Raw genomic sequence first — 57671 nt, forward strand, 5'->3', positions numbered from 1 at the left:
CCCCAAAGCAGCGCACTCAATATGACTGGTACACCGAGCTGCCTGGTTTGGGGGCTGCGAAGCGGCCCCAAAGCAGCGCACTCAATATGACTGGTACACCGAGCTGCCTGGTTTGGGGGCTGCTGCGCAGCCCAGCGGGAGCAAGCTCCCTCGCCACAGGTGGGTGGGGCATGTGGCGGGGATAGGGAACAAGCGGTAGCTGCGCCTGGAAAAACCCAAGCGGGTGACCAATGCGGTTGATGCTGATGACCGTGGCGAGGGAGCTTGCTCCCGCTGGGCTGCGAAGCGGCCCCAAAGCAGCGCACTCAATATGACTGGTACACCGAGCTGCCTGGTTTGGGGGCCGCTGCGCAGCCCAGCGGGAGCAAGCTCCCTCGCCACGGGGTTGTTGAGTACCTTGAATAAGTAGCAGTCGGTTAGAACTGGTAACCGATCTGAGCGAGCAACTGCGGGTTCTCCTGGCGCGTATCGCTCTGGGCTTCACCGCCGGAGTGACGCCACGCCACCGTTGCATCGAACGAGATCTGGCCGTACTGGGCACGCAAACCCACACCGCCGCCGGAGATGCTGCGGGTGTTTTCCTCATCGGCCCACTCGTTGTGGTTGATGCGCACCTTGCCGGCGTCCCAGAACAGGTAAGGCGTGAGCTTGTCGATCGGGTAGCGAAGTTCGATCTGGGTCAGCATGCCTTCGTCGCCCGAGGCTTCGCTTTGGGGATACGCCCGCACGCCATCGACGCCGCCGAGGCTGAAATCTTCGGACGAGTCGAGGTTGTCCTGGCTCCACTGCCCGAGGACACGGGCAAACAGCGTGAAGTTGGCGGGCAGCGCTTGCAGGCGGGCGAGATCGACGTTCACTTTGCTGAATTGGCCTTCGGTCTGGGCGGTCTGGCGGTCGCCCTCGCGCAGGGCCGAGTCCAGTTTCAGGTCACCGTAGGTCAGCGTCGCGCCGCCGTAGGTGATGCCGCCGCCGAACAAGGTGTCCCGTACGTCGAATTGCAAGCTGATGGGCAGCGAGTTGCTGCTTTTTTCAAAGCTCAGGCCCAGCACTTCGTATTTGTCCTCAAGCTCTTTGTGCTGGTATTGCCCGGCCAACATGAGGTTCGCCTGGTTGCTGCGAATGAGCGGATAACTCAAGCCAATGCTGCTGACCTCGGCGGTACCGGTCGCCCCCAGGTCGGCGAATTCCTCGCCCAGGTCGTAAGCGCTCTGGGCATAACCGACGTTGCCACGCAGGCCGGATGTGCCCAATGGCATCGAGTAGCCGAGGCTGCCGAAATACAGCTCCTCATCGGTAGCCATCACGGCGGCGCTGAGCTTGTCGCCGAGCATCATCGGGCTGTTCCAGTCACCTTGTACCGTCAGGCGATTGCGCCCCGAGTAGCGGTTGCCGTGGTTGTCCAGCGTGGCCTTGCCTTCGAAGGCCTCGGTTTGGCTCACCTGGGCATTGAGGTCTCCCGTACCGAGTTCGTCACCCGGGCGGATGACCGGACGAACTGCCACGCCCGGCAAGTCGGAGAGCACCAGGATGCTGCGCTCCAGGCGGTCACGCTCGATCACGTCACCCGGCTTCAGGTCATCCAGGAAGGGCTGCGCCTGTGCGGCCAGTTTCGCATCGTCGTTGAGGGCGGTGATTTTGCCATAACGCCCTTCGATCACCGCGATGGTCAGCTCGCCATTGGCCATGCGTTGGGCCGGCAAATAGGCGCGTGCGAACGGGTAGCCGTTCTCGCGGTAGTAAAGCGTGACCTGTCGGGCGATTTCCCGCAATTCGTCCAGATCGTGAGCCTTACCCACGGCTGGCGCGACGACGCGTTGCAGGCTGGCCTCGTCGATGCGGGTGTTGTCGATGAAATGGATGGCGTTGAGCTGGACCTTGGCGCCGCCGACTTTTTCCTGGGCCGGTTGCGGCGCTTCTACATCCAGACGAATGCTTTGCGGCAGTTCCTGCTGGGGAATCGGCAGTTCCTGCAGGATCCGGCCGGCGTCGGGGATCGGACGTGTCGGCAGGGTCGCCGCCCAGGCCTGGGAAGTGGATAACAACGCCAGACCAGCGGCGCAGGACATCAGTTTGTTATGCATTGAATAAGTCTCGAAAAATGCGGGTTGCCTGAGCCCATGGCCACGTCCGGGGGACGCGGCCAAGGGGCTCCTTCAAATGGAAAAAATGAATGTCAGGGGATCAGGGACGCATGGCCAGACCTGGACCTGGCAAGCGCACACCGCCGCGCACGACGAACACGGTCTGCGGCGGGTAGGCCGCACAAGCGCCGCCCTCGGATACACCGCCATCGGCGCAGACGTTCCCGGCCAGTTCCCGCTCGCTGTCGGCGCTCTCGGCCTGGGCTGCCGAATCGCCGTCGCCATTGCCAGCGCCGTTGCCACGCGTGCCGCCCTGGTCCACCAGCAACAGACCACCGTCCTCGACCCCGGCGCCGGACCAGTCAGCCGGTTTCGGCTGGGCCGGATTGAGCTCTGGAGCATGGGGCGAAGTCACCTGCGCGCCGACGCGTGTTGCATCGGCGACGCTCTGCCGGACGGCGTCGTAGTCAACGGACGGTGTCACGGTCAGATTGGCGTTAGCCGGGTTGCTTACGATCAGGTAACCCAGATCAGCCAGCCCACCGATGTTGATCAGGTGCGAGCCCGGGCCTTGAGTGCCTACCGAATACAGCGGGTTGCCGAGCATCGGCTTGGTGTCGCCGTTCCACAGGCCGCTGGCGTCATAACCGGCGATACCGCCGCCATTGAACGTGGTCTGGCCATCGAACGGCTTGGTCTGGGTGGTCGTGCCGTTCGTGGACACCACCAGGGTCGGTTGCTCGCGGTACACGGCATGAACGCCCGTGTTACCCAACGCCCTACCGAAGTTGCTCTGCTGCTCGTCGCTGTTGTAGCGGAAATTGCCGCTGCCACTGCCGACCACATCCACCAGGCGACTGCTGCCGGCGAGGCTGCCGGTGTAGATCACCGCCCGGCCGCCAGCGCCGGTGGAGACTGTCACACCCGCGTCGGCCTTCACGTCGCCACCCGCAGCCACGCCCGCCGAAGCGGATTGACCGGCGTTGAGCACGATCGCATCGGAAGCGTTGCTGGTGGTGCTGACGTTTTCGGTCAGGGTGATGTTGCCAGTGGTGGTCACCACCTGGACGTTGCCGGTGTTGCCGATGCCGACGATCTGATCCAGCTGGGTGCCGTCCAGTGCCGTTTCGGTCAACCTGCCGACAGTGACGTCGCTGCGGTTGACGAAGCTGACGTCCTTCGCGCGGCTGGCGAGATCGCCGACCCAGTTGCTAGCGTTGCGCAGGTCGAAATCACCGCCCTTGAGCGCCAGGCCAGCGGCGGTGATGGTGCCCTTGGCGTTTTGGGTGGTTTTTCCGTCGACGTTGAGGAACACGTTGCCGGTGGTGGCCAGCCCTTCGTTGATCGCCAGGTTGCCGTTGGTGCCGATGCTGACGTCGCCGGTGTTTTTCACGCCGGTGGTGGTCTTGACCAGGTTGCCGTTGCCATCGGTTTCGGTCAGCGTGCCGACCTTGAGGTTTCCGGTGTTGTTGAAAGCGACCTTACCCGCCTCGCTGGCGATGTCACCCACGATGTTGCCGTTGTTGCGCAACTCGAAGTCGCCGCCGTTCAGCGCCAAGCCGTCAGCCGTGATGTTGCCTTTGGCGTTTTGGGTGGTCTTGCCATCGACATTGAGGAACACGTTGCCGCTGCTCGCCAGCCCTTCATTGATCGCCAGGTTGCCGTCGGTACCGATGCTGACGTCGCCGGTGTTTTTCACCCCGGTGGTGGCCTTAATCACGTTACCGTTGCCATCGGTTTCAGTCAGCGTGCCGACCTTGAGGTTGCCGGTGTTGTTGAAGGCGACCTTGCCGGCCTTGCTGGCGATATCGCCCACCACGTTGCCTTTGCTGCGCAACTCGAAGTCGCCACCGTTGAGAGCCAAGCCGTCAGCCGTGATGTTGCCTTTGGCGTTTTGGGTGGTTTTGCCATCAACGTTGAGGAACACGTTGCCGCTGGTGGCCAGCCCTTCGTTGATCGCCAGGTTGCCGTTGGTGCCGATGCTGACGTCGCCGGTGTTTTTCACACCGGTGGTGGTCTTGACCAGGTTGCCGTTGCCATCGGTTTCGGTCAGCGTACCGACCTTGAGGTTTCCGGTGTTGTTGAAAGCGACCTTACCCGCCTCGCTGGCGATGTCACCCACGATGTTGCCGTTGTTGCGCAACTCGAAGTCGCCGCCGTTGAGGGCCAAGCCGTCAGCGATGATGTTGCCCTTGGCGTTTTGGGTGGTCTTGCCATCGACGTTGAGAAACACGTTGCCGCTGGTGGCCAGGCCTTCATTGATCGCCAGATCACCGTTGGTGCCGATGATGACATCGCCGGTGTTTTTCACGCCGGTGGTGGTCTTGATCAGGTTGCCGTTGCCATCGGTTTCAGTCAGCGTGCCGACCTTGAGGTTGCCGGTGTTGTTGAAGGCGACCTTGCCCGCCTTGCTGGCGATGTCACCCACAATGTTGCCGTTGTTGCGCAACTCGAAATCGCCGCCGTTGAGGGCCAGGCCATCGGCGGTGATATTGCCGTTGGCATCTTGGGTGGTCTTGCCATCGACGTTGAGGAACACGTTGCCGCTGGTCGCCAACCCTTCATTGATCGCCAAATTGCCGTTGGTGCCAATGCTCACGTCGCCGGTGTTGTTCACGCCGGTGGTGGTCTTGACCACGTTGCCGTTGCCATCGGTTTCAGTCAGCGTGCCGACCTTGAGGTTGCCGGTGTTGTTGAAAGCGACCTTGCCGGCCTTGCTGGCGATATCGCCCACCACGTTGCCTTTGTTGCGCAACTCGAAGTCGCCACCGTTGAGGGCCAAGCCGTCAGCCGTGATGTTGCCTTTGGCGTTTTGAGTGGTCTTGCCATCAACGTTGAGGAACACGTTGCCGCTGGTGGCCAGCCCTTCATTGATCGCCAGATCACCGTTGGTGCTGATGCTGACGTCGCCGGTATTGTTCACGCCGGTGGTGGTCTTGATCAGATTGCCGTTGCCATCGGTTTCAGTCAGCGTGCCGACCTTGAGGTTGCCGGTGTTGTTGAAGGCGACCTTGCCCGCCTTGCTGGCGATATCGCCCACCACGTTGCCTTTGTTGCGCAACTCGAAGTCGCCGCCGTTGAGGGCCAGGCCACCGGCGGTGATATTGCCGTTGGCATCTTGGGTGGTTTTGCCATCGACGTTGAGGAACACGTTGCCGCTGGTCGCCAGCCCTTCGTTGATCGCCAGGTTGCCGTTGGTGCCGATGCTCACGTCGCCGGTGTTGTTCACGCCGGTGGTGGTCTTGACCACGTTGCCGTTGCCATCGGTTTCGGTCAGCGTGCCAACCTTGAGGTCGCCGGTGTTGTTGAACGCGACCTTGCCCGCCTCGCTGGCGATGTCACCCACAATGTTGCCGTTGTTGCGCAACTCGAAGTCGCCGCCGTTCAGCGCCAAGCCGTCAGCGCTGATGTTGCCGTTGCTGTCCTGAGTGGTCTTGCCATCAACATTGAGGAACACGTTGCCGCTGGTCGCCAGCCCTTCGTTGATCGCCAGGTTGCCGTTGGTGCCAATGCTCACGTCGCCGGTGTTGTTCACACCGGTAATAGTCATCTGCGTGCCGTCGGCATGGGTCGCGGTGAGCGAACCCACCTTGAGGTTCCCGTTGTTGTTGAACTGGACCTTGCCCGCCTCGCTGGCGATATCGCCGATCACGTTGCCGGTGTTGCCCAGCGCATAATTGCCACCCAGCAGCACCAGGCCGCTGGCATCGAGCTTGGCCCCGGCGTCGCCGGCCTGGGTGGTGTTGCCCGCCACTTCCAGGGTGATGATGTCGTCGGCACGGGTCTGGCCCTGATTGGCGTCATCCCGCGGACCATTTTCGATGGTGATGCCTTTCGCCAATGTCAGGTCGTGATCGGTTTTCAGGGTGACCGCTTCATCGGAGGTAATCCCCACGGTGCCGTCCACGACGCCCACCGTCAGGTTGCCATTGCCGGCGAATACCAGGCTGCCGACATCGGCGGCAATGACACCCACGTCATGGCCCTTGCCCAGGTTGAAATCACCTTCGCCGCGCAGGGCCAATTCGTCTGCGGTAATGGTCGCGCCCGTTGCCTGGGTCGCCCCTTGGCCCGCGTCGACGCTCAGCGTCAGGCCTTTGCCGGTGGTGCCGTCTTCGTCGGTGCCTTCGGGATCCTCGAGGGTCAGGTCGCCCAGCAGGTTGAGGACGCCGTTGGCGACCAGGGCCAGATCGTCCTTGAGCGTCGCGCCTTCATCGTCGACGGTGATGTTGCGGGTCTTGTCGTTGCCGATGACGACCTTGTCGAAGCCATCCTGGATATTGGCCAGGTCAGCGTCGGACAGCACCAACGGATCGTTAGGCCCGGTCACTTCCGGGTCATCGCTGCCGCCCAGGTGGATATCCAGGCCTGGGGTTTTCTGCTGCAGGGTGAGACTGCCGCCACCGGCAACGCTTGCGGCAAGATCGATTTCATCGGCGGTCAGGCTCGTATTGCCCTGGGTGGCCAATGCCTGGCCGACCGTGAGCGTGTCAGCGATAAGGTTCAGGTCGCCGGTCTGGGTCATGCCGGCGACCGGCACGCCTTGCGGGTTGGCCGGGGTCTGGCTATCGGGAATGGTCACCACGCCAACGGTCAGGTCATCGACATCGGCAAAGCTGACCGTGCCGGTGTCGCTGGCGATCGTGTTGACGTCGTTGGCGGCGTTGTCCAGATCATGAACGGCACCGTCACCGAGCAGCACCAGGCCATCGGCGACAATCGCGCCGCCGGTGGTCTGGTCGATCTTGCCGCCGTTGCTTTGCAACGCCAGGACCGGAGCCGGTTTGGTGTCGTCGTTGCCGGTGCCCGGTGCGTCCGCCACGGTCAACTGGTCATTGATGTGGATATTGCCGGTACCGGCCTCGAGGATAAGGTCGTCGTTGATACGGGTCGCTTCGATGATATTGATGTCACCGGTCATGTCCGCGCCACCGATCTTCACGGAGGTGAACCCGTCGCCCAGTGCGCTGATGTCGCTGCCGGTCAGCTCCAACGCACCGGGCGCGTCGCCGGTGCTGCCGCCCACGGCAATGTCTATGCTCGGGGTGTTGGTCTCAAGGGCAATCGAGCCATTGCCCGTGACGCTGCCGGCGCCGCCGTTGAAATTGATATCGTCGGCCTTGATGGCCAGGTTGTTGTCGGTGCTGTTGAGGCTGCCGTTGAAGGTGATGGAACTGCCTTGCAGGCCTTTGCTGCCCGAGGTGTTGGTCTTGATGTTGTCGACATACAGCGAGCCGCCGACCTGCTTGCCGGCGGTCTGGTCGAAACTGCCCGAAACGAACACGAATTTGTAGGTGCCGGCCTTGTCAGCCGTCGCCGTATGGCTTTTCCAGTCCACGGCGCCGGTACCGTTACCCGTTTCGTTCAGAATGATCTGGTATTCGCCAGTGTTGACGTTCAGCAAATAGCCGAAGACATCGTAGGTGTCGCCGCCCGCGACCGGCTTGTAATCGAAACTGACGGCCTCTCCTGCGGCCAGGGAAACCGTGCCTTCGCTGACGACCGAAGGACCACGCATGATGCAGCCGGCGGGGGCGTTCTGGCAGTTGGAGTTGTTCTCGGTACCCAGCAGCAGCGCCGCGCCGCCGTCCTTGCCCTGGCCAGACGCGGCGACCGGAGTGAGGGGCTTGTAGTCCATGTCGCCCTGGTCGCCAGGCGAAACGCTCGGTGCGTTGCCGTTGGTTGGCGATGTGGTCGGCAATGTCGGGTCATCCGGCGACACCACACCATCCACCACGGTGACGCCGGTGAAGAACTGGGCGATGGAGGTCTGCCACCCGACCAGGCCGTTTTCGAAGTCGGCGTTCAGGAACTGCGAGGTGCCCAGCTCGACGGCGCCAGTGTAGACCTGCTCGCCGGTGGTGAAGACTTTTGCGCCGTTGATAAAGGTCTTGCCGGCACCGCTGGTGGTCGCGTAAAGCGCGCCCAGCGCGCTGTTACCGCCGACCATGTCGCTGAAGATGATCGAGCCCGCACCGGCGTCGACCCGCAGTTCACGCTTGTTGGCCACCGCATCGGAATCCACCACGCCGGCAAACACGACGTTGCCGCCGTTGCTCTTCAAGCTGACGTCGGTGTTGAGGGCGATCTTGCCGTTCAGGATCAAGGCCAGGCTGTTGCCATTGCCGGCGCCACTGGCGTCGATGTCGCCGTTGAGGAAAATATTGCCGAAGACGTAGCGGCCTGTTCCGCCGTCGTTGTGTCCGGATTGCAAGGTCAGCGTTCGGTCGCCGCTGATGCTCGTCGGGGTGTAGTCGCCGTTCCAGTGGATGCTGTTGTCGGCCTTGATCGCGACATCGGTGCCGCCGGCCAGGGCCGTATCGATCGCGTTGAAGCCAACCGTGGCGTCTGCGCCATTGGCGCCGCCCGTCAACCCGCCGTTACCCGGCCCCACCGTGACGCTGTCCGGGTCGAGCAACCACAAGCCGCCCTTGCCGTTTTTGGCGGACGCATCGGCGGCTTTGCTCACCGCCAGCTTGGCGCCGCTGGTCTCGATTTTGCCGCCGTCGCCGCCCTTGGCGCCGCCGGTGGCTTTCAGCGTGCCGTCCACACGGGTCACGCTCCCCGGTTTCTTGACATCGGACCAGGCCACCACGGTACCGCCCTTGCCGTTGTCGGTTGCCGATGCGTCGAGCACGGCACCGGCGGCAACGGTGGTCTGGCTGGCCTGTTTGATCGCCGGGTCCTTGCCTTGCCAGCTACCGCCCACGTAAATCTCGCCACCGCCCTTGGCCCCGGTGGCGTCGAGCTCAGCGCCACCCTTGATCGCCACGCGATCGCCGGTCACGACGATCTTGCCGCCTTGGGCAGTGTCGGAGGACACATCGATGCGTCCGGCGACCTGCACATCGCCGTGGTCGCCCAACAGCGTGACGAGGCCATTTTCACCGACATCCAGGGAACGGGCTTCGATCAGACCGGTGTTGTTGATGACGGTGCTCGCCAGGGTTTCCGCCGCACGGGCGGTCAGCAGGATTCGGCCGGCATCGGCACGAATGGCGCCGCCGTTTTCGATCAACGCCTGCAACGCGCCTTCTTTGACTTCCAACTGCACCGGCCCGCCCAAGTCGAGCGTCACGACACGGCCGGCGCCCAGCAGCACATTGCCTTTGTGGGCGGTGATGTTGCCTTCGTTGACGATTTTTGCGGCGATCAGGGCAATGGTCCCGCCTTGTGCGGCGTTGATGTTGCCCTGGTTGACCACCGATGCGGCGCTGTCGCCACTGAAACGGTAATTGCCGGCGAGGAAATCTTCTGTGGATAAGTTGAGCGTAGAGGCCACCAGGCCGCCGACATCAACCTGCGCGCCGGGGGTAAACAGTACGCCGTTGGGGTTGACCAGGAAGACTTGGCCGTTGGCTTTCAGCGCGCCCTGGATCACCGACACATCCGAGCCCAGTACACGGTTCAAGGCGACGGAATTCGCGCCAGGCTGGATGAACTGGACGGTATTGCCCTTGCCGATGGAAAAGCTCTGCCAGTCAATGGCGAGCTTATCGCTGCCCTGATGAATGGCCATGTTGTTGCCATTCTGCTGAACACTGCCGCTACCCGCCACGATATGGCCGCCGGAAGGCAACCCTGCCGCCGCCGCGACCGAGGCGAAGACACCGCCACCCACGCCGATGACGAGGCTCAGGGATGTGCGGCTTTTGTCTTTGCCATGGCTCTTGACCAACTCGGATGCCACCTGCCACGCGCCCATCACGGCATTCCAGACGACTCGGTAAGCTCTATTCATTTTTGTTCACTCATCCCTAATGCGGCGGGTCGCGCCATGACGACCAGGCGGTTCGCTGTCGACAAATCAAATGGAAAACCGCATCCGGACGGATGGCGGCTCGAAAATCCCACAGTGCTCCGCGCCATCATGTCGACGGCTTGCAGAGCGCGCTTTTGCTTGAGCGCCCAGGGCTTTTGATTGAAGGGATCCGATGAATCTTTTTTTAAGATGGGTGGGTGAAGAGCGGCGGATGGGCCCTGGCCGCCTCGTCGTGGGCGACCTATGCTGGGGCAGTCCCACTTCGACAGGCGAACCCTGATGATCCAATGCAAACGCGCCTATGAAACCGCCAGCGCCGAGGATGGCGTAAGGGTTTTGGTGGACCGCTTGTGGCCGCGTAACTGTCCCAGGGACGCGTTGGTGATTGCTGAGTGGTTGCCGGAGGTTGGGCCTTCTCATGAGTTGCGCAAGGCATTCAAGGCGGGGGCGCTTTCATTTGCCGAGTTCAGCGTGGCCTATCGGCGTGAGCTGGCGGCGCGGCCGGAGCATTGGTGGAAGCTGGTGGATCTGGCGCGGGGCGGGACGCTGACGTTGGTGTATGCGGCCAAGTCGACGGTTGAAAACAATGCGGTGGTGTTGGCGCAGTGGCTGGAAGATGAGGTTACGACGCGGGCGGAGGGGAGTTCGTCGGTGTGTTATTTGTCGGAGTTTCCGGAGTTTTGAAATGGGCTTGCTGTAATCCGTGGCGAGGGAGCTTGCTCCCGCTCGGCTGCGCAGCAGTCGTAAAACCTGCCGACTGTTTTTTCCTGTAGTACCGAGTTGAATGGTTTGGGGCCGCTGCGCAGCCCAGCGGGAGCAAGCTCCCTCGCCACGGGTTATTGATTTGCCTAAGATCGGCGCAGAGAAATCACAAGGAAGACCACCGTAATGCAATCGCCATTCGATCCATTGGTTCATATCGATTGGAAAACCCCGGGCAGCGACTTGCTCGGGCTGTTGCAGCATTACTATCCCGACATCGGTGTGTTTGCCGGCCCGGGGTTCGAGGCGTTGTTGGATGAGCTGTCCAACGAGATGCCCGAGGTCTGCTTCGAGGCGCTGGCACTGGTGTTGGCGGATCAGGGGTATGACTTGTGGAACCTCGATGCCGGTGGCGATGATTATCGGCCGGTGGTTTTTCCCTCGGATCAGCGCGAGGCGTTTGCCAGGCATTGGCAAGGCCCGCATGGCGAACCGGGGTTCACGGCGAGGTTGATCGAGCCCCCTGCGGTGAAAGCGCGCAAACCGGCCAAACCCAAGCGCGGCAAGGTGAAGTGGCTACAGGAAGTCCATGACTACCCCGGCGACACTTATGTGCACGAAGACAACTACCGCAACGGTTGGGCCGCCATCACCGAGCAGGACGAAGACCAGTGGCTGTGCTTCCTGATCGACTACAACCAGTGGCCGCCCACCGAACAGGACATGCTCGAACATCGCACCGATGGCGTGGACGGCGCGGACTTGCAGCTCATCGACGCCGATGCCCAGCGCAGCCTGTGGAAACGTCGGGTCGTGCGCGGCGATTACAGCAGGGACGACCGCTATCAATACGAAATTCGGCAAGGCAATGAGATCGCGGCGTTCGGCCCTGCCGGGGTGCAATGGCCGGAATTTGAACAACCCTGTGTGGTGGTGGACTCGGAGATATTCGAACGCCAGCGCCTCTACGAACCCGAGCAGTTGACGCGGATCTGGCGCATCACGGCAGACAGCAGCGAGGTGATTTTCGAATACGCGGATGAGCTGACGATCCTGCCCGTCGGCCCTCGCCGCTTGCTGTTCATGCAGCATAACGGCCCGAAGTGCTGGGTCTGGCATCAAGACCCGCCGCACCAGGCCATCGTCGCCAAACGGATGCCCGCTGAGGCCTATAAGTTGCGGCCCTCAACCGCGTACCTGGGGGGTGACGAGATCCTGTTGTTCAGCGAAGGCGCACGGCAGAACGCTGAGCATGCGGGTTATCAGGACAGCGTGTTGCTGGCATGGCGATTCAACTTCATGACCGGCACCAAGACCAAGGCGATGCTGGACGGTTTCGGCAGTGAACTGCGCCAGGACACGCGCCTGCTCGTCACCCAGCCCAAGCAGGTCATTACGTTGCGCACGTTTCATGGGCAACTGCATGTTTCGCGAGGGCACGGCGATTGGTGGGTGTGGACTTACCGCGCCAATACCTTTGGCACGCAGACGCTGGCGTGGTTTTGGAATCAGGAAAGTAACGAGGTGGTGAAGCTGTCGACCAAGGATATTGCACGGGTCAAGCCGCAGGTCCGTTATGTGCCGGGGCAGGATCGGTACCTGGCGTTCGAGACGGCGTTTGTGGCGCGGTTGCCGGCGTTTGGCGAGATGGTTGAGGCCAAGGGGAGTGAGGTTTTGGTTTTTGAGTGAGGTGGTTTGCCCCACCGCGATCCTTCGAACACACAGATCCTTTGTGGCGAGGGGATTTATCCCATAGGCGCTAACCAAACCACTCGCCCCACAACTCATCCGGCTGATATCCCCGTGTGTTTCGCGGGGATTCACGTAGCGCGTCACTAAAATAGTCCCATTGCTCTAGGCAATCGAATAGCGACAAGCACGGACCGATCGCGTTACAAAGCAGCCAAAGGACAAACGACATCTCACGCCAGCGAGAACGTCCCCGATCCATCTGCTCCGGTTCGGGCTTTTGGGCGTTCTCCCTTTGGCTCAGGGGAAAAATGCTCGCCTTCTGCGATCAACCGCTCGATCAGGCAAGCCACCAATAGTTTCCCTTGTAGCCAGGCTTTTGCGCCTTCGGGATTTTTCTTTCTCAAGCGTGATAATCCCAATAAAGATTTCATTCGCTTGAACGCTAACTCCACCTGCCAACGGTGCCGATAGAGCGCCAGAACCTCTTCTGCCGTCAGGCTACTCAATGTAGTAACCACCACCACGTATCCGGCTGCCTCGACCGTTTTCGATTGAAGTTGCTGCTCTTTTTGCTTTCTTTTGGCAGTGTCCTGCACCTTGAGCTCGCTTTCCTCGCGTTGTTCATCGGTTTTTCGGTAAGCACATACACGCACTGCAACAGGCTCGTTAGAGCCTTGCATGACCGCAGGCCATTCACCCGCTTGCCCTATTTGCAGGGTGCGCAGTCTTGGCAACTGCTCAAAAGGCGTCCCATCCTCATTCTTCAGGGGCAAGCTGCTCAGGTTCATTCGAACCAAAACATCGCCACCATTATCAAGGACGTGATTGATGCTCCGTCGATTGGCAAAACCGCGGTCAGCGATCAAAACATCATCTTGCTGCACAGAGAACTGAGTCAACGACTCGCCGGTTTTGGACGGTGTTATCTGCACTTCACAGCAACTAAGCGTGCGAATGTCCATCGTGTAGTGCAAGCGCCATGTGGCCGCTATAGCGCCTGGCTCGGTGACGACACTGCCATCAGCCGCTAATAATCGCCGTCCTTGCAGGGCCGGGCACGCCATTGCCGGGAGCGGCGTTTGCTCGATCAGTTGTTCAGTGATCCAGCCCAGCCAATTCCCCGATTTATCGACTCGCTTGAGCAAGCCCACGTCAGAAAGATCTACGTCGGCCCGCGCTGCCGTTTCGCGCATCGAGCAATCGCTGCTCAGGTACAGCAATAGGGTGCGTAATAAGGTCTCTGGGGTGAAACGACGCCCGAACTTCAACGCCCCCAGTTCCTTAGCCTTGGCTTCCCATCCCATAGGCAATAACGCCAACAGTTTTGGCCAATCTTCTTCTAGTCCTGGTGTCACGCTTGCTTTCCTTGCAGCTCTGTATCAACGATCAGCTTACTATTTTTGGAGTTTGGTTAGCGCCTATGGGATTTATCCCCGCTCGGCTGCGCAGCAGTCGCAAATCTTGCAACTGATTACTCCTGACAGGCCGAGGTGAATGGTTTTGGGTCTGCTGCGCAGCCCAGCGGGGATAAATCCCCTCGCCACAAGGTTTGGGGCGCACTCAAATACACAACACGCCACGAAACCCACGCGCCGCGTAATACGACTGCACACCGTTGTGGTAGATGAACACCCGGCCATAGCGGTAGTCACCAAAAATCGCCCCATCGAGGGCGCGAAGCGCTGGAGGGGTTGCCAGCCAACTGGAGGTCTTGGCATCGAACTCGCCGAGCTCCTGCAAGGCCCGGTACTGATCTTCGGTCAGCAGGGCGATACCCATCGCTTCGGCCATGTCGATGGCGCTGCCTTTGGGCTTGTTCTCCTTGCGCGCATCCAGGGCTGCGCGGTCGTAGCAGAGGCTTCGGCGACCGGTTGGGCTTTCCTTGGCGCAATCGCAGAAGGTAACAGTGCCGGTCTTTGGGTCGAGGCCGATCACATCGGGTTCGCCGCCGGTGGCTTCCATGGCCTGGAGGGATTCCAAGGCTTTGGGGTTATTTTCGAGCCGGGCCTGGACGTCGGCCCAGGGGATGTCTGGGTGACGGTTCGGGTTTTGTTCGAAGCGGGTTTTCAGGGTTTGGAGCAAGGTTTGTTGTTCTTGTTTTTTCATGGCGTAGAGCCCCAGGCTGGCCGATTGAATGCGCACGTTCTAATAGCCGTTTGCGGCGAAACTTCATCTTGGGTATCCCAATTTGATCTTGGCTACTGTCATCTCTGACAGTAGCTACGCAGCGCCTTGGGTGTTTAACCTGCAACAGCTTTCAAGCAAGCGTAACCATTCCTTGGGGGTTAACAAGACGCTCACGGGGACTAAGCAATCTAGCCGTACTCAATGGCCGTCGTGGGTTTTTTTCATGTGGCTGAGCGTGACCGCCCTACACGCGTTAGCCACAGAGAATTGCAACGTGAGGAAGATCAACCAAGCGATGATTCTCGAACCCGGCGGCATCGCTCAAAAGGCATTGTCCGAACGGGAGTACAAAGAACGATTGGATTTAAAGACCGTCCGAGTCACCACGCCGGTAGAAACCCGGCATCCTGACAAATCCCGCCTCACCGTCGTGATCGATAATAGAAAACACAGGGAAGTGAAGCATATCTATTGTCAGTGAAGCGTCTAAGGTGAAGTCACCCATAGCGTCCCCACTGAGCACATAAGGCCTGTATGAAGCACTTCACGATTCAACGTATCGACCACGTCGTCCTGCGCGTAGAAGACCTCGAGCGCAGCCTCGCTTTTTATACGTCGGTGCTCGGTTGCGAGCTCAAGAAGCGTCGGGACGATCTTGGCATGCTTCATCTGGGCACCGGTGTTTCGATGATTGATTTGGTGGCTGTCGACGGGCCTCTGGGTCGCCAGGGTGGGCCGGCGGCGGGTAAGCAGGGGCACAATGTCGATCACCTCTGCCTGCGTATCGAGCCGTTTGATGAACCGGCCCTCCTCGCTCATCTGGCCTCGGCCGGCCTGACCGTTGAGAAAGCGCAGATGCGTTATGGCGCGGAGGGCAAGGGTTGGTCGATCTACTGCTTTGATCCGGATGGCAACCAGATCGAGTTGAAGGGACCGGCGCTGGAGCCCTGAGCTTCAACTGGGCGCTGCGATCAAAAACTGTGGGAGTAAAGCTTGCTCGCGATGGCGGTCTGTCTGGGGCGGAGATGTTGGCTGTACCGCCGTTTTCGCGAGCAGGCTCGCTCCCACAGGGGATCTCTGGCGGACGCCGAATTTGTGAACAGCCGCAATCAAAAACTGTGGGAGCGAGCCTGCTCGCGATGGCGGTCTGTCTGGGGCGGAGATGTTGGCTGTACCGCCGTTTCGCGAGCAGGCTCGCTCCCACAGGGGATCTCTGGCGGACGCCGAATTTGTGAACAGCCGCAATCAAAAACTGTGGGAGCGAGCCTGCTCGCGATAGCGGTCTGTCTGGGGAGGTGATGTTGGATGTGCCGCCGTCATCGCGAGCAGGCTCGCTCCCACAGGGGGTTGTGGTGGGGGTTATTGCGTCGTCAATTCCACCGCACCCCGAACCCGCTGCAGCATATTGATCAGATGCAAGCGCATCGACGCCCGTGCGGCTTCCCCGTCATGCCGCGCCAGCGCCGCGTAGATCTGCTCCCGCTCACGCACCACCAGTGCCCGATTTTCACCGGTCACCGCCGGTCCGGCCTGTTGCACGACGGCGATCAGCGCATTGCCCACATGGGCCATGGCGTCGATGAAAAAGCTGTTGCCGGTGCACTGGGCGATTTGCCGGTGAAATTCGAAATCGAGCCGGGCGCTTTCGTCATCCGTTGGGTCAACCGCATTCGATGCGTCGAGCACTTCGCGCATCGCCTGCAACTGCTCTGGCGTGGCGCGTTGGGCGGCGATGCCGGCGGCTTCCACTTCCAGGCTCAGGCGCAATTCGATGACCGCCAGCGCATCGTAGGCGCCGCCCTTGACGTGTTTGTTGCCCTGGAAATCACCGGGGCGGGCGGTGTCCACCACGAAGGTGCCGATACCGTGACGGGTTTCCACCAAGCCTTCAGCCTGGAGTCGCGACATGGCTTCGCGGACGACTGTCCGACTGACGCCGCGTTCCTTGATGATCACTTGTTCGGTGGGTAACTTGCTGCCTGCGGGCAACTCGCCGGCCAGTATCTGCTGCGTCAGGTCGACCACCAGTTGCTGGGTCATGCTCAGGCGTCGATCGGGTGTGACACGGTCCATTGCACCTTTCCATTAAAGCCAGACGATCGCGGCATTATAGCCGCGACCTTGCGCTAAAACTCACTATAATGCCCGCTGATCACACTAGAGCACGCCGATGACGGATCAAGCGTTATCTCCATTGAACAAGCCACGCCGCCTCGCCGAAACCCTGGTCGACCGCTTTGCCCAGCGCATGCGCGACGGCACTCTCAAGTGCGGCGAAAAGCTCCCCACCGAAGTGCATATCATGGAGGCCGAAGGCGTCAGTCGTTCGGTGGTGCGTGAGGCACTGTCGCGGTTGCAGGCGGCGGGGCTGGTAGAAACGCGCCATGGCGTTGGCACTTTTGTCCTCGACATGCCGGCACCGGAGGGCTTCACCTTGGGGCCGGCGACGATTGCGACGTTGTCGGATGTGCTCAACCTGTTGGAGTTTCGCCTGAGCCTGGAAGTCCAGGCCGCGGGCATGGCGGCCCAACGCGCAACCCCCGAAGCCTTGGCGGAACTGGCCCAAGCGCTGGAGGCGTTGCTGCAAGGGCCGGAAAAGTCCGGCACCACCATCAATGCCGATTTCCAGTTCCATCTGAAAATCGCCAAGGCCGCCGGCAATTACTATCTGATCGACATCATGAAGCACCTGGGCACGAAGCTGATCCCACGTACGCGCATGAACTCCGCCTATTCCGGGCAAAGTGACCGCAGTGCTTATCTTCAGGGGATCAATGCCGAACACCAGCAGATCTTCGACGCCATCGCCAGCGGCAATGTCGACGCGGCGCGGGCGGCCATGTACCTGCACCTAAGCAACAGCCGCATGCGCTTGTGCGAAACCCAGCAGCGCCAGGCCTTTTACAACGAATAAGCGTCCATAGGCCCTGTGGCGAGGGAGCTTGCTCCCGCTTGGGCGCGAAGCGCCCACAAAGAAGGACTGCTGCGCAGCCCAGCGGGAGCAAGCTCCCTCGCCACAGGTTCATCTATTCCTTGAATCAGCAGTGCTGTCTGTAGGCCCGCTCCACAACTCAGAAAAAATTGTATTTAACACCGACCCGCAGCCGTAATTGGCGATCACTGTCGACCGAGTTGACTTTAATATCACCGACTTCAAAGAACGGCGCCCAGCGTTTATCCCACTGGTATTTGACCACCGCATTTTGTTCATAGTCGTCGGTACCGCCGTTATAGCGAATGTAGTCGGCATCGAAGTAAGTCAATTGATATTCATAGGCCCACGGTCCTTGAGGACCATAGTTGATATAAACATCGTAACGGTTGACCTTCTGATCGTCCTGCCCATTATCCGGTACGTCACGGTCGATCTGGTCGCGGTCAAGCTTGGCTGAGTCAAAACGGTAGCGACCGGCGATGCTCAGTTCCTTGGTGATCTTGTAACCCAGGCGCAGGCCCATTTTGTAGGTGGTGGACTCCTCATCGCTGTCCAGGGCCAGCGAAGGCGTCAGCGTCCAGCGGTCATTGATCTTGTGCTGGTAGTTGACGGTGAATTCATGACCACTGCCGACGGTATTGTCGAAGGCGACGTCTTGCCGGTCACCGGCGGTCTTGTATTTGAGTTCACCTTCCAGCCCCACGCCGTTGTCCAGCCGAATACCAAACTTGGCACGGTCGGCGTGCATGCGGGTTTTTTCCGCATATTGATGGCGTACGTTGATATAACCGGTATCGGCCTGGGCAACAACCGATGTGAACAACGATGCGACAGAAAGTACTACGAGTGTCTTTTTCATAGTTTTTATTCTTGTTGATTGAATAGTAAGTTGGGGTAAACGCCAAATCACAGGCGAGCGCGTGCGCGGCATTGATACCTGGGGCTCAACGTCTTTTACGGGTTAAAACAAGTACAACTCATGAGTTAAAACAAAACTCAGACAGCGATAGGTACTCGCTGTATGTCCCGACTGGCCTGCACCAGCAAACGGGTGTACGCATGGGCAGCGCCATCGCTCGCCAGCAGATGACTGTCGAGCGTCTCCACCACCCGGCCCTGCTGCATCACCGCCAGCCGATCACACAGATGCGCCACCACCGCCAAGTCGTGGGTGACCATCAGGTAGGTCAATCCTTCCTGGCAACGCAAGTCGGCCAGCAGGTTGAGGATCTCCGCCTGCACCGAGACGTCCAGCGCTGAGGTCGGCTCGTCCAGCAACAGCACCCGGGGACGCAGGATCAGCGCCCGGGCAATCGCCACCCGTTGGCGCTGGCCACCGGACAACTGATGCGGATAACGGAAACGGAAGCTGTCGTTCAAGCCGACCTTGCGCAAGATCTCGCTGACCTTCTGGGTACGCCCGTCGATGCCATGGATACGCAGCGGTTCCTGCAACGCGGCATCGATGGTGTAGCGCGGATGCAACGAGGCATACGGGTCCTGGAACACCATCTGCACGGTGCGGTAGTGGTTCAGCGGCAGCTTGCGCGTCACCGCCTGACCCGCGACTTGCAGCCGTCCCGTCCAGTGCTGGTACTGCCCGGCCAGGCAGCGCAGCACGGTGGTCTTGCCCGAACCGGACTCCCCCACCAGGCCGAATGCCTCGCCTTCGGCCACGCTCAAATCGACGTCGTGCAATACCGCGTTCAGTGCCGCGCCGGTGCCAAAACTGAGGTTCAGGCCGGCGATTTCAATCATGCTCATGACAGGCTCCTCAAGCATTCAACCAGTGGGGGTCGCGCTGCAGCACCGGCAGCGTGGCGCGCCGATGGTCCAGGCTCGGCAGTGCGGCCAGCAGGCCTTGGGTGTAGGGATGGGTGGCGCGGTCCAGGTCGGCGGCGGCAATCGACTCGACCACGCGCCCGGCGTACATCACCAGCACGCGGTCACAGAAATGCCGCACCAGGTTCAGGTCGTGGCTGATGAAAATCAGCCCCAGGTCACGCTCGCTGACTAACTCCTCCAGCACGTTGAGCACTTGTCGGCGCACCGACACATCCAGCGCCGACGTGGGTTCGTCGGCGATGATTACCTGGGGATCGGTGATCACCATCATGGCGATCATGATCCGCTGGCCCATGCCGCCCGAAACCTCATGGGGGTACAGGTCATAGACCCGCCGGGGATCGCGAATGTGCACCTTGGCGAGCATGTCCAGCGCCCGCTCGCGGGCTTCGCGATGGGGCACCTTGTGATGGGCCAGGTACGCCTCGGCGATTTGCTCGCCGACCCGCACCACCGGGTTCAGCGAGTATTTGGGGTCTTGCATGATCATCGACATGCGTGCGCCGCGAATCGCCTGGATCTGCTTTTCGCTGGCGGCCAACAGGTCGACATCGGCGAAACGCAAGGTCTTGGCGGTGACCCGCGCCGTCGGCGGATGCAGGCGTAAAAGGCTGCGGCCAACGGTGGATTTTCCCGAACCGGACTCGCCGACAATGGCGAGTTTTTCCCGTCCCAGGTTGAACGACACATCACGCACCGCCAAGGAGGTTTTGCCGGCGTTGCGAAACTCAACGCACAAATCCTGTACCGCAAGTTTTATCTCAGTCATGGGCTGTTCCTCAGGATTGGCTGCGGGGGTCGAGGACGTCGCGCAAGCCGTCGCCCAACAGGTTGAAGGCCAGGCTGACCAGCATGATCGCCGCACCGGGTGCTGCCACCAGCCACCAGCTTTCGAGCATGTAGCGGCGCCCGGTGGAGATCATCGCGCCCCACTCCGGCAACGGTGCCTGGGCGCCGAGGCCGAGAAAGCCCAGGGCGGCGGCGGTGAGGATGATGCTCGCCATGTTCATGGTCAGGCGGATGATCACCGACGACAGGCACATCGGGATGATGTGGCGCAGGATGATCCGGGTGCTCGACGCGCCCTGGAGCTGCACCGCGACGACGAAGTCGGCGTTGCGCAGCGGCAGGGTTTCGGCGCGGGCGAGCCGGGCAATCGGCGGCCAGGCCGTGAGTGCGATGGCAATCACCGCATGCTCCAGGCCCGGGCCGAGGGCCGCGATGAAAGCCAGCGCCAGGACCAGGCTGGGGAACGAGATGAAGATGTCGGTGATGCGCATGAACAGGCTGTCGACCCAACCGCCGAAGTAACCGGAAACCGTGCCGACCAACAGGCCGATGGGGCCGACGATCACCGTCACCAGCAAGACGATGTACAGGGTGATGCGCGAGCCATACACCAACCGCGCGAACACATCGCGACCGTATTCGTCAGTGCCGAACCAGTGCGCGCTGCTGGGTGCCTGCAAGGCGCCGGCGAGGTTCTGCAACAGCGGGTCGTGGCCGGCGATCCACGGCGCGAAGACCGCGACCAGCATCAGGGTCGCGACGACGATCAGGCCGGCGAAGGTCATCGGGTTGCGCAGCAAAAACCGCAACAGGCGCAAGGTGCTGGCGACCATCGCCGCCGTGCTGGAAGCCGGCAACGTGGCGCTGCCAGGGACGCTGGAAGCAAGGGGCAGGTTCATTAGCGAGTCCTCGGGTCGAAGATCTTGTACAGCGCATCGCTGATCAGGTTCAGCGTCACGAATATGAGGCCGATCAACAGCACGCAGGCCATCACCGCGTTCATGTCGCCGAGCAACAAACTGCTCGTCAGGTACTGGCCGAAACCGGGCCAGGCGAACACGGTTTCGATCAGCACCGCGCCTTCCAACAGGCCGCCATAGGCCAGGGCGACGATGGTCAACAGCTGCACGCGGATGTTGCCGAAGGCATGGCCCCAGACGATGCGGCGCTGGGACAAGCCCTTGACCCGAGCAGTGATGATGTACTCCTGGGACAGTTGCTCGAGCATGAAGCTGCGGGTCATGCGGCTGATGTAGGCGACCGAGTTGAAGCTGAGGATCACCGCCGGCAACAGGATGTGCCGCAGCGCACTGCGAAAGGCTTCCCACTCGCCGGACCAGGCGGTGTCGATCAGCAACAGCCCGGTGTGTTTCGGAATCAACCCGTCATAGGCCAGGCCGATGCGCCCGACGCCGCCGGCCCAACCCAGCCAGGCATAGAACACCAGGAAGGCCATCATGCCGATCCAGAAAATCGGCGTGGAGTAACCGAACAGGGTGATCAGCCGCGCGACATGGTCACCGGCACGGCCCTGATGGGTCGCCGCGTAGACGCCCAGCGGCAGGCCCGCCAGCACACCGAACAGGATGGCGAGCGTGGCCAGTTCCAACGTAGCCGGGAAGACCCGGCCGATGTCAGTGATGACCGGGTTGCCGGTCAGCAAGGCCATGCCGAAGTCACCGTGCAGCAGGTCGCCGAGGTAGATCGCGAACTGGGTCCACAACGGCTTGTCCAGGCCCAGTTCCTTGTACACCTGGGCGTAGGCCGAGGCGTCGGCGTCCGGGCCGACGATGGCCAGCACCGGGTCCAGCGGCATCACCCGCCCAATAAAGAAAGTCAGCAGCAGCAACCCCAGCAGCGTCACCGCCACCGAGCCGCCGCGCCGGGTCGCCGAAGCGGCCCGGGTGGTCCAGATTGAAAAGGATGCAGTCGACATGTTCATTCCTGCCTTGGCCCTGTGGCCGTCGATTTCAGCGCTGCTTGTAGACGTCGCGAAGACGCGTGGTCGCGGCGGTGTGGCCGATGTAGTTGCGCACATCCGCGTGGATCACCACCTCGTCCACCATCTGCGAGACCGGCATGATCGCCCCGGCCTGTTGGTCGTAGAGGGTCTGGATCTGTGCATAGATTTCCCGCTGGCGCTCGGGGTCACGCTCGCGCTCGGCTTGCTCGATCAGTTGATTGAGCTGCGGGTCGAAGAACGAGGTGCGCCAGCCCTGGAAGTTGCTCAGCTTGGCTTCGGTGCGGTTGTCCGGGTTGTACACCAGGGCCCGCAGGCTCGAATGCGGATGCCGCTCCGCCCCGCCGCCGCCACGACCGACGAGGATGTCGAACTGACGGTCGCGCATCGCCCCATAGATCTGGTTGCCGGTGCCGGTGATGATCGTCGCCTGGATCCCCGCCTGGGCCAGCGTCGCTTGCAGGCTGGTGGCGATGTTGATGAATGGCGGATCGGTCAGTGAACGAATCGTCACCTTGAAGCCTTCGGCATGCCCGGCCGCCGCCAGCAGGCGCTTGGCCTCGGCCACGTCCAGGCGATAACCCGGGTCGTCGAGGCGAGCCGGCAGTCCCAACTGCAAGGGCCGTTGGTTGATCACGCCGTAGTGCGGCATGACCACGTCGTTGATGCCTTGGTAGTCGATCAGCAGGCGGACGGCCTGGCGCACGCGGATGTCCTGGAACAGCGGTTGCTGCATGCTCATCGCCACGTAGTACAGCGTGCCGCGGGCGATGCTCTGGATGCGCACTTCGTCGACCTTGCCCAAGGCCTTGATGTCAGTGGCCGCCATGCCGCGGGCGACGTCCAGGTCACCGCGCTCGACCATCAGGCGCAGGGCCTGGGACTCGGTCATGTTGCGCATGATCACCCGGCGCAACTTCGGCGCGCCGCGCCAATAGTCGTCATTGCGGCTCATCAGGATCACATCGTTGGCCCGCCAGATGTCGAGCTTGAACGCGCCGGACCCAGCCGTGTGCGTCGCCAGCCACGCCGCGCCTTGGTCGTCGCCGACCTGATGCTGCAAAGCGATGCTGCGATCGATGATGAAGGCGCTGGGTGAGGTCGCGAGGGTGTTGAGCACCAGCATCGGGTCGGTGACCCGTGGCAACTCCATCACAAAGGTGTGCGGCCCTTCGGCGCGCATCAGTTTGACCACGTTGTCGGCGGTGAAACCGTAGGCCTTCCAAGTGGAGGCCAGGGCGCGGTTGAGGGTGACGACGCGCTGCAACGACCAGGCGACGTCTTGGGCGGTCAGGGGCGCACCCGAGTGAAACCGAACGTCGTCGCGCAATTGGAAGGTCAGGCGCGTGCGGTCGGGGCTGATGTCCCAGGTTTTCGCCAGGGCTGGAATCAGCGTGTCCGGCTGCGCCGCGTCCTGCTCCAGAAGCATGTCATAGACGTTGGCGTTGACCTCCGCGACCTCCAGGCCCGTCGCCGCGGCAGGGTCCAGGGACAACAGGTTGATCATGCTCATGCCCACCACCAATTGGTCGGGGGGCGTTTCGCCTTGGGCCAGGCTGACGGGCACCTGCACTGCGCACAGGGCCACGGTGACACACAGCAGCCTGGTCAGGCGCTTGGGCCAGAGATTCATGGTTCAGTCCTTTCTTATATTTATAAAGACTTGTCGCCCGGACCGTCATCGGCCTCAGGCGTGGAACAGGCTCAATGTCGGGACAGGGTGTTGGCCTCGATATACGCGAAGTTGATGTCCTCGCCCAAGCCCGGCCGGTCGGATAGATGCACAAAACCGTCGGCGTCCATGGGGTCGACGATGCTGTTGAGATGCGCCGGGACCTCCTCATAGTCAAGGAACGGGTGCAGCAGGCCGCGTTCGTACCAGCGGCAATTACTGATCGCCCCGACCACCGCCAGGTTCGCCGCGCCATTGCCATGGACCTCGCAATCCATGCCGAACGACTCGGCCAGGTGCGCCACCTTCAGGCACGGCCCGATACCGCCGACCCCGGCCACGCCGGCGCGCAGGATGTCACAGGACTTCTGGGTCACCCAACTGGCGCGGCTGTGGAACTTGCCGGCGATGCTCTCCGGGCCCAGCACCGGGATGTCCAGGTTGGCCGCCAGCCAGGCATAGGACTCCGCCGAGTCTTCCATCATGGGTTCTTCGAACCAGGCGAAATTCAGCTTCTGCAGTGCCTTGCCGATGGTCAAGGCGTCCATGCGGCTGTACCAGTGGTAACCGTCGAGCATCAGCGCGATGTTCGGGCCTACTGCCTCACGCACGGCGGCGCAGGCCTGGATGTCCATTTGCGGATTCGGCGCGAAGGAGATCGGTGGCATCCAGGTGTGCAACTTGATGGCCTTGTAGCCGCGCTGGACCAACTTCTCGGCGAACTGGCCGTACTCGTCCGGCGTCGACAAACCACCTGGCAAGTCATCGCCGCACATCGTCGAACCGTACGCCGGGACCTTGTCGCGATAACCGCCAATCAGTTTATGCACCGGCAACTTGAGCTTGCGCCCGGCCAGGTCCCACAACGCTTGTTCCACCAGCGCCAGCGCCCGGTCGGTGAACTGCCCGGCACTGCCCCGCTGCCAGTGCGCCAGGTCTTGCCAGATGCTTTCACGGTCCATCGGATCGCGGCCGATCAGCACTTTGCGCACGAAGGATTCGATGATGTGCGGACGAATCAACTCAGGCGGGCCAAAGGCATAACCCTCGGAGCCATCGTCGCAGCCGATTCGCAGCAAGGCCATCTTGATCATGACCTCATCGCCCGGATGGGCGTGACCGGCGCTGTCCTGGGCACGGCGCGAAGGTGTGGAGAAGACTTCGACGTGAACGCCTGTGATTCGCATAGAGGGAGCACCCTGTTGTTATTGTTTATTTGTATGTCGTCATACAACGTGTCGGATTATTCTGATGTTTCGCGTGAGCTGTCAACCCACAGAATCAATAAAAATAGGGTGATCAGAGGAATGACTAGCGAAAGGAGGTTATTTTTCTTGAGCGCCATCTAAAATGTCGTCATACCACGAGACGAAAAAGATACGACTCGCCGCAGGCAGGCCACGATGGCAGGAGGATAAAAACTGTGGGAGCGGGCTTGCTCGCGAAGGCGGTCTGTCTGAGACAGTGATGTTGGATAGGCCGCCGCTATCGCGAGCAGGCTCGCTCCCACAGGGTGGGCGGTGGTGGGCGCAGAATCCATGAACACCCGGGATCAAAAACTGTGGGAGCGAGCCTGCTCGCGATGGCGATCTGTCTGAGTCGGTGATGTTGGCCGTGCCGACGTCTTCGCGAGCAGGCTCGCTCCCACAGGGTGGTCGGTGGTGGTCGCTGAATTCGTGAACACCTGGGAGCAAAACTGTGGGAGCGGGCTTGCTCGCGAAGGCGGTCCGTCTGAGTCGGTGATGTTGGATCGGCCGCCGCATTCGCGAGCAAGCCCGCTCCCACAGGGTGGTCGGTGGTGGTCGCAGAGAGAACTTGCTCCGGACGTTCCAGGCCGAATGCTCTCCTGAACACATAGCCTGGCAGCCCCCCTTGCCCCATGGATGCATTGAGCACTGGCGCCAGGTTGAAAGCCAGTAGCCATCACCGCTCCTTTATGGTTTCCTGCCCCAGGCACGGTTATTGACTGAAACCAGTCGAAATGACCCGCTTTTTGATGTTTCAGCCCGACGCGAGGAAGGCTCTAGCGCAACCTGTCGAGACGTATATCCGAATGACGGTTTTTCCCATTAACCGCCCCCGACACGTTGTTTTCTGCCTAGACTCATCATTGTTCCGCCGTGCGCTGTGTTTTGAATGAGCCCGCACGAAAATACTAAAAACAAGAGGAAAGCCCGTAATGTTCAAACCTATCTGGAAAGCGCTCGCTTGCACGTTGGCCCTGAGTGCGATGAGCACGGCCATGGCGGCAGATCCGGTGGTGATCAAGTTCTCCCATGTGGTCGCCGAACAAACACCAAAAGGCCAAGGCGCACTGCTGTTCAAGAAGTTGGTGGAAGAACGGCTGCCAGGCAAAGTGAAGGTCGAGGTCTACCCCAACTCTTCACTGTTCGGCGACGGCAAGGAAATGGAGGCCTTGCTGTTGGGTGACGTGCAGATGATTGCGCCGTCGCTGGCCAAGTTCGAGCAGTACACCAAGACGGTGCAGCTGTTCGACTTGCCGTTTCTGTTCGATGACATTTCCGCCGTGGACCGCTTCCAGTTGAGCCCTGAAGGCCAGAAGCTGCTCAAATCCATGGAAAGCAAGAACATTACCGGCCTGGCCTATTGGCACAACGGCATGAAGCAGTTGTCGGCAAACAAACCGTTGCGTGAACCCAAGGACGCCCGTGGCTTGAAGTTCCGCGTACAGGCATCGGCCGTGCTGGAAGAGCAATTCAAGGCAGTGAACGCCAACCCGCGCAAGATGAGTTTCGCCGAGGTGTACCAAGGCTTGCAGACCGGTGTGGTCAACGGTGCGGAAAACCCGTACTCGAACATCTACAGCCAGAAAATGCATGAAGTGCAAAAGTACATCACCGAGTCCAACCACGGTTTGCTCGACTACATGCTGATCACCAACACCAAGTTCTGGACCGGCCTGCCGCCGGATATCCGCACGGAACTGGACAAGATCCTGGTAGAAGTCACCGCCCACGTGAACAAAGAGGCGGCGCAACTGAACGAGCACGACAAACAACGCATCCTCGACGCCAAGACCACTGAGATCATCACCCTGACGCCAGAAGAACGCGGCGAATGGCGCGACAAAATGAAACCGGTGTGGAAGAAGTTCGAAGGCGATATCGGCGCTGACCTGATCAAAGCCGCCGAAGCCTCCAACAAAGCCCAGTGATTGGTTGGCCGGTACCGCCGCCCTGGCGGTGCCGGTCTGTCGCCCCCCCACAGGAGATGTCATCCATGAACGCCCTTCGGCGCACCTGGGAACACTTCGAGGAAGGTTTCATTGCTTTCCTTCTGGCCGCCATGACGCTCGTCACGTTCGTCTACGTGGTCCTCAACAACCTTTATTCAGTTTTCTACAGCCTCGGCGACCACTGGCCTGCCGCCAGCGAACCGATGTTCGCCATCGGCGACAACATCATGGGCATGGCCCAGGCGATGACCTGGAGCACATCGTTGACCAAGGCGCTGTTTGGCTGGCTGATTTTCTTCGGTCTTTCGTATGGCGTGCGCACCGCCGGGCACATCGGCGTCGATGCGCTGGTGAAGCTGGCGAGCAAGCCGGTGCAGCGCTTCATTGGCGTCATCGCCTGCCTGTGCTGCCTCGCCTACGCCGGCCTGCTGGCGGTGGCGAGTTACGAATGGATCAACACCTTGATGATTGCCGAGATCGGTGCCGAAGACCTTGGCCATTTCGGCATCATGCAATGGCATATCGGGTTGATCGTGCCGGTGGGGTTCGCGCTGGTGTTCATTCGTTTCACGGAAATTCTCGTGCGCATCCTGATGAACCGCCAGACCGGCCTGGGCCTGGCCGATGAAGCGGCCGAAGCCATCAAATTGACCGAACACGAGGAAGACAAGCCATGACCATTGCCTTCCTGTTCATCGCACTGTTCGTGCTGATGTTTATCGGCGTGCCCATTGCCATTTCGTTGGGGCTGGCGGGGTCGCTGACCATCATTTTCTTCAGCCCCGACTCGGTCCGTTCCCTGGCGATCAAGCTGTTCGAAACGTCCGAGCACTACACGTTGCTGGCGATTCCCTTCTTCCTGCTGGCCGGTGCGTTCATGACCACCGGTGGTGTGGCGCGACGGTTGATCGACTTTGCCAACGCCTGCGTCGGGCATATCCGCGGGGGCCTGGCGATTGCGGCGGTGCTGGCTTGCATGTTGTTTGCGGCGTTGTCGGGCTCCAGCCCTGCAACGGTGGCAGCGGTGGGCTCCATTGCCATTGCCGGGATGGTGCGCTCGGGTTATCCACAGGCGTTTGGCGCCGGCATCGTGTGTAATGCCGGGACCCTGGGCATCCTGATTCCGCCGTCGATCGTGATGGTGGTGTATGCCGCGGCGACTGAAACCTCGGTGGGCAAGTTGTTCATGGCCGGTGTGATTCCCGGCTTGCTGCTGGGTTTTTCCCTGATGGTGGCGATCTACATTGTCGCCGTGAAGAAAAACCTGCCAGCCCTGCCCCGCGCCACGTTCCGCGAATGGTTGAGCACCGCGCGCAAGGCGATCTGGGGCCTGTTGCTGATGGTCATCATCCTCGGCGGAATTTACTCCGGGATGTTCACCCCCACCGAAGCGGCGGCAGTGGCCGCGGTGTATTCGGCGTTCATCGCGTTGTTCGTCTACAAGGACCTCACGTTCCGCGAAACGCCCAAGGTGCTGCTGGAGTCGGCCAAGCTGAGCATCATGCTGATGTTCATCATTGCTAACGCCATGCTCTTCGCCCACGTGTTGACCACCGAACAATTGCCGCAGCAAATCACCGCCTGGGTGATCGAGGCCGGGCTGACGCCAGTGACCTTCCTGTTGGTGGTGAACATCGTGCTGCTGATTGCCGGCGCGTTCATGGAGCCTTCGGCGATCATCCTGATCCTGGCGCCGATCCTGTTCCCCATCGCCATGAAGCTGGGCATCGACCCGATTCACCTGGGCATCATCATGGTGGTGAACCTGGAGATCGGCCTGATCACGCCGCCGGTGGGGCTGAACCTGTTCGTCACCTCGGCGGTGACCGGCATGTCCCTGCCTGCCACGATCCGTGCGGCGATGCCGTGGTTGATGATCCTGCTGGCGTTCCTGGTGCTGATTACCTATGTGCCATGGATTTCGCTGGCGCTGCCGAATTGGTTGGGGATGAGTTAAATCCGGCAAACACTCTGTGGCGGGCAAAGGATGATTTGCCTTGCCATGGAGGTATCGGGCCGATCTGTCGGCCCTTTGCCTCCAGACAAAAAAGGACCTCTTGAATGCTCAAACTTCTATGGAAAGCCCTCGCCTGCGCCCTGGCCTTCGGCGCGTGGGGAACGGTCATGGCGACCGAGCCGATCGTCATCAAGTTCTCCCACGTAGTAGGCGAACAAACGCCCAAGGGCCAGGGTGCGTTGATGTTCAAGAAGCTGGCGGAGGAGCGATTGCCGGGCAAGGTGAAGGTCGAGGTGTACCCCAACTCCACGCTGTACGGCGATGACAAGGAGATGGAAGCCTTGCTCCTGGGGGAAGTGCAGATCATTGCGCGGTCGCTGGCCAAGTTTGATCAATACACGCGGACCGTGCAGTTGTTCGACTTGCCGTTTCTATTCGATGACATCGCCGCCGTGGACCGTTTCCAGCAGAGCCCCGAGGGCCAGAAGCTACTCAAGTCCATGGAAAGCAAGAACGTCACCGGCCTGGCCTATTGGCACAACGGCATGAAGCAGTTGTCCGCCAACAGGCCCCTGCGCACGCCCGAGGACGCCAGTGGCCTGACGTTCCGCATACAGACCTCTGCAGTGCTGGAGGAACAGTTCAAGGCGGTGGGCGCCAAAGCGAAACAGATGATTTTCTCGGTGGTGTACCAGGGGCTGCGCACCGGCTTGGTCCACGGCTCGGAAAACACCTACTCGAACTTCTACAACCAGAAGCTCAATGAGGTGCAGAAATACGTCACCGAGTCCAACCACGGCATACTCGACTACATGTTGATCACCACATCGGACTTCTGGAACGGCCTGCCGCCGGATATCCGCAGCGAACTGGAGAAAATCGTCGTCGAATCCACGGCCTATGCCAACCAGGAAGCGGAGCGATTCAACCAGCAGGACAAGCAGCATGTGCTGGACGCCAAGACCACCGAGATCATTACCCTCACGCCAGAGGAGCGCAGCGCCTGGCGCGACAAGATGAAACCGGTGTGGGCGAAGTTTGAAAAAGACATCGGGGCGGATTTAATCAAGGCGGCGCAGGCTTCCAACGTCGCGCAGTAATTGCATGAAGGGCCGGGAACGCTCACGGCTCAACACTCTCTGTGGCGAGGGAGCTTGCTCCCGCTGGGCTGCGCAGCAGCCCCCAATGTTTGCCTGACACACCGAGGTGTCAGGTTTTGGGGGGGCTTCGCATCCCAGCGGGAGCAAGCTCCCTCGCCACAAGAGCGCAATTCCCCGCTTCAACCCAACCCTCCCCAGTTGCAAAGCACATTGCGCTATGATCCCCGCCTCTTCCTGAATAGAGGTTTTTTTCGCTAATGCTGTCGTCCACCCCAGACATCACCTCTACCCTCCCACCCGTCCTGGTCGGCCCGCTGTTAAGGCGGCTGGAACCTGCGCGCCTGGTGATGTGGCTGGTGGGCACACGAGCGCTAGCGTTAACCCTGCGCATTGACGGGGTCGGCGACCTGGCGCTGGATGCGTCGCGCTGCACCGTGGTGCCGGTGGGGCAACACGCTTTTGTGCACCTGATCGACGTGACGCTCGACACGCCCCTGCCCCAGGACGTGGCGATTGACTACGACCTGCTGGTAGAGGGCGCGCCCATCGCCGAATGGGCGCCGCACCTGTTGTATGACGGGGCACAGTGCCCGAATTTCATGTTGCATTCGCGCATCGAGCAATTGGTCCACGGTTCCTGCCGCAAACCCCACTATCCGGCCAACGACGGCCTGCTCTGTGTCGACCGATTGCTGGCGCAAGACCCGGCGCAACGCCCGGCGCTGTTGATGATGAGCGGCGACCAGGTCTATGCCGACGACGTCGCCGGCCCCATGCTGCGGGCGATTCATGCACTGATCGAGCGCTTGGGGCTGTTCGAGGAACGCCTGGACGGCGCCGTGGTGGAAGACAGCGCCAAGCTCTACCAACACCCGGCCAGTTATTACCATCGCGCCGATTTGCTACCGGCGTTGGAAAGCAACGAAACCCTGCGCGAGCGCTTTTTCGGTGGGGCGCGCAAGCCGATCTTCACCAGCAGCAGCGCCGATAATCACTTGGTGACCTTCGCCGAGGTCATGGCGATGTACCTGCTGGTATGGTCGCCGGAGCCCTGGACGCTGATCGCTGTGCAGCCGCCCGAACTCACCGTCGAACGGCGTCAGCGCTACGACCTGGAACAGCAACGCATCGATGCGTTCAAGACCGGGCTGGACGGCGTGGCGCGGGTGTTTGCGCACTTGTCGTGCCTGATGATTTTCGACGACCACGACATTACCGATGACTGGAACCTGTCCGCGCAGTGGGAAGAAACGGCCTACGGCCATCCGTTCTCCAAGCGCATCATCGGCAACGCCTTGATCGCCTACATGCTTTGCCAGGGCTGGGGCAACAACCCGGATGCCTTTGCTGATGTGCTCCCGCAAACCCTGGCATTGAGCGACACCGCCCGGGACCGTTACCTCGACAGCGCGCCCCAGGACCAACTGATCGACACCCTGCTGGGTTTTCAACGCTGGCATTACGTGCTGCCAAGCACCCCGGCCCTGGTGGTGCTCGACACCCGCACCCGCCGCTGGCGCAGCGAAAACAACCTCAAGCAGCCTTCCGGCCTGCTGGATTGGGAAGCCCTGAGCGAGTTGCAACAGGATCTGCTGGATCACCCCTCGGCGATCATCGTCTCACCGGCGCCGATCTTCGGCGTGAAGCTGATCGAGACCGTGCAGCGGGTGTTCAGTTGGTGCGGTTATCCGTTGTTGGTGGATGCGGAAAACTGGATGGCCCATCGCGGCGCGGCCCAGGTGATCCTGAATATTTTCCGACACTCGCGTACCCCCGGAAATTACGTGGTGCTGTCAGGGGACGTGCATTATTCCTTCGTCTACGAGGTGCTGATCCCACACCGCAAGGGTGGCCCGCGCATTTGGCAGATCACCAGCAGTGGCATCAAGAATGAATTCCCACCGGTGTTGCTGGAATGGTTCGACCGCCTTAACCGTTGGCTCTACTCGCCGCGCTCGCCCCTGAACTGGTTCACCAAGCGCCGCAGCATGCGCATCGTCCCCCACACCCCGGAACACGCCGAAGCCGGCGAACGGTTGTGGAACAGCGCCGGGATTGGCCAGGTGTTCTTCAACGAGCAGGGTCAGCCCGCGCAGATCTTCCAGCACAACGCCAACGGCCTGCCGCCGACGCGTATGTGCCCTCCCAAATCACCCTCCGCCTGAAAACAGTGTGGGAGCGGGCTTGCTCGCGAAGGCGGTGGGTCAGGCAACCCATTTGGCAACTGATGCACCGCTTTCGCGAGCAAGCCCGCTCCCACAGGGGATTGGGGATGGATGCACAATTTAAGTCATATCAAAACAACTGTGGGAGCGAGCCTGCTCGCGATGACGGTGGCACATCCAGCACCTAGGCAAGCTGACAATCCGCTATCGCGAGCAGGCTCGCTCCCACAGGGATTTGGTTTAGCCATGCTGATGGTCAGAACGCCAATTGCAGGCTCTGCTGGCCTTCGAGGCTGAGCAGGAACTGTTTGGCTGCCAGGCCGCCAGCGAAGCCGGTGAGGCTACCGGAGCTGCCGATGACGCGGTGGCACGGGGCGATGATCGAGATGGGGTTGCGGCCATTGGCGGCGCCGACCGCCCGGACCGCGGTGGGTTGGCCGATCTGGAAGGCGATGTCGCGGTAGCTGCGGGTTTCTCCGAAGGGGATGGTCAACAGGGCCTGCCAGACCCGGACCTGGAAGTCAGTGCCGGCAAAGTCCAGCTCCAGCTCGAAACGGCGGCGTTGACCAGCGAAGTATTCCAGCAGTTGACGTTCGGTTTCCTTGAGGACCGGATGCCGGGTATCCTCTTCCAAAGGCCCCAGGCGCACCCGATTGAGCCGCTCGTTTTCCCACAGGATGGCCGCCAGCCTTGTCTCCCGGGCGACGAGGATCAGTTGGCCAACGGGGGATGGGATGGTTTTGTAGAGGGGCAACATCGAGGGATTCCTTTACTGGCTCAGACAGCTTTTTTGTGGCGAGGGGATTTATCCCCGCTGGGGTGCGAAGCGCCCCTGAAACCTGACACTAAGGTGTGTCAGGCTGATTATTGGGGGCTGCTGCGCAGCCCAGCGGGGATAAATCCCCTCGCCACAAAAGCTCCTAGACACAAGTGAACGCCGCTCAACCCAACAATCCCAACGCCTTCGCCCGCGCCACCGCTTGGGTGCGGCGCTCGACGCCGAGTTTGCTGTTGATGTGGCTGGCGTGGGTCTTGACGGTGTGCAGGGAGATAAACAATTGCTCGCTGATCTCCTGATTCGAACAGCCTTGGGCAATCAACTGCAACACCGCCCGTTCGCGACTGCTCAGGGTTTCGACAGGTGCCGCAGGGTCGACCGGCTGGACCACCGAGGGCAGGCGTTCGAGCAGATGTTCGCGCAAGGTGCTGGGCGGCGCGTTCAGCAGTTGCTCGCGCAGCCATTCACCGTGCTTGCCCAGCAACCACTCGAACGGCTGCAGCACCCCACCGCTGGCGGCTTCGAAAGCCTGGGCCAAGGTGCGGCGGGCTTCGGGTTCGCGGCCGACGCTCAACAGCAAGGCGACTTTCTGGTTGAGCGCCATCACGCTGAGCATCTGCCGGCCGGTTTGCTGGCCGTGTTCCAACAAGGCATTGAGCCGGCCTTCCGCGAGCATCGGTTGACCCCGGATGGACTCCAACACAGCCTGTTGCAGTTCGACATGCAGCGGCAGTTGCGGGTGGAATTCCGGTGGCGCAGCGGCCCGCTCACCCGTGTAGGTCTGCCCCAGGCGGGCCAGCCAGGCTTCGGCCAGGTCGGTACGGCCCTGGGCCAGCCAGAGTTCGCATTTGACCAGGGTAATCATCGCCAGGTAGTAGATCGGCGGAACATCCCAGATGTGCATCAGGCGCTCGGCTTCAGCCAGTTCGGCAAAAGCCCGGGCGAACTCGCCGCTGTAGCCTTCGATGCGCGCGACCACGCAATGACCGATCAGCACGCTGATGTCGCGGCAGGCCCGGGCTTCGGTGAGGCCCGCCTGCAACCGCGCCAGGCCGGCCTGGGGCTGCATGCGCAAGGTCAGCAGGAAACCTTCGTACATGATCAGTCGCGCCCGCACCGCATAAAGCCGCTGGGGCGACAACTTGTGCAAACGTTGCAGACCCTGGTGCACTTCATCCAGTGCCCGGAGGATCTCTCCCCGCGCCTGCAGGACCCGGGCGCGATCGTAATGGGCCAGGGCCTCGAACAATGGATTGCCGACCCGCTGCGCCAGCTCCAGGGAATCGCGGTTCAGGTTACGCGCGCGCCACAGGTCGCCGTCGGCAATGGCCAGGTTCGACAACGTGGACAGGCACATCAGCCGTTGGCCGTAGCGTTTTTGCGGCAGGCTCTCCAGGGCTTCGCTGCAATAACGCACGGTGGCCTCGCGGTCGCCGCGACCACGGGCGACGATGCCGCTCAGGGCCAGCCACTGGGCGAGCATGGATTTTTGCGCGGTCGCCGAGGGGGCCGGCAGGAAACGACTCAAGTGCGCGGCCAGCTCTTCGGCGGCATCCAGCTGGCAGGCCAACCCAAGCGCCCAACTGTAGAGCACGATCAGCCGCGGCGTGCTGATGAGCAGGCTGTCGGGCAGGTCCATTTTCCAGCGCAGCAACATGCCGACGTTCTGCTCGGCCAGCAGTTGTTCCTCCGAGAGGTTCTGCACCAGGTTCGCCGCCACGTCCAAGTGCCCGGCCCGCAGCGCCTGTTCCACGGCTTCGTCGATCAGGCCCTGGGCGTTGAACCAGCGACAGGCCCGCAGATGCAGGGTCGCAGCCGGGACCATGGCCGGCGCGCTGGGACGACTGCGCAGCAGATCGGAAAACAGATGGTGGTAACGGTACCAATGGCCGTGCTCGTCCAAAGGCACCAGGAACACCTGGTGGGACGCCAGGTAACGCAGGATCTCGGCGCTGTCATGGGCTTCGCGCACGGCGTCGCACAGCGCGCTGCAAAAGCGTTCCTGAGGAGCCGTGTCATAGAGGAACGCCTGCACCTCGGCGGGCAGGCAGTCGATGACTTCTTCGAGCAGGTAATCGCGAATCAGCCCTTCGCCGCCGTTCAAGGCCTGGGGCAACAGGCCTTCGGTGCCGGCTTCGGAAGCGGCCAGCAACCAGAACCGCAGCCCGGCCACCCAACCTTCGCTGCGCTGGATGAGGTTTTCCAGCGCCTCGCCGCGCAGCGAGCTGCTGTGATGCTGGAGCAGCGTCAAGGCTTCGTCATGGGTCAGCCGCAGGTCTTGTTCATTGAGTTCGAGCAATTGCCGCGACAGGCGCAGGCGCGCCAGGTGCCAGTCCGGACGCTGGCGGCTGGTGACGAGGACCAGCAGACCGTCGGGCAGGTGATTGAGGAAAAACTGCAGGCAGCGATCCAGCACCGGGCTTTGGGCCAGGTGGTAATCGTCCAGGACCAGCAACAAGGGATTGCGCGGCGACAAGTGGGTGGACAGTTCGTCCAGCAAGCCATCGAGCCATTCTTCGAAGGCAAAGGGTTGGTGCCGCTGGCGCATCTTCAACAGCCCCAGTGCGCGCCTGCCCAGTTGCGGGAAAAAGGCCTGGAGCCCTTCGAGCAAGCGTTCCAGGAAACGCCCGGGATCGTTGTCCCGGGCGCTGAGCCCCAGCCAGAGGCTTTGCCAATGGGCCGGCAGGCTCTGGCAGAACTCCACCGCCAAGGAGCTTTTACCGAACCCCGCCGGCGCACTGACCAACAACAACCGGCCCCCGAGCCCAGCGGCCAAACGCTCGCACAACCGCGGCCGCACGACATGGCCGTCGGGCAAGGGCGGGCGGTAGAAACGCCCGTCCTGTACCGCGATGGCTGCGCGGGCAGAATCCGGAAGTGAAGACAAATCAGTCATGGCCGGCTCTTGTTGGAATGCGGGTGGCGGCGTTGCAGATGTCCGCAGACTAGCGGTAAACGAGGAGGTATTGAAGGGAGTGCTACAAATGGCTACAAAAAGACTACATGCCGACCGACGTGAAAAATCCAGGCAGCCGCCGCTCTTGTGGCGAGGGAGCTTGCTCCCGCTGGGGTGCGCAGCAGCCCCAAGGCCGCCCCGTTTGATCTGACACCCCGAGTACTCTGCTTTGGGACCGCTTCGCAGTCCAGCGGGAGCAAGCTCCCTCGCCACAGGGGTTTTGTGTGGGTCAAAAAAAACGCCCCGAACCAGTCGGGGCGTTTTTTCGAGGATGCGGCCTCGGGTGGAGCGGTCTAGCGTATGCCCTCCTGGCGCAATGCATTCGGAGTGAAATCGGCGGTGGAGGCAGTGAAGCCGAAGTCGTAGGCCGATTTCTCTTCGTTCTTCATGCCCAGCGCCAGGTAGCGGCCGGACTGCAGGTCGTAGAGGGTTTCCAGGGCGTACCACGGCACTTGTTTGTCGTAGTAGTTCTCGGCATGGGCCTCGGCCACGCGCCACAGTTGGCCACGACCGTCGTAGTGATCGATCACCGCGGCTTGCCAGGTGTCTTCGTCGATGTAGAAGTCACGCTTGGCGTAGATGTGGCGCTGGCCTTCCTTCAGGGTCGCGGTCACATGCCAGACACGACGCAGCTCGTAGCGAGTCAGGTCCTGGTTGATGTGGCCGGCCTTGATGATGTCGGCGTACTTGAGTTGCGGCGAATCGATCTTGTAGCTGTTGGCGGCGATGTACAGCTCTTTCTTGCCTTCCAGCTTCCAGTCGTAGCGGTCCGGCGCGCCGTTATACATGTCCAGGTTGTCGGAGGTACGCAGGCCGTCGGCGGCGGTACCCGGGCCGTCATAGGACACTTGCGGGGCACGGCGCACACGGCGCTGGCCAGCGTTGTAGACCCACGCCGAACGCGGTTCCTTCACTTGGTCGAGGGTTTCGTGCACCAGAAGCACGCCACCGGCCAGGCGCGCCGGCGCGGTCACTTGTTGCTTGAAGTAGAACAGGATGTTGCCTGGGTTGGCCGGATCGAAATCCTTCATCTTGTCGCGGAATACGAACTGGTCGCGGAAGTACACCAGGCTGTAGGAGCCGTTGGGCTGCGGGGTGGCCTGGGTGACCAGGCGCGTCACGCTGCCGCCGCGATAGCGGGTGATATGGTTCCAGATCACTTCCACGCCGCTCTGGGGAATCGGGAACGGCACGGCCGTCTCGAAGTTCTCCAGGCCGTTGCCGCCGGAGACCAGCTTGGTGTTGACCGCGTTTTTCTTGATGGAGGCGAACACCTCGTCAGGCACGGTGGCACCGCGATGGGTCGGGTAGACCGGCATCTTGAAGGTTTCCGGGTAGCGCTTGAACATCGCGTATTGGCCGGGAGCGAGCTTGGCTTTGTACTGCTCGACGTTCTGCGCGGTGATGGTGAACAGCGGTTTCTCAGTCGGGAACGGGTCGGCAAGGAAGCCCTTGCTGTCCACGGCACCGGCGTTCTTGGCCATGGGCTTCCAGGCCGAGATCGAGCCATCGGCATTGCCGGCCATCTCGGCGCCCATCGGCGTCAGGCTCTTGCCCAGTTTGTCGGCCTCGGCCGCGGGCACGGCCGCCATGACGCTGGCGGCCAGCAGGGATAGCCCCAGAACACCGGCCTGCATCAGATTCTTTGTTATTTTCATAGTGTGTCGTCCTGAAATTCGGTGCTTAGAAGGTCACGCCGACGCTGAGCGCCAGGAAGTCGCGATCGTCCACGGTGCTGTAATCGCCACCAAAGAAGTTGGTGTAGGCCAGGCTGGCGTTGTAGGTGTTCTGGTACTCGGCATCCAGCCCGAGGCTGACGGCTTTGCGGCCTTCTTCGAAGTTGCCGCCAGGGCCTGGCGAGTAACCCTTGACGTCATGGGACCAGGCCACGTTGGGCTTGAGGTTCACGCCGGCGAACACGTCCGGGTATTCCCAGATGGCGCGCGCGCGGTAGCCCCAGGAGGTGGAGGTGGTGAAGCCGTCGTTGTTGCAGTTGCTGTTCACGTCGTTGATGGTCTGGCCGCCGCCTGTGGCGGTAGAGCCATTGAGCCTGTCACAGGCTCCGGCGGGCAGTTGACCCGGACCAAAGACGGGGTCACGACCGTAGCGAAGGTCCGACTTGCTTTCCAAGCCTCCAACATGGGTAACGCCGACTTCACCTACCAGTGTGAGGCGACTGGCGCCCATGACCTGATCCAAGAAGTGAGTGAAGGTGGTCTGGAACTGAGTGATTTCCTTGCGGCGATAACCGTGCAGATCCTGGCCTGGCACACCCGTGAGCAGCGAAGCATTGCCCAACACAGGACCACCGAGCGGGCGAACGCCGGCGAACAGGATGTCGGTGGTGCTCAATTGCACCGGTGCATTGGGGCGATAGCTCAATTCACCGCTCCACGCCGTACCGGTAGGCAGCGTGGTGGAAAAGCTCAGGCCGTAGAGTCGAATGTCTTCCGGGTATTCAACAAAATAGTTGGAGTTGCCCGCCACGATCAGCGGTGCCAATTGACCAAAGCCAGGCGCACTGTTGTAGACCGATTGAGGGGCACCGGTGGCACTGAAAATCGGCGCACGGCTGTGGTAGTTCATGAAGTAGGCACCGAACTCGGTGTCCAGCGGTTCGAACATGTACTTCAACGACGCGCCCCACTGGCCGCTATCGCGGGCGTCACGGTCCGGGCCACGCCGTACCAGCACGCCTTCTTCGTTGATGTCGACGCCCTGACCTTCCAATATCGGGAGAACGATGCCCGGGAACGGAATGCTGGAGCGCTTGTTCAGCACCCGCAGATTATCGGTACACCCATCGGCAATCACATCCGGCTGGGAGAAGAACGTGCCGCAGTTATCCACCACGGTCTGGTCCCACTCCAACTGGTAGAACGCCTCGGCCGACAGGTTGTCGGTCAGGCTCTGGGAGACGTAGAACATGTTCACCGGGATCAGGCCTTCCTTGACCTCGGCACCAGGGCGACGGAACGCGGACACGTCGACCGGGTTGATGGAGTTGATGCCACCCTGGATGAAGGTACTTTCACCCCAGCTGACCACCTGCTTGCCCAGGCGGACCGAGCCCGGCTGATCGGCTATGGCGTAGTTGTGGTAGATGAATGCATCGAGGATCTGCCCGCCGGAGGACTTGGCGCCTTCCTTGCGGTTGCTGTCGCTGATGTCCTTGTACAGGCGATGTTCGTCCTTGAGTTCGAAGTCGTACCAGTACTTGCCGCGCACGAATACGCCGGTATCGCCGTACTTCAGTTCCAGGTCATGGATGCCCTTGAAGATCTTCGAGAAGGTTTCCCCTCGCTTGAAATTCAGGTGGCCGTCATCGGAGGTCTGCGACAAACCCTTGCCGCCGTTGTTGACGCCGATCAGGTCCTTGTTGGCGTTGGCCGTGGACCAGCTCGCGCCGACCGACAGGGACGAGTCGAACTGCCCTTCGATTTCACCGATGTTGAAGCTGACGCCGAATGCAGGCCCGGCGAGCGAAGAGGCGAGACTGACCGCCAGAGGCAGTTTTGCCCGGCGCCAGAACGTGGTTGCTGAGGTCATCGACGCTACTCCATGTGCATTATTGTTATGGCAATGGACATTTCAAGAACACCTCGACGGCGGGGAGCGGCAGCGTCCCGACATCCATCGAAGTCGCATCGCCCTTTCGTGCGTGCGCCCCGTTCTTGAGAATCCGTGAGCGGACTATAGCCAGCAGGTAGTACGGCTTGATCCCTCTAAAGTGTGATTTGCAGCCCTCAACCACTCTGGAACAGTCCTTTCGCCAGACCGACAGATGTCGGCACGGCAAGGATGGCTGAAATTTTCGGTTTGACAAGGCAAGCGCTTGCTTGGTGGGGCTGCCGTGCCCTTTCGGGCACGGTAAAAGGGCCTAAAGCGTGGACAGGAAGGTGCTGTTGTTGCTCTGCCATTCGGTGATGTCGACGCGGATGCGCTTCTTGTCGAGCTTGCCGACGCTGGTCTTGGGAATTTCCGTAACAAGGGCGATCTGGCTCGGGATCGCCCACTTGCTCAAGTGCCCCAGCTCGACGAACGGCTTGAGGTGTTCCTTGAGTTCGCGAGCCCCGATCTCATGCCCTTCGCGAATCACCAGCAAGGCAAACGGCCGCTCGCCCCACTGCGGATCGGGAATGCCGACCACTGCTACTTCGCGTACCGCTGCGTGACGGCTGATGAGGTCTTCCAGGTCCAGGGAGGAGATCCATTCGCCACCGGTCTTGATCACGTCCTTGATGCGGTCGCGGATGTCGATGAAGCCCATGTTGTCGAGCGTGGCGACGTCACCGGTGTGCAACCAGCCGCCGGCCCAGAGCTCGGCGCCCTTCTGCGGCTCGTTGAAATAACCCTCGGTGAGCCACGGCGCACGCAGCACCAGTTCGCCCTGGGTCTCGCCGTCGGCCGGCAGGAAATTCCCCTCGGTGTCGACGATCGCCGCTTCCACCAGTGGCCCTGGCACACCGGCCTTGATCCGGTAGGTGGTGCGTTCGTCTTCGCTGCCGGCCATCAGTTCCGCGTTGAGGTGGGCGCAGGACACCAGCGGGCCGGTTTCCGACATGCCGTAGGCGGCGGTGAGCTGGATGCCCCGGGCCTTGGCCGCTTCGTACAGGCTGCGGTTCAGGGCGCTGCCGCCGATGACGATTTTCCAGCCGTCGAAATCGGTGTCCTGGGCGCCCTTGGCATTGAGGACCATTTGCAGGATGGTCGGCACGCAATGGGAAAAGGTGACCTTTTCCTTGCGCCACAACTGGACCAGGAGTTCCGGATCGTAGCGGCCCGGGTAGACCTGCTTGAGCCCGAGCATGGTCGCCACGTAGGGCAGGCCCCACGCGTGGACATGGAACATCGGCGTGATGGGCATGTACACGTCGTTGGTGCCCAGCAGCCGCACGCTGTCGATGGAGCCCATGATGGTCGCCACGCCCATGGTGTGCAGCACCAGTTGCCGATGGGTGAAGTACACGCCCTTGGGGTTGCCCGTGGTGCCGGTGGTGTAGAACGTGGTGGCGACGGAGTTCTCGTCGAAGTCCTGGAAGTCGTAAGTGGGGGCGGCGGCGGCCAGCAATTGTTCGTACTCGCCCACCAGGTTCGGCAGCTCGGCGGTTTTTTCCGGCAAGTCGGTCAGCAGCAGGGTCTTGTCCACCGTGGTCAGATGCCCGGCAATCGCCTGGTACAAGCCGACGAACTCGCTGTTGACCAGCACGAAGCGGTCCTCGGCGTGGTTCATGGTGTAGACGATCTGCTCCGGTGACAGGCGCACGTTGATGGTGTGGATCACCGCGCCGATCATCGGGATCGCGAACATGCATTCCAGGTAGCGATGGCTGTCCCAGTCCATCACCGCCACGGTATCGCCGGCCTTGACCCCCGCCTCGGTCAACACGTTGGCCAGGCGCGCGACCCGCTCGATCAGCGTCGGATAGCTGTAGCGCAATTGGTCACGGTAAATGATCTCGCGGGTTTTCTCGTAACGCGTGCCGGACATCAGCAGCCGCTTGATCAGCAGCGGGTATTGATAGGCGCCTTCGGCGGGAGGAATAACGCGAGTCTGCAACATAAGAGTCCCTTTTCTGACTGCACGGTCTTGGCTGGAAGTAAGCACTCTAGAGCGCTTATACACGGATCAAATCAGCCAAAGGAATGATTTGATCAGCGCGTAGATACTAGCCTTGAGCCATGTCCGGGACCGTAGGCGCTGGATCAGTGCGACTCGGTAAACGCCAGCTTCACCCCGATAGCCACGAGCACCGCGCCCATGGTCCGGTCGAACCAGTGGCCCATGCGCGCGAAACCGGCGCGCACCCGTTGCTGGCTGAACAGCAGCGCCACCAGGCAGAACCAGACGGCCGTCGCCACCGCCAGGTACACGCCGTAACCGGCCTGGATCGCCAGCGGTGTATGCGGGTTGATCACTACGGTGAACAGCGACAGGAAAAACAGCGTCGCCTTGGGGTTCAGGCCATTGGTGACGAAGCCGGAGATGAACGCGCCGCGGGCGGTACGCTCACCGATCTCCTGGTGCAGGTTTTCCTCGGCCGGCTTGGCCGGTTGCGCCCGCAGGGCCTTGAAACCGATGTACAGCAGGTACGCAGCGGCGGCCCACTTCAGCGCGTTGAACAGCACGATCGATTGCGACACGATCAGGCCGATGCCCAGCAACGAATAGCCCACATGCAGGAAAATCGCCGTGCCGACGCCCAGCGCCGTCCAGGTCCCGGCGCGCCGGCCATGGGTCACGCTTTCGCGCACCACCACGGCAAAATCCGGCCCGGGGCTGGCAACGGCCAGCAGGTGGATCAGGGCGACGGTGAGAAATTCGGCGAGGTACATGGTGGGGCTCCTTGGCTAACTCAAATCTCAAAACAAACATCATTGTGTGGCAAATGAATCTGTGGCGAGGGGATTTATCCCCGTTGGGCTGCGAAGCAGCCCCAAGAAGCTTCGGACATTTTTTGTCTGGCACATCCAGTGTTCAGGTTTCAGGGCTGCTTCGCAGCCCAACGGGGATAAATCCCCTCGCCACAAGGATCTTCATTAGCCCCAACATCGAGCTAGGCCAAAGCCACATTCCATCTGATAGGCTCGCCACATTACGCCTTCGGTTCTTGACATAAAAGGTACAGCTGATGACGAACACCGCTCGCGCCGTTTTCCTCGACCACCCTTCCCTGGACCTCGGCGACCTGGACCTGGGCCCGCTGCGCAGCTGCTTCAGCGACCTGCAACTGTTCGCCCGGACCACGCCAGACCAGGTGACCGAGCGGCTCAAGGGCGCCACCGTGGCAATCACCAACAAAATCGTGATCGATGCCCAGGCCATGGCGGCCAGCCCCGACCTGAAACTGATCCTGATCAGTGCCACCGGCACCAACAATGTCGACCTGGCAGCCGCCCGCAGCCACGGCATCACCGTGTGCAATTGCCAGGGCTACGGCACGCCGTCGGTGGCCCAGCACACCATCATGCTGTTGCTGAACCTGGCGACGCGCCTGGCCGATTATCAAAAAGCGGTGGGAGAAGGCCGCTGGCAGCAGGCGTCGCAGTTCTGCCTGCTGGACTATCCAATTGTCGAACTGGAAGGCAAGACCCTGGGCCTGCTCGGCCATGGCGAGTTGGGCAGCGCCGTCGGGCGGCTGGCCGAGGCCTTTGGCATGCGCGTGCTGCTGGGGCAGATCCCCGGACGCCCGGCGCGCCCCGACCGCTTGCCGCTAGAGCAATTGCTGCCACAGGTCGATGCCCTGACCCTGCACTGCCCGCTCAACGAGCACACCCGCAACTTCATCGGCGCCCGCGAACTGGCACTGCTCAAACCCGGTGCGTTCGTGGTCAATACCGCCCGTGGCGGCCTGATCGACGAACAGGCCCTGGCCGAGGCCCTGCGCAGGGGTCACTTGGGCGGTGCCGCCACCGACGTGCTGAGCGTGGAGCCGCCGGTCCAAGGCAACCCACTGCTGGCCGGCGATATTCCACGATTGATCGTCACCCCCCACAACGCCTGGGGCAGCCGCGAGGCGCGGCAACGGATCGTCGGTCAAATGAGCGAAAACGCCCAAGGCTTTTTCAGCGGTACAGCGCGGCGTGTCGTCAGTTGATAAACTGCCGCACTTTTTTTCAAGGAGCAGACCATGGATCCGCGCAGTGAAGTACTGCTTCGTCAGGCCGAGTTATTCCAGGGTTCGGTGTTGTTGGCCGGCCTGCCCGCCGACGACCTGCTCGGCCGTTTGCCCGAGGCCCATGGCTGGTGCTGGCATGCCGGCGACCAGGCAGCGCTGGATGCTCGTTTCCCCGAGCGCAGCCACTTTGGCGTGAACGTCCCCGAGCATGGGTTCGACACCGCCGTGGTATTCCTGCCCAAGGCCAAGGACCTGACCGATTACATCCTCAATGCCGTGGCGGCGCGCCTGGCTGGTCGTGAGGTGTACCTGGTGGGGGAGAAACGCAGCGGCATCGAAGGGGCGTCCAAGCAGCTCAACCCGTTCGGCAAGCCGCGCAAGCTCGATAGCGCGCGGCACTGCCAGCTATGGCAGGTCACGGTCGCGAATGCGCCCGAGGCCAAGCCACTGGAAAGCCTGGCCCAAACCTACGAACTGCCCCTGGCCGAAGGCCCGCTGAAGGTTATCAGTCTGCCGGGAGTGTTCAGCCATGGTCGCCTGGATCGCGGCAGTGCGCTGCTGCTCGAACATCTGGACAAGCTGCCCAGTGGTCACCTGTTGGACTTCGGCTGCGGTGCCGGGGTGCTGGGGGCGGCGGTCAAACGTCGCTATCCGCACAATACCGTCACCCTGTTGGACGTGGACGCTTTCGCCGCCGCCAGCAGCCGTCTGACCCTGGCCGCCAATGGACTGGAAGCCGAGGTGCTGACCGGTGACGGCATCGACGCCGCGCCGATGGGTTTGAGCGCGATCCTGAGCAACCCACCGTTCCATGTCGGCGTGCACACCGATTACCACGCCACGGAGAACCTGCTGCGAAAAGCGGCCAAACATCTGAAAAACGGTGGCGAACTTCGGCTTGTTGCCAACAGTTTCCTCAAGTACCAACCGTTGATCGAAGAGCATCTGGGCGCGTGCGCAATCAAGGCCGAAGGCCAGGGCTTTCGCATCTACCGGGCCAAGCGCGGTTGAGTTTTTTTCGGAAACAGCACTTGCTCAATCGGATTTGCCTAGGCAGAATCCGCTCCGTCCTAGGGGAGTAGTCTCCCGCGAGCACCATGCTCGCCCGGCATACGTCAACATACTTGGTCAGCAGACCATGGCGTATGCGGCCCAAGCGTCCACGCAGATGGTCGCTGGGTTTGACAAGACCTATGACACGCACACCTTACCCGGGGCGGGAAGGCTGTACGTGTCATAGCCGTGTCGACCCGCCCCTTTAGGAAATCCCTGATGCTGGACTCACTCCTCGTACCCACGGCGATCGTTGCGCTGGCCGAAATCGGCGACAAGACGCAATTGCTCGCGCTCATCCTGGCCGCTCGCTTTCGCAAACCCTGGCCGATCATCGCCGGCATCGTCGCCGCGACCCTGGCCAACCATGCGGCGGCCGGCGCGGTCGGCGCCTGGGTCAGCGGTTTTTTCTCCGACGCAGTCTTGCACTGGATACTGGCGGCCAGCTTCGCGGCCACGGCACTGTGGACTTTGGTCCCGGACAAACTGGACGATGAAGAAGCCAACACGGCCCGCAAGTTCGGACCGTTCCTGACCACGCTGATCGCATTCTTCCTGGCGGAAATCGGCGACAAGACCCAGATCGCCACGGTGATGCTCGCCGCGCAATACCCGGAGCTGTGGCTGGTGATCATCGGCACCACCGTGGGCATGTTGATTGCCAACGTGCCGGTGGTCCTGGCGGGCAATTTCGCCGCCGAGAAGCTGCCCCTGACCCTGATCCGCCGCCTGGCCGCCTCGGCGTTCTTCGTCCTGGCGATCGTGGCGGTGTATAGGGCTTTGTAGCAGCTGCGAGCTGCAAGCCTCAAGCTGCAAGCAAAGGCGGTTCTGCTTCGCTTGTAGCTTGTAGCTTGTAGCTTGTAGCTTGTAGCTTGCAGCTATTTCTTCGCCTGCTGATACAGCGGCATCACCTTCGGTATCGCCGCCTGCAACGAAGCGATACGGCTGCTCGACGACGGGTGGGTGCTCATGAATTCCGGTGGCGCGCCTTCCGAAGCCTTGGCCATCTTGTTCCACAAGGTGATCGCCGCGTTCGGGTCATAGCCGGCGCGGGCGGCCAGTTCGAGGCCGATCAGGTCGGCTTCGTTCTCGTTGCCACGACTGTTGGGCAAGGTCATGCCGTAGTTGGCGACGGTGTCGGCCAATGCCAGGCTGTCCTGGCCGAGGCCGAACAAGGCACCGGCGCCCTGCTTGGCCATTTCAATGCCGTAGGCTTTGGACATCGCTTCGCGCCCGTGCTCGCGCAGGGCGTGGGCGATTTCGTGGCCGATGATCGCGGCGATTTCATCGTCGGTGAGCTTCAGCTTATTGATCAAGCCGGTGTAGAAAATGATTTTCCCACCAGGGCCGCAGCTGGCGTTGAGCTCGTCGCTCTTGATCAGGTTCACTTCCCAGTTCCATTGCGCCGAATCCGGACGGAACACCGGCGCCTGGGCGATCAGCCGACTGGAGATGGCCTGGACACGCTTGGCATCGCTGCTGGTCTTGTCCAGCACGCCCTGGGCACTCGCCTCGCCCATCGTCTTTTGATAGGACTGGGCGTACATCTGGTTGACCTGGTCGGTCGACAGCATGCTGAACATGTACTGCTTGCGTTCCACGCCCACGGCTCCGCCGCTGGTGGTATTGACCGACTGGCAACCGGCGAGCAGCAGCGCCGCGCTCAGAGCACTCACCATCAATGTCTTGTTCATGTAAAAGAAGCTCCCTGGAAACGTGGGCGTATCCTAGGCCTTGATTTGTATCGGCGCCAGATACACAACGAGGGGATTACGTTTTTTTAGAAAGATCCACCGCGCCCATTTGCGACACCCACCTAGCCAAAACAGTCACCCGACGAACAGCGCCTCATGTCGCGCCACGGAAACGCCGATAAAGATCCCAGGCGTCATTTCCGCGTCCGGAGTCTTTATGAAATTCAGATCGATCCAGTTTTCCGTGGCCGCCCTGGCCGGTGCCATCGTGCTCAGCGTGGTCGGCGCCCTTGTGCTGTACGCGCTGTTTGCCGGTGCCCGCACCCAGGAGATGGTGCAACAGCGAACCAAGGCGCAGTTCGAACAACTCATCGAACAACGCCTCAGTGCCCTGGCGCGCACCCAGGCCAGCCTGATCCAGCGGGAATTGGAAGCCCCGCTGTTGCTCGCCCGCGGCCTGGCCACCACGAATGCCTTGATGGGCATGAACGGCGCGGACGGCAACCCGCAACTGAAGGTGCCCCGTGAGCAGATGATCAGCCTGTTGCGGGAAACCGTCGTACGCAACCCGAAAATCCTCGGCGCCTACATCGCCTGGGAGCCGAATGCCATCGACCACGACGACGCCAATTACGTGGACAGCCCGGTGCTGGGCATGGAAACCAACGGGCGTTTCCTGCCTTGGTGGTTTCGCAACCAGGACGGCTCCCTGGGCCTGGAAAAGCTCGCCGATGTGACCGATCAGAAGCTACTCTCCACCGGCATTCGCGCCAGTGAGTACTACCTGTGCTCCCAGGACAGCAAGAAAGCCTGCGTGATCGACCCGGCCCCCTACCGGGTCGGCAGCACGATGACCATGCTCGCCTCGTTCATCGAACCGATCATGATTGAGGGCAAGTTCCAGGGCATCGTCGGTGCCGACCTGTCGGTGAACTTCATCCAGGACATGCTCGTGGCCGCCGACGGCAAGCTGTACGACGGCGCCGGGGAAATGGCCTTGCTCTCGAACAACAACCGGCTGGTGGCCTTCACCAAGGACCCGAGCAAACTCGGGGAGAAGGCCAGCGACCTGCTGGACGCCAACGAGCTGGATAATCTGGCCAAGCTGGGCGTCGGCGAAGTGCGTTACGACATCGACGAAGCCCACGGGCATATCGAGGTGTACATGCCGTTCGGCATCGGCGAGACCAACGCCCGCTGGACGCTGATGCTGCAACTGCCACTGAATGCGGTCATGGCCGACCTGCAAGCATTGCAGCAGGACCTCGACGATCGGCGCCAGACCGACATCTTCGGCATGGCGATGGTGGGCCTGGTGATTGCAGGGATCGGTCTGCTGGTGATCTGGCTGGTGGGCCACGGCATTGCCCGGCCACTCAAGCAAATGGTGGCGATGCTCGATGACATCGCCCAGGGCGAAGGCGACCTGACCCGTCGCCTGGTGAGCGACCGCGCCGATGAACTAGGGGCGATCGCCAGGGGCTTCAACACCTTCCTGAGCAAGCTGCAGGGCATGATCACCCAGGTAGTGACCTCGGTGCAGAGTGTCAGCGATTCGTCGGAGCACACCGCCGATATCGCGATCCGCACCAACCAGGGTGTGCACAAGCAAATGTCAGAGATCGATCAGGTCGCCACGGCCGTGCACGAAATGACCGCCACCGCCCAGGACGTGGCCCGCAACGCGACCCAAGCCGCCCAAGCCGCCAGCCATGCGGACCAAGCCGCCAGCCAGGGGATGCAGATCGTCCAGGACACTTCCACCTCCATTGGTGCTCTGGCCGTGGAAATCGGCAAGGCGGTGGGTGTGGTGCAGACCCTGGCCAGGGACAGCGAGAACATCAACGCGATCCTCACCGCCATCCGCGGGATCGCCGAGCAGACCAACCTGTTGGCCCTCAACGCAGCCATCGAAGCCGCCCGGGCCGGTGAACAGGGCCGTGGTTTCGCGGTGGTCGCCGATGAAGTGCGCAACCTGGCGCAGAAGACCCAGCAGGCGACTGAAGAAATCCAGGCAATGATCCAGCAACTGCAACAAGGCACCCGGGATGTGGTGCGGGTGATGGAAGACAGCCAACATCGCACCGATGAAAGCGTGCAGCATGCGGCGAAAGCGGCCCAGGCCTTGGAGACGATTACCCAGGCGGTGTCGGTGATCAACGACATGAACACCCAGATCGCCAGCGCTGCCGAGGAACAGAGCGCCGTGGCCGATGACATCAACCGCAACGTGATCAACATCGGGCAAGTGGCGAACGAAGTGGCCAGCGGTGCCGACGAATCCAGCGCGGCCAGCGCCGGGCTGACCAAACTGGCAGAGCAGCAGCGGCGGTTGATCAACCAGTTCAGGGTCTGATCCAAAGGCCCCATCGCGAGCAGGCTCGCTCCCACAGGGGATTTGCGGCGGTATGCAGATTCTGTGAACACCACAAAACAACTGTGGGAGCGAGCCTGCTCGCGAAGGCGTCAGTTCAGCCAGCATCGAAGTGACTGACACACCGCCTTCGCGAGCAAGCCCGCTCCCACAGGGGATTTGCGGCGGTATGCAGATCCTGTGAACACCACAAAACAACTGTGGGAGCGAGCCTGCTCGCGAAGGCGTCAGTTCAGCCAGCATCGAAGTGACTGACACACCGCTTTCGCGAGCAAGCTTTGCTCCCACAGACTCCACAGACTCCACAGGCTCAGTGCAGGGTTTCAGAGTTCGCCGAGGGCTCCGATCAAGGCCTGGTTCTGTTCCGGGGTGCCGATGCTGATCCGCAGGAACTGGGCAATCCGCTCCTGCTTGAAGTGCCGCACGATCACACCTTGCTCCCGCAGTTTCGCCGCCAACCCTGCCGCATCGTGCCGGGGGTGGCGGGCGAAGATGAAGTTGGCTGCCGAGGGCAATACTTCGAAACCCTTGGCTTCCAATTGGGCCACGACCCATTCACGGTGCTCGATGACCAACCGGCAGGTCCGGTCGAAATACTCGCGATCATCGAACGCCGCCGCGCCGCCGACATTCGCCAGGCGATCCAACGGGTAGGAGTTGAAGCTGTTCTTGATCCGCTCCAGCGCTTCGATCAGGTCCGGATGCCCCACCGCCAGGCCCACGCGCAGGCCCGCCAGCGAGCGGGACTTGGACAGGGTCTGGGTCACCAGCAGGTTCGGATAACGATCTACCAGGCTGATAGCCGTCTCGCCGCCGAAGTCGATATAGGCCTCGTCGACCACCACCACCGAATCCGGGCTGGCCTTGAGGATCCGCTCGACCGCCTCCAGCGCCAGCAGGCAGCCGGTCGGCGCGTTCGGGTTGGGGAAAATGATCCCGCCGTTGGGCTTGGCGTAGTCGGCCGGGTGAATCTGGAATTGTGCATCCAGCGGCACCGCCTCGAACTGAATACCGTACAGGCCGCAGTACACCGGATAGAAGCTGTAGCTGATGTCCGGGAACAACAGCGGCTGGTCGTGCTGCAACAGGCCGTGAAAAACGTGCGCCAGCACTTCATCCGAGCCGTTACCCAGGAACACCTGGTTGCTCTGCACGCCGTAATACCGGGCTACAGCGCCTTTGAGCAAATCACTGTTGGGATCCGGATACAGGCGCAGATTGTCGTTCAGCTCAGCCTGCATCGCCGCCAGGGCCTTGGGCGATGGGCCGTAGGGGTTCTCGTTGGTGTTGAGCTTGACCAACCGGGTCAGTTTCGGCTGTTCACCCGGCACGTAGGGCACCAGGTTCTTGACGAACGGGCTCCAGAATTTACTCATTTCAGTTCCCCTGCCCTTCAATGGCGTTCTCATCAAGAATGCGGTACTCGGCGCTGCGGGCGTGGGCGCTCAGCGATTCGCCACGGGCCAGCACCGAAGCGGTCTTGCCCAGTTCGGAGGCGCCCTGCTCGGAGCAGAAGATGATCGACGAGCGTTTCTGGAAGTCGTACACCCCCAGAGGCGACGAGAACCGCGCGGTGCCGGACGTCGGCAATACATGGTTAGGGCCTGCGCAATAATCACCCAAGGCCTCGCTGGTGTGACGGCCCATGAAAATCGCACCGGCGTGGCGGATCTGCGGCAACCAAGCCTGCGGGTCGGCGACCGACAACTCCAGGTGTTCCGGCGCGATGCGGTTGGCGACTTCGATGGCCTGCGCCATGTCATCGACCTTGATCAGCGCGCCTCGGCCATTGATCGACGTGTTGATGATTTCGGCGCGGTCCATGGTCGGCAACAGCTTGTCGATGCTCGCGGCCACCTTGTCGAGGAACTCGGCGTCCGGGCTGACCAGGATCGCCTGGGCGTCTTCGTCGTGCTCGGCCTGGGAAAACAGGTCCATGGCGATCCAGTCAGGATCGGTCTGGCCGTCGCACACCACGAGGATTTCCGAAGGACCGGCGATCATGTCGATGCCGACCTGGCCAAACACGTGGCGCTTGGCCGTGGCGACATAGATGTTGCCCGGGCCGACCACCTTGTCCACCCGTGGCACGCTTTCGGTGCCATAGGCCAGCGCCGCCACGGCCTGGGCACCGCCAATGGTGAACACCCGGTCCACGCCAGCGATGCACGCGGCGGCCAGCACCAACTCGTTGATTTCACCCCGAGGGGTCGGGACGACCATGACCACTTCGGTCACGCCGGCGACCTTGGCCGGGATGGCGTTCATCAGCACCGAGGACGGATAGGACGCCTTGCCCCCCGGCACGTACAGCCCAGCGCGGTCCAGCGGCGTGACCTTCTGGCCCAGCACGGTGCCGTCGGCTTCGGTGTAGCTCCAGGAGTCCTGTTTCTGCCTTTCGTGATAGTCACGGACCCGGGACGCGGCTTTTTCCAAGGCTTCGCGCTGGGGCACGGTGATCCGGGTCAGGGCCAGTTCCAGGCGCTCGCGCGGCAGGATCAGGTCAGCCATGGACGCCACTTGCAGGCCGTCGAATTTCTGGGTGAATTCCACCAGGGCGGCATCGCCACGCTCGCGTACGGCCTTGATGATGTCCAGCACCCGCTGATTGACCGAGTCGTCAGACACGCTTTCCCAGCTCAGCAGATGATCCAGATGATGTGCGAAATCCGGGTCGGCAGCGTTGAGTCGGCGAATCGAAGTGGGAGCGGTCATAGCGAAGGCCTCATTAATGGCAAATGCTCAGGCGCCCTAAGCTACCAGTCCATTCGCGTGGGCACCTGAGAAAATTGGCTATGACACGGATAGACGGGCGCGACTCAAGGTCGCGCAGGTGAATCAGCCGCGGTGTCGCGATTCCACTGCCTTGCGCAGGGTATCGATCAGAGCCTGGATACGAGCATGCTGCATTTTCATCGACGCCTTGTTGACGACCAACCGGGAGGTGATGTCAGCGATGAAGTCCTGGGGTTCCAGGCCGTTGGCCCGCAGGGTGTTGCCGGTGTCGACCACGTCGATGATCTTGTCTGCCAGGCCGATCAGCGGCGCCAGCTCCATCGAACCGTACAGCTTGATGATGTCGACCTGGCGGCCCTGCTCGGCGTAGTAACGCTTGGCAATGTTGACGAACTTGGTCGCCACCCGCAGGCGCCCCTTGGGCTCCGGCGCGCCGACTTTCCCGGCGGTCATCAGCTTGCAGCGGGCGATCCGCAGGTCCAGGGGCTCGTACAGGCCCTGGCCGCCGTATTCCATCAGCACGTCCTTGCCGGCGACGCCCAGGTCGGCGGCACCATGTTCCACGTAGGTCGGCACGTCGGTGGCACGCACGATCAGCAAGCGCACGTCGGCCTGGGTCGTGGGGATGATCAGCTTGCGGCTCTTGTCCGGATTCTCGGTCGGCACGATGCCCGCTTCAGCCAGAAGCGGCAGGGTGTCGTCAAGGATGCGGCCCTTGGACAGTGCGATGGTCAACATGGGAAACGTCAGTCCTTATCAAGGTACTCATGCCCGGTCGCAAGCGGCGCCGAACACACATCGAGGGTGCAACCACCCTCGACCTGAAACGAAATCAACGGGCACGTCCCTGCGCCCATGCAGCCGGAACTAGCCCGGCACGCGGCGGATCTTGGCGCCGAGCATCTGCAGTTTTTCTTCGATGCACTCGTAGCCACGGTCGATGTGGTAGATGCGGTCGATCAGGGTATCGCCTTCGGCAACCAGGGCCGAGATGACCAGGCTGGCCGAAGCCCGCAGGTCGGTGGCCATGACTGGCGCACCCTTGAGCTTCTCGGTGCCCGTGACGATGGCGGTGTTGCCCTCGACCTGGATCTTGGCGCCCATGCGGTGCAGCTCGTAGACGTGCATGAAGCGGTTTTCGAAGATCGTCTCGATCACCGCACCAGTGCCTTCGGCAATGGCGTTGAGGGAGATGAACTGCGCCTGCATGTCGGTCGGGAACGCCGGGTATGGAGCGGTCCGCACGTTGACAGCCTTGGGCCGCTTGCCGTGCATGTTCACTTCGATCCAGTCTTCGCCGCAGGTGACTTCGGCACCGGCTTCCTTGAGTTTTTCCAGGACGGCTTCAAGGATGGTCGGATCGGTGTCCTTGACCTTGACGCGGCCACCGGTGACGGCAGCAGCCACCAGATAGGTGCCGGTTTCGATCCGGTCCGGCATCACCTTGTAGGTGGCCGAATGCAGGCGCTCGACGCCATCGATGGTGATGGTGTCGGTGCCGGCGCCGCTGATCTTGGCGCCCATGGCGATCAGGAAGTTCGCCAGGTCGACCACTTCAGGCTCACGGGCGGCGTTCTGCAGCACGCTACGGCCCTTGGCCAGTGCGGCGGCCATCATGATGTTCTCGGTACCGGTCACGCTGACGGTGTCGAAGAAGAAGTGCGCACCGCGCAAGCCACCTTCCGGTGCCTTGGCCTTGATGTAGCCACCTTCGACGTCGATCACCGCGCCCATGGCTTCCAGGCCGCGAATGTGCAGGTCCACCGGACGCGAGCCAATGGCGCAACCGCCAGGCAAGGCGACTTCGGCTTCACCGAAACGGGCGACCATCGGACCCAATACCAGGATCGACGCGCGCATGGTCTTCACCAGCTCGTACGGGGCGACCAGGGTCTTGATGGTGCGTGGGTCGATCTCGACGCTGAGCTTCTCGTCGATCACCGGCTCGATGCCCATGCGGCCGAACAGCTCGATCATCGTGGTGATGTCGTGCAGGTGCGGCAGGTTGGCCACGGTCACAGGACCGTCGCACAGCAGGGTCGCGGCCAGGATTGGCAGGGCGGAGTTCTTTGCCCCGGAAATACGGATTTCGCCATCAAGACGAGCGCCGCCGGTAATAATCAGTTTATCCATAAGAATCTCGAGGCCCTTGGGCTCAGGTGCGCTCGGCCCAGGCCGCGCTGCTGAAAAATTTCATCGTGACCGCGTGGATGCTGCCATCGGCGATCCATGGGTTCAAATGGGCATAGATGCTCTGCTGACGCTTCACTGGGCTCAACGCCGCCAGTTCATCGCTGATTACGTTCAGCTGGAAATTGCAGCCTTCGCCTTCAACTTCCACCTTCGTACCAGGCAGCTTTCCTTCAAGGAAGCTCTTCACTTCTACAGCCTGCATGCTCAACCTCAATCGGCGCCCTGTGCGCGCGGGTCGCACATCATACAAAAAAGCCCCGCGCCTGCGAACCCCGCGAAGCAGGACTCTGACAGAGGGGCTTTTCCAACAATGTGGGTCAGGGGTGCGCCAACAGCTCGGTCAGCTCGCTGACCTGGGCTATTTCGCGCATGTCTTCGGGCATCCCACGGATGCTCCACGTTTTGCCGGCCGCCTTGGCGTCCCGCATGAAACACAGCAGCAGCGACAAGCCGACACTGCTGGACTTCTGCACCGCCGAACAGTCAATCACCACCTCGGCACCGCCGATGGACTTGATCAGCGCCTGCCCCTGCTTGCGCAGGGCAGGTCCAGTGCGGTAATCCAGCACGCCGCTGAGCAGCAGCTCACCGGCCCCGCCCAGACGAACGGCCGACTCACTCACCGACTCGATCATTGTTCCTGCTTCTCTTTGGCTTCTTCGGTCACTTCCTTGGCCTTGGCGACTTCACCGGCCCAACCGTCGATGGTCTTGTCCAGGTCGTTGCCATTGCGCTGCATGGCGTCGGCGAACTGATCGCGGAACAGCTTGCCGATGTTGATGCCATTGATGATCACGTTGCGTACTTTCCACTCGCCGTTGATTTTCTCGAGTGTGTAGGACACAGGGTAGACCGCGCCGTTGTTGCCCTTGACCTGCATATCGACGCTGGTGCGGGTGCCGCTTTCATCCTTGGCCGGGGAAACGGTGATGCCCTGGTTGTTGTACTCCAGCAAGGCGTTGCCATAGAACTGCATCAGGCTGCGCTTGAAGTTTTCCTGGAAGCGGGTCATCTGCGCCGGGGTGGCCTTGCGCGAGTACTTGACGGTCATGATGCTCTTGGAGATGCCATCGGCGTCCACCACAGGGCCGACGATGCCGTTCAGCGCGTCATAGAACGCGCTGGGATCCTGCTTGTATTTCTCTTTGTTGGCGGCAAGGTCCGCCAGCAACCGGGTGGTCGTGTCCTGGATGATGTCATGGGCCGAAGGCGCGGCCACGGCGTTGGCCATCAACGGCAGCGCCGCGAGCAGCACCAACAGGCTACGTCGCAAGATAGAGATCATTCAAAAGCTCCTCATTTGGCGTCTTTGCTAACGGTATTGAGCAGGAATTTACCGATCAGGTCCTCGAGCACCAGGGACGACTGCGTGTCATGGATCACGCCACCGTCCTTGAGCACGGCGTCTTCGCCACCCACGCTGATGCCAATGTACTTCTCGCCCAGCAGCCCAGCCGTGAGGATAGATGCCGTGGAGTCAGTCGGCAGGTTGTCCACGCGCTTTTCCAGCTGCAGCGTCACCCGACCGGTGAAATCCTCGCGGTTCAGATCGATTGCCGTGACCTTGCCGATGGTCACACCGGCCATGGTCACCTTGGCTCTGACCGTCAAACCGGCAATATTGTCGAAGTTGGCATAAAGTTTATAAGTATCGGTGCTTGCCGTCGGCGCCAGTCCACTGACCCGCAGGGCCAGCAGCAGCAAAGCCAGGATGCCAGCCAGCAAGAAAAGGCCGACACCGATTTCCAGGGTGCGGTTTTGCATCAGAAATCTCCAAACATCAAGGCGGTCAGAATAAAGTCAAGGCCCAGGACCGCCAGCGAGGCGTACACCACGGTCTTGGTTGTGGCACGGCTGATCCCCTCTGAAGTGGGCTCACAGTCATAGCCTTGGAACACGGCGATCCAGGTCACGACGAACGCGAACACGGCACTTTTGATCACGCCATTGAGGACATCGTCGAGGAAGTCGACGCTGTTCTGCATGTTCGACCAGTAGGAACCTTCATAGACCCCCAGCCAGTCGACGGCTACCCAGGAGCCACCCCAGATCCCCACGACGCTGAAAATCATCGCCAGCACCGGCAGGGAAATGAAGCCGGCCCACAGGCGCGGGGCAATGATGTACTTGAGCGGGTCGACACCGATCATTTCCAGGCTCGACAGTTGCTCGGTGGACTTCATGTTACCGATTTCAGCCGTCAGCGCCGAACCGGCACGCCCGGCGAACAGCAGCGCGGTCACCACGGGGCCAAGCTCGCGCAGCAGCGTCAGGGCGACCATCTGCCCGACCGCCTGCTCCGAACCGTAGCTGGACAAAATGCTGAAGCCTTGCAGCGCCAGCACCATGCCGATGAAGATCCCGGAGACCACGATGATCACCAGGGACATCACGCCCACCGAGTGCAACTGCTTGACCAGCAGGCCAAAGCCGCCGCCCGTCGAATTGCGACCGAGCAAGGCGTGCATCAGAAACAGCGAGGAACGGCCCAGCACCGCCACCACGTCGATGCCGGAGCGACCGAACAAGCGAATTCTTTCCAACAGTGATTTCTTGCGCATCAGCGCTTCCCCAACAGATCGGTACGGTAATCCGTGGCCGGAAAATGGAACGCCACCGGCCCGTCCGGATCCCCCTTCATGAATTGGCGAATGCGCGGATTGTCCGAATCCACCAGTTCCTGCGGCGTGCCCTGCCCCAGCACCTGGCCATCGCCGACCACATAGATGTAGTCGGCAATGCTCGCGGTCTCGGCCAGGTCGTGGGAGACCACGATACTGGTGATGCCCAGCGCATCGTTGAGCAGGCGGATCAGGCGCACGAGCACGCCCATGGCGATCGGGTCCTGGCCGACAAAGGGCTCGTCGTACATGAGGATCTTCGGATCGAGGGCAATCGCCCGCGCCAGCGCGACACGACGCTTCATGCCACCGGACAGCTCGTCCGGCATCAGGTCGATGGCGCCACGCAGCCCGACGGCCTGCAACTTGAGCAGAACGATGTCGCGGATCATTTCTTCCGGCAGGTCGGTGTGGACCCGCAGCGGGAACGCCACGTTCTCGAACACATCGAGGTCGGTAAACAATGCACCGCTCTGGAACAACACGCCCATGTGCTTGCGCGCATCGAACAGGTCGCTACGAGACAATTGCGGAAGATTCTGGCCATTGACCCAGACTTCGCCGGCGTTGGGGCGCAGTTGTGCCCCCATCAGCCGCAGCAGCGTGGTCTTGCCACACCCGGATGGCCCCATGATGCCGGTGACCTTGCCCCGTGGTATGCGAATATCGATGTCATTGAAAATGCTGCGCGTCCCTCGCTTGAAGGACAGTCCCTTCAGCTCGACCGCGTAGGCGTTGTCGGCACTCATCTAAACTCCTTGCGATGCAGCCTCACATTCGAATGCCCTGGGCAGCCGACAAGCGCCGGTACCGCCGGGCAGCGAACCGGCGGCGAACTATATCACTGCAACAGCCAAGCGCCCAAGGCCAACGCCCCCGCCGTTAAGCCTGGCTTAAGGTAAAAAGTCTGATTTTGTGTCAAACCTTGCAGCCGCTTGCACAAAGCATGACGAACTTACGTGAGGGAATTGTTCATTACCGCTATAATCGCCGCCTTTTCATCGGGCTATACGATTTCTGACATGAGCCAATCCAGCGACCTGATTCAATCGGCACAACGTACCATCCGCCTCGAGCTTGAAGCCGTGCAAGGCTTGCTGCCCCATATCGACGCTGATTTCGTACGCGCCTGCGAGATGATTCTGGCCAGCAAGGGCCGCGTGGTCGTGGTCGGCATGGGCAAGTCCGGGCACATCGGCAACAAGATCGCCGCCACCCTCGCCAGCACCGGCACCACGGCCTTTTTTGTCCATCCGGCCGAGGCCAGCCACGGCGACATGGGCATGATTACCCGGGACGACGTCATCCTGGCCTTGTCCAATTCCGGCTCCACCAACGAGATCATCACCCTGCTGCCGCTGATCAAGCGCCTGGGTATCCAGTTGATCAGCATGACCGGCAACCCGGACTCGCCGCTGGCCAAGGCCGCCGAAGTCAACCTCAATGTCCATGTCGAACACGAAGCCTGCCCACTGAACCTGGCACCGACCTCCTCCACCACCGCCGCCCTGGTCATGGGCGACGCGCTGGCCGTGGCGCTGCTGGAAGCCCGGGGTTTCACCGCGGAAGATTTCGCCTTCTCCCATCCCGGTGGCGCCCTCGGCCGCCGCCTGCTGCTGAAAGTCGAAAACGTGATGCACGCCGGACAGGAACTGCCGCAGGTG

44 protein-coding genes and 1 riboswitch (1 of these 45 running past the window's edge) are annotated in these 57671 nt (G+C 61.5%); of the genes, 15 read left to right on the forward strand and 29 right to left on the reverse strand.

The window, feature by feature from the left end:
- Positions 1–416: 416 nt before the first annotated feature.
- Entirely contained in the window at positions 417–2081 is a 1665-nt protein-coding gene (locus tag J3361_RS05640; RefSeq protein WP_207963181.1) for a ShlB/FhaC/HecB family hemolysin secretion/activation protein, read from the reverse strand.
- Between the two features lie 100 nt (positions 2082–2181).
- A complete protein-coding gene (locus tag J3361_RS05645) occupies positions 2182–9822 on the reverse strand; it encodes a filamentous hemagglutinin N-terminal domain-containing protein (RefSeq protein ID WP_207963430.1) in 7641 nt (2546 codons plus the stop codon).
- Between the two features lie 300 nt (positions 9823–10122).
- Here J3361_RS05645 and J3361_RS05650 point away from each other — a divergent pair, with 300 nt between their 5' ends.
- On the forward strand, positions 10123–10527 hold the full coding sequence (locus J3361_RS05650; RefSeq protein WP_207963183.1) for a DUF488 family protein: 405 nt from the start codon (positions 10123–10125) through the stop codon (positions 10525–10527).
- 204 nt (positions 10528–10731) lie between these two features.
- Positions 10732–12234 (forward strand): hypothetical protein, encoded by a 1503-nt coding sequence (locus J3361_RS05655; RefSeq protein WP_207963184.1) that lies wholly within the window; start codon positions 10732–10734, stop codon positions 12232–12234.
- Positions 12235–12467: 233 nt separating this feature from the next.
- Here the strand turns inward: J3361_RS05655 and J3361_RS05660 are convergent, their stop codons facing one another.
- Together J3361_RS05660 and J3361_RS05665 are read right to left on the reverse strand one after the other, a co-directional pair.
- Positions 12468–13592: an IS4 family transposase gene (locus J3361_RS05660; RefSeq protein ID WP_207963186.1), complete on the reverse strand. Its 1125-nt coding sequence runs from the start codon at positions 13590–13592 to the stop codon at positions 12468–12470.
- A gap of 205 nt (positions 13593–13797) precedes the next feature.
- Positions 13798–14343, reverse strand: coding sequence for a DUF4256 domain-containing protein (locus J3361_RS05665; protein WP_207963188.1), 546 nt, complete (start codon positions 14341–14343; stop codon positions 13798–13800).
- 295 nt (positions 14344–14638) lie between these two features.
- Here J3361_RS05665 and J3361_RS05670 point away from each other — a divergent pair, with 295 nt between their 5' ends.
- The gene (locus tag J3361_RS05670; RefSeq protein WP_207963190.1) at positions 14639–14845 is read left to right on the forward strand and encodes a hypothetical protein; all 207 of its coding nucleotides are present in this window, start codon (positions 14639–14641) and stop codon (positions 14843–14845) included.
- A gap of 53 nt (positions 14846–14898) precedes the next feature.
- Positions 14899–15315 (forward strand): VOC family protein, encoded by a 417-nt coding sequence (locus J3361_RS05675; RefSeq protein ID WP_207963192.1) that lies wholly within the window; start codon positions 14899–14901, stop codon positions 15313–15315.
- A 408-nt stretch (positions 15316–15723) separates the two neighbouring features.
- Here J3361_RS05675 and J3361_RS05680 read toward each other — a convergent pair whose 3' ends face one another.
- Positions 15724–16437 (reverse strand): FadR/GntR family transcriptional regulator, encoded by a 714-nt coding sequence (locus tag J3361_RS05680; protein WP_207963193.1) that lies wholly within the window; start codon positions 16435–16437, stop codon positions 15724–15726.
- Positions 16438–16534: 97 nt separating this feature from the next.
- On the opposite strand from J3361_RS05680, the gene J3361_RS05685 reads away from it, so the two are divergent.
- Entirely contained in the window at positions 16535–17278 is a 744-nt protein-coding gene (locus tag J3361_RS05685) for a FadR/GntR family transcriptional regulator (RefSeq protein ID WP_060739125.1), read from the forward strand.
- A 157-nt stretch (positions 17279–17435) separates the two neighbouring features.
- Here J3361_RS05685 and J3361_RS05690 read toward each other — a convergent pair whose 3' ends face one another.
- The 7 genes from J3361_RS05690 to J3361_RS05720 all read right to left on the reverse strand — a co-directional run bounded on the left by J3361_RS05690 (position 17436) and on the right by J3361_RS05720 (position 24752).
- Positions 17436–18158, reverse strand: a complete 723-nt coding sequence (locus J3361_RS05690) for an oligogalacturonate-specific porin KdgM family protein (RefSeq protein ID WP_207963194.1) — start codon at positions 18156–18158, stop codon at positions 17436–17438.
- A 137-nt stretch (positions 18159–18295) separates the two neighbouring features.
- On the reverse strand, positions 18296–19063 hold the full coding sequence (locus tag J3361_RS05695) for an ABC transporter ATP-binding protein (RefSeq protein WP_207963195.1): 768 nt from the start codon (positions 19061–19063) through the stop codon (positions 18296–18298).
- Positions 19064–19073: 10 nt separating this feature from the next.
- Positions 19074–19913 carry an ABC transporter ATP-binding protein gene (locus J3361_RS05700; RefSeq protein WP_207963196.1) on the reverse strand — a complete coding sequence of 280 codons (840 nt, stop codon included), beginning with the start codon at positions 19911–19913 and terminating at the stop codon, positions 19074–19076.
- Positions 19914–19923: 10 nt separating this feature from the next.
- The gene (locus tag J3361_RS05705; protein ID WP_207963197.1) at positions 19924–20832 is read right to left on the reverse strand and encodes an ABC transporter permease; all 909 of its coding nucleotides are present in this window, start codon (positions 20830–20832) and stop codon (positions 19924–19926) included.
- A complete protein-coding gene (locus J3361_RS05710; protein ID WP_207963198.1) occupies positions 20832–21869 on the reverse strand; it encodes an ABC transporter permease in 1038 nt (345 codons plus the stop codon). Before J3361_RS05710 ends, J3361_RS05705 begins: the two co-directional genes overlap by 1 nt.
- Before the next feature lie 34 nt (positions 21870–21903).
- The gene (locus tag J3361_RS05715) at positions 21904–23526 is read right to left on the reverse strand and encodes an ABC transporter substrate-binding protein (protein ID WP_207963199.1); all 1623 of its coding nucleotides are present in this window, start codon (positions 23524–23526) and stop codon (positions 21904–21906) included.
- A 71-nt stretch (positions 23527–23597) separates the two neighbouring features.
- Positions 23598–24752 carry a mandelate racemase family protein gene (locus J3361_RS05720; RefSeq protein ID WP_207963200.1) on the reverse strand — a complete coding sequence of 385 codons (1155 nt, stop codon included), beginning with the start codon at positions 24750–24752 and terminating at the stop codon, positions 23598–23600.
- A gap of 1043 nt (positions 24753–25795) precedes the next feature.
- Here J3361_RS05720 and dctP point away from each other — a divergent pair.
- The 5 genes from dctP (at position 25796) to J3361_RS05745 (ending at position 31983) form a co-directional block, all read left to right on the forward strand.
- Positions 25796–26740 (forward strand): C4-dicarboxylate TRAP substrate-binding protein DctP, encoded by a 945-nt coding sequence (gene dctP / locus J3361_RS05725; protein ID WP_243458768.1) that lies wholly within the window; start codon positions 25796–25798, stop codon positions 26738–26740.
- Between the two features lie 65 nt (positions 26741–26805).
- The gene (locus J3361_RS05730; RefSeq protein WP_207963204.1) at positions 26806–27438 is read left to right on the forward strand and encodes a TRAP transporter small permease; all 633 of its coding nucleotides are present in this window, start codon (positions 26806–26808) and stop codon (positions 27436–27438) included.
- Positions 27435–28718, forward strand: a complete 1284-nt coding sequence (gene dctM, locus J3361_RS05735; RefSeq protein ID WP_207963206.1) for a C4-dicarboxylate TRAP transporter large permease protein DctM — start codon at positions 27435–27437, stop codon at positions 28716–28718. Before J3361_RS05730 ends, dctM begins: the two co-directional genes overlap by 4 nt.
- Before the next feature lie 104 nt (positions 28719–28822).
- On the forward strand, positions 28823–29818 hold the full coding sequence (locus J3361_RS05740; protein ID WP_207963207.1) for a TRAP transporter substrate-binding protein: 996 nt from the start codon (positions 28823–28825) through the stop codon (positions 29816–29818).
- Positions 29819–30075: 257 nt separating this feature from the next.
- Positions 30076–31983: an alkaline phosphatase D family protein gene (locus J3361_RS05745; protein ID WP_207963208.1), complete on the forward strand. Its 1908-nt coding sequence runs from the start codon at positions 30076–30078 to the stop codon at positions 31981–31983.
- A 256-nt stretch (positions 31984–32239) separates the two neighbouring features.
- Here the strand turns inward: J3361_RS05745 and J3361_RS05750 are convergent, their stop codons facing one another.
- The 6 genes from J3361_RS05750 to J3361_RS05775 all read right to left on the reverse strand — a co-directional run bounded on the left by J3361_RS05750 (position 32240) and on the right by J3361_RS05775 (position 42053).
- Complete coding sequence (locus J3361_RS05750) at positions 32240–32740, reverse strand: methylated-DNA--[protein]-cysteine S-methyltransferase (protein WP_207963209.1); 501 nt, start codon at positions 32738–32740, stop codon at positions 32240–32242.
- Between the two features lie 184 nt (positions 32741–32924).
- A complete protein-coding gene (locus tag J3361_RS05755; RefSeq protein WP_207963210.1) occupies positions 32925–35657 on the reverse strand; it encodes a LuxR C-terminal-related transcriptional regulator in 2733 nt (910 codons plus the stop codon).
- Between the two features lie 353 nt (positions 35658–36010).
- On the reverse strand, positions 36011–37375 hold the full coding sequence (locus J3361_RS05760; RefSeq protein ID WP_207963211.1) for a DUF1329 domain-containing protein: 1365 nt from the start codon (positions 37373–37375) through the stop codon (positions 36011–36013).
- A 25-nt stretch (positions 37376–37400) separates the two neighbouring features.
- Positions 37401–39266 carry a DUF1302 domain-containing protein gene (locus J3361_RS05765; protein ID WP_207963213.1) on the reverse strand — a complete coding sequence of 622 codons (1866 nt, stop codon included), beginning with the start codon at positions 39264–39266 and terminating at the stop codon, positions 37401–37403.
- Positions 39267–39597: 331 nt separating this feature from the next.
- A complete protein-coding gene (locus J3361_RS05770; RefSeq protein WP_207963215.1) occupies positions 39598–41280 on the reverse strand; it encodes a fatty acid--CoA ligase in 1683 nt (560 codons plus the stop codon).
- Positions 41281–41423: 143 nt separating this feature from the next.
- Positions 41424–42053 (reverse strand): LysE family transporter, encoded by a 630-nt coding sequence (locus tag J3361_RS05775; protein ID WP_207963216.1) that lies wholly within the window; start codon positions 42051–42053, stop codon positions 41424–41426.
- Between the two features lie 296 nt (positions 42054–42349).
- On the opposite strand from J3361_RS05775, the gene J3361_RS05780 reads away from it, so the two are divergent.
- The 3 genes from J3361_RS05780 (at position 42350) to J3361_RS05790 (ending at position 45175) form a co-directional block, all read left to right on the forward strand.
- Positions 42350–43315 (forward strand): 2-hydroxyacid dehydrogenase, encoded by a 966-nt coding sequence (locus tag J3361_RS05780; protein WP_207963217.1) that lies wholly within the window; start codon positions 42350–42352, stop codon positions 43313–43315.
- Positions 43316–43348: 33 nt separating this feature from the next.
- Positions 43349–44347 carry a class I SAM-dependent methyltransferase gene (locus J3361_RS05785; protein ID WP_207963218.1) on the forward strand — a complete coding sequence of 333 codons (999 nt, stop codon included), beginning with the start codon at positions 43349–43351 and terminating at the stop codon, positions 44345–44347.
- Positions 44348–44397: 50 nt separating this feature from the next.
- Positions 44398–44518: riboswitch (yybP-ykoY riboswitch) on the forward strand.
- Positions 44519–44611: 93 nt separating this feature from the next.
- Positions 44612–45175 (forward strand): TMEM165/GDT1 family protein, encoded by a 564-nt coding sequence (locus J3361_RS05790; RefSeq protein ID WP_207963431.1) that lies wholly within the window; start codon positions 44612–44614, stop codon positions 45173–45175.
- A gap of 92 nt (positions 45176–45267) precedes the next feature.
- Here the strand turns inward: J3361_RS05790 and J3361_RS05795 are convergent, their stop codons facing one another.
- Positions 45268–46083, reverse strand: a complete 816-nt coding sequence (locus J3361_RS05795; protein ID WP_207963219.1) for a M48 family metallopeptidase — start codon at positions 46081–46083, stop codon at positions 45268–45270.
- Between the two features lie 217 nt (positions 46084–46300).
- On the opposite strand from J3361_RS05795, the gene J3361_RS05800 reads away from it, so the two are divergent.
- Entirely contained in the window at positions 46301–48439 is a 2139-nt protein-coding gene (locus J3361_RS05800) for a methyl-accepting chemotaxis protein (protein ID WP_207963220.1), read from the forward strand.
- Between the two features lie 341 nt (positions 48440–48780).
- Here the strand turns inward: J3361_RS05800 and hisC are convergent, their stop codons facing one another.
- From hisC to J3361_RS05850, 10 genes are all read right to left on the reverse strand, one after another.
- Positions 48781–49833 carry a histidinol-phosphate transaminase gene (hisC, locus tag J3361_RS05805; RefSeq protein ID WP_207963221.1) on the reverse strand — a complete coding sequence of 351 codons (1053 nt, stop codon included), beginning with the start codon at positions 49831–49833 and terminating at the stop codon, positions 48781–48783.
- 1 nt (position 49834) lies between these two features.
- The gene (gene hisD / locus J3361_RS05810) at positions 49835–51172 is read right to left on the reverse strand and encodes a histidinol dehydrogenase (RefSeq protein ID WP_207963223.1); all 1338 of its coding nucleotides are present in this window, start codon (positions 51170–51172) and stop codon (positions 49835–49837) included.
- Between the two features lie 123 nt (positions 51173–51295).
- The gene (gene hisG / locus J3361_RS05815) at positions 51296–51931 is read right to left on the reverse strand and encodes an ATP phosphoribosyltransferase (RefSeq protein ID WP_053118502.1); all 636 of its coding nucleotides are present in this window, start codon (positions 51929–51931) and stop codon (positions 51296–51298) included.
- Positions 51932–52060: 129 nt separating this feature from the next.
- A complete protein-coding gene (murA, locus tag J3361_RS05820; RefSeq protein WP_207963225.1) occupies positions 52061–53326 on the reverse strand; it encodes a UDP-N-acetylglucosamine 1-carboxyvinyltransferase in 1266 nt (421 codons plus the stop codon).
- A 22-nt stretch (positions 53327–53348) separates the two neighbouring features.
- On the reverse strand, positions 53349–53588 hold the full coding sequence (locus tag J3361_RS05825) for a BolA family protein (protein WP_144922827.1): 240 nt from the start codon (positions 53586–53588) through the stop codon (positions 53349–53351).
- 115 nt (positions 53589–53703) lie between these two features.
- The gene (locus J3361_RS05830) at positions 53704–54009 is read right to left on the reverse strand and encodes an STAS domain-containing protein (protein ID WP_207963432.1); all 306 of its coding nucleotides are present in this window, start codon (positions 54007–54009) and stop codon (positions 53704–53706) included.
- Positions 54010–54017: 8 nt separating this feature from the next.
- Entirely contained in the window at positions 54018–54671 is a 654-nt protein-coding gene (locus J3361_RS05835) for an ABC transporter substrate-binding protein (protein ID WP_092333293.1), read from the reverse strand.
- Between the two features lie 11 nt (positions 54672–54682).
- Positions 54683–55150 (reverse strand): outer membrane lipid asymmetry maintenance protein MlaD, encoded by a 468-nt coding sequence (mlaD, locus tag J3361_RS05840; RefSeq protein WP_053118499.1) that lies wholly within the window; start codon positions 55148–55150, stop codon positions 54683–54685.
- Complete coding sequence (gene mlaE, locus J3361_RS05845) at positions 55150–55947, reverse strand: lipid asymmetry maintenance ABC transporter permease subunit MlaE (protein ID WP_046063856.1); 798 nt, start codon at positions 55945–55947, stop codon at positions 55150–55152. The genes mlaD and mlaE overlap by 1 nt, the downstream gene beginning before the upstream one ends.
- Positions 55947–56756: an ATP-binding cassette domain-containing protein gene (locus J3361_RS05850; RefSeq protein WP_207963227.1), complete on the reverse strand. Its 810-nt coding sequence runs from the start codon at positions 56754–56756 to the stop codon at positions 55947–55949. Before J3361_RS05850 ends, mlaE begins: the two co-directional genes overlap by 1 nt.
- 273 nt (positions 56757–57029) lie before the next feature.
- Between J3361_RS05850 and J3361_RS05855 the strand changes: the two genes are divergently transcribed.
- Positions 57030–57671 carry the 5' portion of a KpsF/GutQ family sugar-phosphate isomerase gene (locus J3361_RS05855; RefSeq protein ID WP_207963228.1) on the forward strand. The gene runs 333 nt beyond the window's last position, so 642 of the gene's 975 nt are visible here — the first part of the coding sequence; its start codon is at positions 57030–57032; its stop codon lies off the right edge, out of view.

Origin of the sequence: Pseudomonas sp. OA65 (assembly GCF_017498305.1) — a bacterium.
GTDB classification, from domain to species: domain Bacteria; phylum Pseudomonadota; class Gammaproteobacteria; order Pseudomonadales; family Pseudomonadaceae; genus Aquipseudomonas; species Aquipseudomonas zanjanensis.

Coding starts and splice junctions, on each gene's coding strand:
- J3361_RS05640 (WP_207963181.1), bottom strand. CDS start 2,081: ATGCATAACAAACTGATGTCCTGCGCCGCTGGTCTGGCGTTGTTATCC.
- J3361_RS05645 (WP_207963430.1), bottom strand. CDS start 9,822: ATGAATAGAGCTTACCGAGTCGTCTGGAATGCCGTGATGGGCGCGTGG.
- J3361_RS05650 (WP_207963183.1), top strand. CDS start 10,123: ATGATCCAATGCAAACGCGCCTATGAAACCGCCAGCGCCGAGGATGGC.
- J3361_RS05655 (WP_207963184.1), top strand. CDS start 10,732: ATGCAATCGCCATTCGATCCATTGGTTCATATCGATTGGAAAACCCCG.
- J3361_RS05665 (WP_207963188.1), bottom strand. CDS start 14,343: ATGAAAAAACAAGAACAACAAACCTTGCTCCAAACCCTGAAAACCCGC.
- J3361_RS05675 (WP_207963192.1), top strand. CDS start 14,899: ATGAAGCACTTCACGATTCAACGTATCGACCACGTCGTCCTGCGCGTA.
- J3361_RS05680 (WP_207963193.1), bottom strand. CDS start 16,437: ATGGACCGTGTCACACCCGATCGACGCCTGAGCATGACCCAGCAACTG.
- J3361_RS05685 (WP_060739125.1), top strand. CDS start 16,535: ATGACGGATCAAGCGTTATCTCCATTGAACAAGCCACGCCGCCTCGCC.
- J3361_RS05690 (WP_207963194.1), bottom strand. CDS start 18,158: ATGAAAAAGACACTCGTAGTACTTTCTGTCGCATCGTTGTTCACATCG.
- J3361_RS05695 (WP_207963195.1), bottom strand. CDS start 19,063: ATGAGCATGATTGAAATCGCCGGCCTGAACCTCAGTTTTGGCACCGGC.
- J3361_RS05700 (WP_207963196.1), bottom strand. CDS start 19,913: ATGACTGAGATAAAACTTGCGGTACAGGATTTGTGCGTTGAGTTTCGC.
- J3361_RS05705 (WP_207963197.1), bottom strand. CDS start 20,832: ATGAACCTGCCCCTTGCTTCCAGCGTCCCTGGCAGCGCCACGTTGCCG.
- J3361_RS05710 (WP_207963198.1), bottom strand. CDS start 21,869: ATGTCGACTGCATCCTTTTCAATCTGGACCACCCGGGCCGCTTCGGCG.
- J3361_RS05715 (WP_207963199.1), bottom strand. CDS start 23,526: ATGAATCTCTGGCCCAAGCGCCTGACCAGGCTGCTGTGTGTCACCGTG.
- J3361_RS05720 (WP_207963200.1), bottom strand. CDS start 24,752: ATGCGAATCACAGGCGTTCACGTCGAAGTCTTCTCCACACCTTCGCGC.
- dctP (WP_243458768.1), top strand. CDS start 25,796: ATGAGCACGGCCATGGCGGCAGATCCGGTGGTGATCAAGTTCTCCCAT.
- J3361_RS05730 (WP_207963204.1), top strand. CDS start 26,806: ATGAACGCCCTTCGGCGCACCTGGGAACACTTCGAGGAAGGTTTCATT.
- dctM (WP_207963206.1), top strand. CDS start 27,435: ATGACCATTGCCTTCCTGTTCATCGCACTGTTCGTGCTGATGTTTATC.
- J3361_RS05740 (WP_207963207.1), top strand. CDS start 28,823: ATGCTCAAACTTCTATGGAAAGCCCTCGCCTGCGCCCTGGCCTTCGGC.
- J3361_RS05745 (WP_207963208.1), top strand. CDS start 30,076: ATGCTGTCGTCCACCCCAGACATCACCTCTACCCTCCCACCCGTCCTG.
- J3361_RS05750 (WP_207963209.1), bottom strand. CDS start 32,740: ATGTTGCCCCTCTACAAAACCATCCCATCCCCCGTTGGCCAACTGATC.
- J3361_RS05755 (WP_207963210.1), bottom strand. CDS start 35,657: ATGACTGATTTGTCTTCACTTCCGGATTCTGCCCGCGCAGCCATCGCG.
- J3361_RS05760 (WP_207963211.1), bottom strand. CDS start 37,375: ATGAAAATAACAAAGAATCTGATGCAGGCCGGTGTTCTGGGGCTATCC.
- J3361_RS05765 (WP_207963213.1), bottom strand. CDS start 39,266: ATGACCTCAGCAACCACGTTCTGGCGCCGGGCAAAACTGCCTCTGGCG.
- J3361_RS05770 (WP_207963215.1), bottom strand. CDS start 41,280: ATGTTGCAGACTCGCGTTATTCCTCCCGCCGAAGGCGCCTATCAATAC.
- J3361_RS05775 (WP_207963216.1), bottom strand. CDS start 42,053: ATGTACCTCGCCGAATTTCTCACCGTCGCCCTGATCCACCTGCTGGCC.
- J3361_RS05780 (WP_207963217.1), top strand. CDS start 42,350: ATGACGAACACCGCTCGCGCCGTTTTCCTCGACCACCCTTCCCTGGAC.
- J3361_RS05785 (WP_207963218.1), top strand. CDS start 43,349: ATGGATCCGCGCAGTGAAGTACTGCTTCGTCAGGCCGAGTTATTCCAG.
- J3361_RS05795 (WP_207963219.1), bottom strand. CDS start 46,083: ATGAACAAGACATTGATGGTGAGTGCTCTGAGCGCGGCGCTGCTGCTC.
- J3361_RS05800 (WP_207963220.1), top strand. CDS start 46,301: ATGAAATTCAGATCGATCCAGTTTTCCGTGGCCGCCCTGGCCGGTGCC.
- hisC (WP_207963221.1), bottom strand. CDS start 49,833: ATGAGTAAATTCTGGAGCCCGTTCGTCAAGAACCTGGTGCCCTACGTG.
- hisD (WP_207963223.1), bottom strand. CDS start 51,172: ATGACCGCTCCCACTTCGATTCGCCGACTCAACGCTGCCGACCCGGAT.
- hisG (WP_053118502.1), bottom strand. CDS start 51,931: ATGTTGACCATCGCACTGTCCAAGGGCCGCATCCTTGACGACACCCTG.
- murA (WP_207963225.1), bottom strand. CDS start 53,326: ATGGATAAACTGATTATTACCGGCGGCGCTCGTCTTGATGGCGAAATC.
- J3361_RS05825 (WP_144922827.1), bottom strand. CDS start 53,588: ATGCAGGCTGTAGAAGTGAAGAGCTTCCTTGAAGGAAAGCTGCCTGGT.
- J3361_RS05835 (WP_092333293.1), bottom strand. CDS start 54,671: ATGATCTCTATCTTGCGACGTAGCCTGTTGGTGCTGCTCGCGGCGCTG.
- mlaD (WP_053118499.1), bottom strand. CDS start 55,150: ATGCAAAACCGCACCCTGGAAATCGGTGTCGGCCTTTTCTTGCTGGCT.
- mlaE (WP_046063856.1), bottom strand. CDS start 55,947: ATGCGCAAGAAATCACTGTTGGAAAGAATTCGCTTGTTCGGTCGCTCC.
- J3361_RS05850 (WP_207963227.1), bottom strand. CDS start 56,756: ATGAGTGCCGACAACGCCTACGCGGTCGAGCTGAAGGGACTGTCCTTC.